49 protein-coding genes and 1 tRNA gene (2 of these 50 running past the window's edge) are annotated in these 57,671 nt (G+C 53.0%); 25 read left to right on the forward strand and 25 right to left on the reverse strand.

Features of this window, described 5'->3' with window-relative positions; all coding sequences use genetic code 11:
• Window positions 1–2,780 carry the 5' portion of a glycoside hydrolase family 3 N-terminal domain-containing protein gene (locus tag J7I43_RS11215; protein ID WP_209145764.1) on the reverse strand. 196 nt of this gene lie to the left of the window's left edge, so 2,780 of the gene's 2,976 nt are visible here — the first part of the coding sequence; its start codon is at window positions 2,778–2,780; its stop codon lies off the left edge, out of view.
• Between the two features lie 367 nt (window positions 2,781–3,147).
• Here J7I43_RS11215 and J7I43_RS11220 point away from each other — a divergent pair, with 367 nt between their 5' ends.
• From J7I43_RS11220 to J7I43_RS11230, 3 genes are all read left to right on the forward strand, one after another.
• Window positions 3,148–3,735, forward strand: coding sequence for an adenylate kinase (locus J7I43_RS11220; protein ID WP_209145765.1), 588 nt, complete (start codon window positions 3,148–3,150; stop codon window positions 3,733–3,735).
• A gap of 149 nt (window positions 3,736–3,884) precedes the next feature.
• A complete protein-coding gene (gene obgE / locus J7I43_RS11225; RefSeq protein WP_209145766.1) occupies window positions 3,885–4,910 on the forward strand; it encodes a GTPase ObgE in 1,026 nt (341 codons plus the stop codon).
• 344 nt (window positions 4,911–5,254) lie between these two features.
• Window positions 5,255–5,328 (forward strand) — tRNA-Thr (locus J7I43_RS11230).
• On the opposite strand, the gene J7I43_RS11235 is transcribed toward J7I43_RS11230, so the two are convergent.
• From J7I43_RS11235 to J7I43_RS11255, 5 genes are all read right to left on the reverse strand, one after another.
• Window positions 5,328–6,527 carry a J domain-containing protein gene (locus J7I43_RS11235; RefSeq protein ID WP_209145767.1) on the reverse strand — a complete coding sequence of 400 codons (1,200 nt, stop codon included), beginning with the start codon at window positions 6,525–6,527 and terminating at the stop codon, window positions 5,328–5,330. The two genes, J7I43_RS11230 and J7I43_RS11235, sit on opposite strands and share 1 nt — an antisense overlap.
• Before the next feature lie 329 nt (window positions 6,528–6,856).
• Window positions 6,857–7,858 (reverse strand): recombinase RecA, encoded by a 1,002-nt coding sequence (gene recA / locus J7I43_RS11240; RefSeq protein ID WP_209145768.1) that lies wholly within the window; start codon window positions 7,856–7,858, stop codon window positions 6,857–6,859.
• 237 nt (window positions 7,859–8,095) lie between these two features.
• The gene (locus tag J7I43_RS11245) at window positions 8,096–8,761 is read right to left on the reverse strand and encodes a hypothetical protein (protein WP_209145769.1); all 666 of its coding nucleotides are present in this window, start codon (window positions 8,759–8,761) and stop codon (window positions 8,096–8,098) included.
• Between the two features lie 14 nt (window positions 8,762–8,775).
• On the reverse strand, window positions 8,776–10,263 hold the full coding sequence (gene rpoN, locus J7I43_RS11250; protein WP_262898699.1) for an RNA polymerase factor sigma-54: 1,488 nt from the start codon (window positions 10,261–10,263) through the stop codon (window positions 8,776–8,778).
• 13 nt (window positions 10,264–10,276) lie between these two features.
• On the reverse strand, window positions 10,277–10,888 hold the full coding sequence (locus J7I43_RS11255; protein WP_209145771.1) for a ribonuclease HII: 612 nt from the start codon (window positions 10,886–10,888) through the stop codon (window positions 10,277–10,279).
• A gap of 108 nt (window positions 10,889–10,996) precedes the next feature.
• Here J7I43_RS11255 and J7I43_RS11260 point away from each other — a divergent pair, with 108 nt between their 5' ends.
• The 3 genes from J7I43_RS11260 to typA all read left to right on the forward strand — a co-directional run bounded on the left by J7I43_RS11260 (window position 10,997) and on the right by typA (window position 16,334).
• Window positions 10,997–12,025 (forward strand): COX15/CtaA family protein, encoded by a 1,029-nt coding sequence (locus J7I43_RS11260; RefSeq protein ID WP_209145772.1) that lies wholly within the window; start codon window positions 10,997–10,999, stop codon window positions 12,023–12,025.
• Between the two features lie 58 nt (window positions 12,026–12,083).
• The gene (locus J7I43_RS24940) at window positions 12,084–14,342 is read left to right on the forward strand and encodes a patatin-like phospholipase family protein (protein WP_209145773.1); all 2,259 of its coding nucleotides are present in this window, start codon (window positions 12,084–12,086) and stop codon (window positions 14,340–14,342) included.
• A gap of 177 nt (window positions 14,343–14,519) precedes the next feature.
• Window positions 14,520–16,334, forward strand: a complete 1,815-nt coding sequence (typA, locus tag J7I43_RS11270) for a translational GTPase TypA (RefSeq protein WP_209145774.1) — start codon at window positions 14,520–14,522, stop codon at window positions 16,332–16,334.
• A gap of 66 nt (window positions 16,335–16,400) precedes the next feature.
• Here typA and J7I43_RS11275 read toward each other — a convergent pair whose 3' ends face one another.
• Window positions 16,401–16,715: a YbaB/EbfC family nucleoid-associated protein gene (locus J7I43_RS11275; protein WP_209145775.1), complete on the reverse strand. Its 315-nt coding sequence runs from the start codon at window positions 16,713–16,715 to the stop codon at window positions 16,401–16,403.
• 64 nt (window positions 16,716–16,779) lie between these two features.
• Between J7I43_RS11275 and J7I43_RS11280 the strand changes: the two genes are divergently transcribed.
• From J7I43_RS11280 to J7I43_RS11290, 3 genes are read left to right on the forward strand one after another with little or no spacing between them, the layout of a single operon-like run.
• Window positions 16,780–18,018: an NAD(P)/FAD-dependent oxidoreductase gene (locus J7I43_RS11280; protein ID WP_209145776.1), complete on the forward strand. Its 1,239-nt coding sequence runs from the start codon at window positions 16,780–16,782 to the stop codon at window positions 18,016–18,018.
• A gap of 5 nt (window positions 18,019–18,023) precedes the next feature.
• On the forward strand, window positions 18,024–19,115 hold the full coding sequence (locus J7I43_RS11285) for a DUF2891 domain-containing protein (RefSeq protein WP_209145777.1): 1,092 nt from the start codon (window positions 18,024–18,026) through the stop codon (window positions 19,113–19,115).
• A gap of 21 nt (window positions 19,116–19,136) precedes the next feature.
• A complete protein-coding gene (locus tag J7I43_RS11290; RefSeq protein ID WP_209145778.1) occupies window positions 19,137–19,817 on the forward strand; it encodes a DUF2569 family protein in 681 nt (226 codons plus the stop codon).
• A gap of 15 nt (window positions 19,818–19,832) precedes the next feature.
• Here the strand turns inward: J7I43_RS11290 and J7I43_RS11295 are convergent, their stop codons facing one another.
• The 4 genes from J7I43_RS11295 to J7I43_RS11310 form a co-directional block, all read right to left on the reverse strand.
• On the reverse strand, window positions 19,833–20,156 hold the full coding sequence (locus J7I43_RS11295; protein WP_209145779.1) for a Dabb family protein: 324 nt from the start codon (window positions 20,154–20,156) through the stop codon (window positions 19,833–19,835).
• 70 nt (window positions 20,157–20,226) lie between these two features.
• On the reverse strand, window positions 20,227–21,417 hold the full coding sequence (locus J7I43_RS11300; protein ID WP_209145780.1) for an FtsX-like permease family protein: 1,191 nt from the start codon (window positions 21,415–21,417) through the stop codon (window positions 20,227–20,229).
• Window position 21,418: 1 nt separating this feature from the next.
• Window positions 21,419–22,069, reverse strand: coding sequence for an ATP-binding cassette domain-containing protein (locus J7I43_RS11305; protein WP_209145781.1), 651 nt, complete (start codon window positions 22,067–22,069; stop codon window positions 21,419–21,421).
• 90 nt (window positions 22,070–22,159) lie between these two features.
• Window positions 22,160–23,878 (reverse strand): DUF4836 family protein, encoded by a 1,719-nt coding sequence (locus J7I43_RS11310; protein ID WP_209145782.1) that lies wholly within the window; start codon window positions 23,876–23,878, stop codon window positions 22,160–22,162.
• Window positions 23,879–24,045: 167 nt separating this feature from the next.
• Here J7I43_RS11310 and J7I43_RS11315 point away from each other — a divergent pair, with 167 nt between their 5' ends.
• Complete coding sequence (locus tag J7I43_RS11315) at window positions 24,046–24,327, forward strand: YciI family protein (protein ID WP_209145783.1); 282 nt, start codon at window positions 24,046–24,048, stop codon at window positions 24,325–24,327.
• A gap of 390 nt (window positions 24,328–24,717) precedes the next feature.
• On the opposite strand, the gene msrB is transcribed toward J7I43_RS11315, so the two are convergent.
• Window positions 24,718–25,182 carry a peptide-methionine (R)-S-oxide reductase MsrB gene (gene msrB / locus J7I43_RS11320; protein ID WP_209145784.1) on the reverse strand — a complete coding sequence of 155 codons (465 nt, stop codon included), beginning with the start codon at window positions 25,180–25,182 and terminating at the stop codon, window positions 24,718–24,720.
• 259 nt (window positions 25,183–25,441) lie between these two features.
• Here msrB and mutL point away from each other — a divergent pair, with 259 nt between their 5' ends.
• Complete coding sequence (gene mutL, locus J7I43_RS11325; protein WP_209145785.1) at window positions 25,442–27,298, forward strand: DNA mismatch repair endonuclease MutL; 1,857 nt, start codon at window positions 25,442–25,444, stop codon at window positions 27,296–27,298.
• Window positions 27,299–27,302: 4 nt separating this feature from the next.
• Here the strand turns inward: mutL and J7I43_RS11330 are convergent, their stop codons facing one another.
• Window positions 27,303–28,784: a gluconokinase gene (locus J7I43_RS11330; RefSeq protein ID WP_209145786.1), complete on the reverse strand. Its 1,482-nt coding sequence runs from the start codon at window positions 28,782–28,784 to the stop codon at window positions 27,303–27,305.
• A 104-nt stretch (window positions 28,785–28,888) separates the two neighbouring features.
• Between J7I43_RS11330 and J7I43_RS11335 the strand changes: the two genes are divergently transcribed.
• The 7 genes from J7I43_RS11335 to J7I43_RS11365 all read left to right on the forward strand — a co-directional run bounded on the left by J7I43_RS11335 (window position 28,889) and on the right by J7I43_RS11365 (window position 35,038).
• Window positions 28,889–30,622, forward strand: a complete 1,734-nt coding sequence (locus J7I43_RS11335; protein WP_209145787.1) for a GMC family oxidoreductase — start codon at window positions 28,889–28,891, stop codon at window positions 30,620–30,622.
• Between the two features lie 5 nt (window positions 30,623–30,627).
• On the forward strand, window positions 30,628–31,314 hold the full coding sequence (locus tag J7I43_RS11340; protein ID WP_209145788.1) for a gluconate 2-dehydrogenase subunit 3 family protein: 687 nt from the start codon (window positions 30,628–30,630) through the stop codon (window positions 31,312–31,314).
• Between the two features lie 66 nt (window positions 31,315–31,380).
• Window positions 31,381–32,061: a hypothetical protein gene (locus J7I43_RS11345; RefSeq protein ID WP_209145789.1), complete on the forward strand. Its 681-nt coding sequence runs from the start codon at window positions 31,381–31,383 to the stop codon at window positions 32,059–32,061.
• A gap of 18 nt (window positions 32,062–32,079) precedes the next feature.
• Window positions 32,080–32,757, forward strand: a complete 678-nt coding sequence (locus J7I43_RS11350) for a hypothetical protein (RefSeq protein WP_209145790.1) — start codon at window positions 32,080–32,082, stop codon at window positions 32,755–32,757.
• A 27-nt stretch (window positions 32,758–32,784) separates the two neighbouring features.
• Window positions 32,785–33,438: a hypothetical protein gene (locus J7I43_RS11355; protein WP_209145791.1), complete on the forward strand. Its 654-nt coding sequence runs from the start codon at window positions 32,785–32,787 to the stop codon at window positions 33,436–33,438.
• Window positions 33,439–33,492: 54 nt separating this feature from the next.
• On the forward strand, window positions 33,493–34,353 hold the full coding sequence (locus J7I43_RS11360; protein WP_209145792.1) for an AraC family transcriptional regulator: 861 nt from the start codon (window positions 33,493–33,495) through the stop codon (window positions 34,351–34,353).
• Between the two features lie 136 nt (window positions 34,354–34,489).
• Window positions 34,490–35,038 (forward strand): carboxymuconolactone decarboxylase family protein, encoded by a 549-nt coding sequence (locus J7I43_RS11365; RefSeq protein ID WP_209145793.1) that lies wholly within the window; start codon window positions 34,490–34,492, stop codon window positions 35,036–35,038.
• A gap of 12 nt (window positions 35,039–35,050) precedes the next feature.
• On the opposite strand, the gene J7I43_RS11370 is transcribed toward J7I43_RS11365, so the two are convergent.
• Together J7I43_RS11370 and J7I43_RS11375 are read right to left on the reverse strand one after the other, a co-directional pair.
• Window positions 35,051–35,722: a hypothetical protein gene (locus tag J7I43_RS11370; RefSeq protein ID WP_209145794.1), complete on the reverse strand. Its 672-nt coding sequence runs from the start codon at window positions 35,720–35,722 to the stop codon at window positions 35,051–35,053.
• Between the two features lie 235 nt (window positions 35,723–35,957).
• Window positions 35,958–37,634 (reverse strand): peptide MFS transporter, encoded by a 1,677-nt coding sequence (locus tag J7I43_RS11375; protein ID WP_317197072.1) that lies wholly within the window; start codon window positions 37,632–37,634, stop codon window positions 35,958–35,960.
• 185 nt (window positions 37,635–37,819) lie between these two features.
• On the opposite strand from J7I43_RS11375, the gene J7I43_RS11380 reads away from it, so the two are divergent.
• Window positions 37,820–39,268, forward strand: coding sequence for a Gfo/Idh/MocA family protein (locus J7I43_RS11380; RefSeq protein ID WP_209145796.1), 1,449 nt, complete (start codon window positions 37,820–37,822; stop codon window positions 39,266–39,268).
• Between the two features lie 72 nt (window positions 39,269–39,340).
• On the opposite strand, the gene J7I43_RS11385 is transcribed toward J7I43_RS11380, so the two are convergent.
• Window positions 39,341–39,781, reverse strand: a complete 441-nt coding sequence (locus J7I43_RS11385; protein ID WP_209145797.1) for a hypothetical protein — start codon at window positions 39,779–39,781, stop codon at window positions 39,341–39,343.
• A gap of 40 nt (window positions 39,782–39,821) precedes the next feature.
• On the reverse strand, window positions 39,822–40,298 hold the full coding sequence (locus J7I43_RS11390; RefSeq protein ID WP_209145798.1) for an META domain-containing protein: 477 nt from the start codon (window positions 40,296–40,298) through the stop codon (window positions 39,822–39,824).
• Window positions 40,299–40,445: 147 nt separating this feature from the next.
• Here J7I43_RS11390 and J7I43_RS11395 point away from each other — a divergent pair, with 147 nt between their 5' ends.
• The gene (locus J7I43_RS11395) at window positions 40,446–42,587 is read left to right on the forward strand and encodes a S46 family peptidase (protein WP_209145799.1); all 2,142 of its coding nucleotides are present in this window, start codon (window positions 40,446–40,448) and stop codon (window positions 42,585–42,587) included.
• 73 nt (window positions 42,588–42,660) lie between these two features.
• Here the strand turns inward: J7I43_RS11395 and J7I43_RS11400 are convergent, their stop codons facing one another.
• On the reverse strand, window positions 42,661–43,956 hold the full coding sequence (locus J7I43_RS11400) for a D-alanyl-D-alanine carboxypeptidase/D-alanyl-D-alanine-endopeptidase (RefSeq protein ID WP_209145800.1): 1,296 nt from the start codon (window positions 43,954–43,956) through the stop codon (window positions 42,661–42,663).
• A gap of 116 nt (window positions 43,957–44,072) precedes the next feature.
• Here J7I43_RS11400 and J7I43_RS11405 point away from each other — a divergent pair, with 116 nt between their 5' ends.
• The gene (locus J7I43_RS11405; RefSeq protein ID WP_209145801.1) at window positions 44,073–45,077 is read left to right on the forward strand and encodes an alpha/beta hydrolase family protein; all 1,005 of its coding nucleotides are present in this window, start codon (window positions 44,073–44,075) and stop codon (window positions 45,075–45,077) included.
• Between the two features lie 54 nt (window positions 45,078–45,131).
• On the opposite strand, the gene J7I43_RS11410 is transcribed toward J7I43_RS11405, so the two are convergent.
• Together J7I43_RS11410 and J7I43_RS11415 are read right to left on the reverse strand one after the other, a co-directional pair.
• Window positions 45,132–46,478, reverse strand: a complete 1,347-nt coding sequence (locus tag J7I43_RS11410) for a Gfo/Idh/MocA family protein (RefSeq protein WP_209145802.1) — start codon at window positions 46,476–46,478, stop codon at window positions 45,132–45,134.
• Window positions 46,479–46,607: 129 nt separating this feature from the next.
• Window positions 46,608–47,573, reverse strand: a complete 966-nt coding sequence (locus J7I43_RS11415; RefSeq protein ID WP_236023359.1) for a formylglycine-generating enzyme family protein — start codon at window positions 47,571–47,573, stop codon at window positions 46,608–46,610.
• A gap of 214 nt (window positions 47,574–47,787) precedes the next feature.
• On the opposite strand from J7I43_RS11415, the gene J7I43_RS11420 reads away from it, so the two are divergent.
• Window positions 47,788–48,711, forward strand: a complete 924-nt coding sequence (locus tag J7I43_RS11420) for a hydroxypyruvate isomerase family protein (RefSeq protein ID WP_209145803.1) — start codon at window positions 47,788–47,790, stop codon at window positions 48,709–48,711.
• A 12-nt stretch (window positions 48,712–48,723) separates the two neighbouring features.
• Window positions 48,724–49,374 (forward strand): GDSL-type esterase/lipase family protein, encoded by a 651-nt coding sequence (locus J7I43_RS11425; RefSeq protein ID WP_209145804.1) that lies wholly within the window; start codon window positions 48,724–48,726, stop codon window positions 49,372–49,374.
• 47 nt (window positions 49,375–49,421) lie between these two features.
• On the opposite strand, the gene J7I43_RS11430 is transcribed toward J7I43_RS11425, so the two are convergent.
• The 4 genes from J7I43_RS11430 to J7I43_RS11445 all read right to left on the reverse strand — a co-directional run bounded on the left by J7I43_RS11430 (window position 49,422) and on the right by J7I43_RS11445 (window position 52,975).
• The gene (locus J7I43_RS11430; RefSeq protein WP_209145805.1) at window positions 49,422–50,312 is read right to left on the reverse strand and encodes an alpha/beta hydrolase; all 891 of its coding nucleotides are present in this window, start codon (window positions 50,310–50,312) and stop codon (window positions 49,422–49,424) included.
• Window positions 50,313–50,331: 19 nt separating this feature from the next.
• Window positions 50,332–51,225, reverse strand: a complete 894-nt coding sequence (locus tag J7I43_RS11435) for a YitT family protein (protein WP_209145806.1) — start codon at window positions 51,223–51,225, stop codon at window positions 50,332–50,334.
• 53 nt (window positions 51,226–51,278) lie between these two features.
• A complete protein-coding gene (locus J7I43_RS11440; RefSeq protein WP_209145807.1) occupies window positions 51,279–52,418 on the reverse strand; it encodes a formimidoylglutamase in 1,140 nt (379 codons plus the stop codon).
• A 308-nt stretch (window positions 52,419–52,726) separates the two neighbouring features.
• Window positions 52,727–52,975 carry a hypothetical protein gene (locus tag J7I43_RS11445; RefSeq protein WP_209145808.1) on the reverse strand — a complete coding sequence of 83 codons (249 nt, stop codon included), beginning with the start codon at window positions 52,973–52,975 and terminating at the stop codon, window positions 52,727–52,729.
• 360 nt (window positions 52,976–53,335) lie between these two features.
• Here J7I43_RS11445 and J7I43_RS11450 point away from each other — a divergent pair, with 360 nt between their 5' ends.
• Entirely contained in the window at window positions 53,336–54,436 is a 1,101-nt protein-coding gene (locus J7I43_RS11450) for a glycosyltransferase (protein WP_209145809.1), read from the forward strand.
• A 92-nt stretch (window positions 54,437–54,528) separates the two neighbouring features.
• On the opposite strand, the gene J7I43_RS11455 is transcribed toward J7I43_RS11450, so the two are convergent.
• The gene (locus J7I43_RS11455; RefSeq protein ID WP_209145810.1) at window positions 54,529–54,879 is read right to left on the reverse strand and encodes an arsenate reductase family protein; all 351 of its coding nucleotides are present in this window, start codon (window positions 54,877–54,879) and stop codon (window positions 54,529–54,531) included.
• A gap of 43 nt (window positions 54,880–54,922) precedes the next feature.
• On the opposite strand from J7I43_RS11455, the gene polA reads away from it, so the two are divergent.
• On the forward strand, window positions 54,923–57,671 hold the 5' portion of the coding sequence (polA, locus tag J7I43_RS11460; protein WP_209145811.1) for a DNA polymerase I. The gene runs 83 nt beyond the window's last position; only the first 2,749 of its 2,832 coding nucleotides appear in the window; it begins with the start codon at window positions 54,923–54,925; the stop codon falls past the right edge of the window.

Genomic DNA, 57,671 nt, shown 5'->3' on the forward strand with positions numbered 1-57,671 from the left:
GGGTACGGCTCGTCGCGGCTGGCATTGTCTTTTTCCGGTTTGTCGAAACCGAGGCCGCGGCGGCTGATATTGGAATGGTACGCGGAAAACATTTGAATGGTTTCCGGGTGGATATAAGATTTCCCGTTGTAAGTTCCCCCGTTCAGCAACATTTGCATCAGCACGCCGAGATCGGTGGCGTTGGAAAACAACCCGGCGTGACCGGCTATTCCCCCGAACATCGCGGCGCCGGGGTCGTGCACGTCGCCGCGGATCAGCTGCACGCGGAAATTGTTTTCGAATTCCGTGGGCACCAGCTGGCTCAACGGCAAATGGCTGCGTGGCTCGAATCCCATCGTACGAAGGCCAAGCGGCTCGTAGAACGTTTCGCGCACGTAATGGTCCAGGCGTTTGCCGGTGATGGATTCCACTATTTTCCCGAGGAAAATAAAATCGTTGTCGCTGTAAATGTACCTGCTGCCGGCGGGTATCAGTTTGCTATCCAGTATGATCTGGAACATCGTGTCGTTGTATTGCGGCGTCATGTACAGGTTTTCGGCAACGCGAAGGCTGTGGATGGAATCAAGATGCGCGGCGAACAGCAACGTGTCTGGCCAGCCGTTGTCGTACAACGTTCCGCGGTAAAAAGGAATATAAGCCACGAGGCCCGCCTGGTGCATCAGCACATCGCGGATCACCAGCTTTTCCTTATCCGAACCGCGCACCCAGGGAAGATACGTGCCCAGCGTGGAATCCAGCGACAATTTGCCTTCATCGTACAGCCGCATTACAGATAAGGTGGTTGCGCATATTTTGGTAACGGAAGCGAGGTCGTACACGGAACTGTCCGTTACCGGCTCTTTCTGGCTGTAGTCATAAAACCCGAAACTTTTGCGGTACACCATTTTCCCGTCTTTCATCGCCAGCACCTGGCAACCGGGCGCCGCGCCTTTCTGTATCATGTCGTAAGCCAGCGAATCGATCCTGTTCAGCACGTTGCCGTTCATTCCCACCGATTCCGGGCTGGCGGCTTCCAGCTGGCTGGGGCGCTCCACGGGTTTGACAGATGCAAGACCGGCGCCGAACTTAAAATTGGCGCAAACGGTAACGGGCAGTTTCCCTTTAGGGTCGAGCTTGCCGAAGATCACGTCTGCGGCGGCTTTGTGGGTAAGGCTATCGTCTTCATACGCTGCAATAATGGTGGGCGCATCGCAGAAATAACGGATAGCGTAAGGATTGCCGAAAGTAACGGTAGCTGCGGGCATTTCTTCCTGCAGCTGGTTCACGATCAGTCTTTCCGCGGCATTGATGCCATAATTGTTGGCCGGCCTGCGGCTGTAATTTTGCACGGCAATGATCACCGCGTCGTACTGGGCTTTCAGGCGTTTTACCATGGCGTTCACCTGCGCTTCGGACTGCCGCGGAGAGAACACGTATGCATCCACATCGGCCCTGTGGCTGCGCACGGCGTCGATGAAGGTGTTGTTTCCGCCGTCTACGCCTACGGCTACGATAGCGAGTTTTTTATTCCCGATGGTAACGGGCAGCGGCAGCAGGTGATTGTCGTTGCGGAGCACGGTGATCGCTTCTTCGGAGATCCGGCGGCGGAGCGGCAGTACGGCGGCGTTGAGGTCTTCGGTGATATTTGCGGGGTCGATGGGTTGAAGTTCCGCCAGGCCAAGGTCGTATTTGGCGCGCAGCACTTTTTTCACCCTGCGGTATACTTCCGCGCGGCTGATCGTCCCTTTTTTGATGGCCGCCGCAATAGCGGCAATGCTGCCTTTCGCGGTAGACGGCAGCTCCATCAGGTCGTTGCCGGCCAGCAGGCTTTGCAGCGATTCCTGGCCGTGGTCATAATATTTTGAAATGCCTTTCATTTCCAGCGCGTCGGTCACGATCAGCCCGTCGAAGCCCATTCTTTTCTGCAGCAGGTCGGTCACCGTTTTATACGAAATGGAAGAAGGCGTATTGGCTTTTTTGTCGATGGCGGGAAGATAAAGATGCCCGATCATGACGGAGCCAACGCCCGCGTCTATGGCCCGCTGAAAGGGATACAGCTCCAGCGAGTCCAGCTGTGACAAGGTTTTATTGATAGACGGCAGATCATAATGACTATCCACATCGGTATCGCCGTGCCCGGGGAAATGTTTGGCGCAGGCCATCACGCCCGCGTCCTGCATGCCTTTGATCATGGCGATGCCGAGGCGCGCCACCTGGTATTTGTCTTCGCCGAACGAGCGGTCGTTGATCACCGGGTTGTTCGGGTTGTTGTTCACATCCAGCACGGGCGCGAAATTGTATTGAATGCCCATGCGTTTGCATTGTTCGCCGATGGCTTTGCCTACTTCGTAAATCAGCGCACTGTCCTGCACGGCGCCGAGCATCAGGTTGCGGGGAAAGGCGATCACGCTGTCCACAAAACGCATCCCGAGGCCCCATTCGCCGTCTGTGGCGATAAGCAGCGGCGTTTTGCTCGCGGCCTGGTAACGGTTGATGAGCATTGCCTGGCGCACCGGGCCGCCCTGGAAAGTGACCATCCCGCCGATCTTGTTGACCCTTACGTCGTTCAGTACGGAATTGATATGGTCCTGCCCGAGATTCGAATGCATGCGGATCATAATGAGCTGCGCGATGCGTTCTTCGTGGCTGAGCGAGTTAAAAACACTGTCTACCCAATGATCGGCCTTGCTTTGGCGGGGTTTTTCCTGCGTGGTCCTGCTTTTCAGTTGCGTGGATGCCGTTTGTGCATTGGCTGTGAAAGTCAGCCCGGTGAGTAGTGCTACCAAAAAATGCTTCATCATCCTATAAACATACAAAATTTCCAAGCTCATACTTCCCCCGAAATGACTGGCGGTTGATGCATTCCAATAAATGAACATATGTTTTATCCCGGTTCTCACCGCCTGAGGTCGATTTTCAATTCTTCTACCTTTTTTGAAGTTTTTTTGAAATATTTTCAGAATTTTTTGCGTATTTTTTTTGAGATTTCATCAATCTGAATTTTAATTACCAACTCATTCAATTGTTTGTTATATTTGCACCTTACGAAACGTCGTCCTTAAACCTTTTGAAGAACCATTCTGTAAGAAGAGGGGATGTACTTGTCAACTGTAACACGTTTTTAAGGCGTAAGTATTTCACTTGCGAAAGAATACATTATCGAAGAACATGGTCAATCTTATTTTATTTGGCCCTCCCGGAAGCGGTAAAGGAACCCAGAGTGCCAACATTATTGAGAAGTACGGTTTGCTTCACCTGTCCACCGGCGATCTGCTGCGTTCCGAAATCGCAGGGAAAACGCCTTTGGGCCTGGAGGCTCAGAAGTTTATCGACCAGGGCCTGCTGGTACCGGACGAAGTGGTGATCGGCATGATCAGCACCAAGCTGGACGCCAACCCGGAAGCACGCGGCTTCATTTTCGATGGTTTCCCCCGCACCACCGTGCAGGCGGAAGCGCTGGATAAGCTGCTGGCATTGAAAAAGACAAGCATTTCCGTAGTGTTGAGCCTGGAAGTCCCGGAAGACGAGCTGGTTCGCCGCCTGCTGGACCGTGGGCTTACCTCCGGCCGTTCAGACGATGCAAGCGAAGACGTGGTGAAAAAACGCATCGTGGAATACCACAACAAAACCGCTCCTGTGGCGGATCACTACGCTAAATTCGGGAAACTGAAGAAAGTGAAAGGCGAAGGCACCATCGAGCACATTTTCGAGCTGCTGAGCAAAGAAATCGAAGAACTGATGGGGGTTCGCGTATAAACGCGGCTTCCCGGAACATACATATTGCAACGCAAAGATCATGTAAAGCCAAACTTTACGATCTTTGCGTTTTGCTTTTTGGGCAAAAAGAGCGGGCAGGTGCCCGTTCAGCTATAAACCGGCCCCGCGGCCGGAAGGAGATCTGACATATGGAGAATTTTGTAGACTACATACGGGTATTTTGTAAATCGGGCCATGGCGGCGCCGGCAGCAGGCATTTTATGCGCACCAAATTTAAAGCCATGGCCGGGCCCGACGGCGGAGACGGCGGAAGGGGCGGCCACCTCATCCTGCGCGGCAATTCCCAGTTGTGGACGCTGCTGCACCTTCGCTGGTACAAAAACGTACTGGCCGAAAACGGCGAAAACGGCAGCGGCGACAATTGTACCGGCGCCAATGGGAAAGACATCGTGATCGAAGTGCCGCTGGGCACCATCGTGCGCGACGAAGAAACCGGCGAAGTGGAAGCCGAAGTGTTGAAAGAAGGAGAAGAGATCATTTTTATGCCCGGCGGCCAGGGCGGCCGCGGCAACGCTTACTTTAAAAGCGCCACCAACCAGGCGCCCGAATACGCACAGCCCGGCGAGCCCGGCCGTGAAGGCTGGAAACTGCTGGAGCTCAAAGTGCTGGCGGACGTTGGGCTGGTAGGGTTTCCCAACGCGGGAAAATCCACCCTCCTGTCTTCCATCACCGCCGCCAAACCCAAGATCGCGAATTACGCGTTCACCACGCTCACGCCGCAGTTGGGCATGGTGCCTTACCGCGACGATAAATCGTTCTGCATGGCCGATCTTCCAGGCATCATCGAAGGCGCGCATGAAGGCAAAGGGCTGGGGCACCGTTTCCTCCGGCATATCGAGCGGAACGCAGTGCTGTTGTTCGTGATCCCGGCAGACAGTGCCGATCACCTGAAAGAGTTTAACATCCTCGTGAACGAACTGGAGCAATACAACCCCGAAATGCTGGATAAACAATTCCTGATCGCCATCAGCAAAAGCGACATGCTCGACGACGAGCTGAAAGCCGCCATAGCAGAGGAGTTACCGAAAGATGTGCCGCATGTTTTCATTTCGTCGGTGACGCAAACGGGGCTGCAGGAACTAAAAGACATACTCTGGGAAGCTTTGATTTCCGAAGAAAATATCCGTCGCGAGGAAGAAGAGCCGGAAGTTTAGCAGGCGTTATTCTTTTCCGTTTTGGTGTCAGTCTGTAAGTCAGGCACCATTTTGAGGCAGGGTAAGAACCGGTCGTTGTTTACCCCGATAAGCCTGTTGGCTTGAAACGGCCAGGTTTGTATTCGATATCGGTTCGTAAGCCAACTATATTTGATGTCGGCGGTGAAAGAACAGGCCTTTGTTGCCTGTAAGTCTGCCGGCCTGACATGGCCAGGGATGTGCGTTTTGATCCCGGTTGCAGTCCGCTGCTGCTGGTTGTATGCAGCAATATCTCTACGGTTGCGTGCGGATTTTTTTCGCAAGGTTATACAATGTATCGTCCCGGAGCTTATTTTTGTAAAGTTGCCACCCTAGCTCAGCTGGTCAGAGCGGTTGTTTCGTAAATAACAGGTCGTCGGTTCGATCCCGATGGGTGGCTCACAAAACCTCCATGTTGCCGAATGCAGCATTGGAGGTTATTTTTTGCACGTATGTTTTGATGATCTCTTCGGCATCTTTCCAAACGGCATCCTGGTCGCTGCCGGGATAATTGCCGCGGAAGAGAGTTTCCGCCGCAGGCAGGGCGCGGTTGTTGAAATAGTACGTCACTACCTGGCGGATATATTCTTTCCGTGTGCCGTCGTCCTGGCCGTTTGCCAGGTCAGGAACGCCCCTCGTGTTGAGGTAAGCGAGATTTTCTTCTATTTCCCGGTTCCTTCCTGCATTTGTTTCCGCGAAACGGAGCCGGCCGTTTCTTGCCCGCAGGTAAATGGCCGGCACCATCCTGGGGTTCGGCAGGCCGGTTACCTGGCAGTCGTTGCAACTGTAGTACGTTTCGATATCCGCGCCAAAATACAGGCGCATATTGTCTCCCACGATATGCAGGCCGTTTTCGTAGGTGAAAAACTCTTCGTACAACGCGTCTTTCGTATCCACATCCATCTCCCCGGGCATTTCGGCGCGACGGAAAATGTAATCACGGCTGGTAAATAACGCACGCCCGGGATAAGTCACCGAGAGATGAAGCTCGTCGGCGCCATCGCCGTCTATATCTGAATATAGTTCCACGACACTGGCGCTGGGATAGCGGCTGGCCAACCCTGAAAGGCTGATGCTGGTGCCGTCTTTTAATTTCACGCTCTGTTGACTGACGGTGGATATTGGCGGCATCTCTATGCGGACTTCTTCGTCCCGCAATTCCTGGTTGATGTCCCGTGGTTTCGGGCCGAAATTATACAACAATACAAAAAACAGGAGCAGCCCGCCGGTGACGAAACCCATGAAACGCCAGGGCATGCGGCTGAAATCCGGTTGAACGTATTCTTCGGTATACCGGCGATGCACTTTCCGGAACGGCGGTTGCTGGTAAATGGGTTGTGGTCGTGGCTGGGATTGCGGTTGTGGTGCGGGTTGCGGCGGCTGGCGTTTATAGAAAAGCTGGCGGTCGTACCAGGCTTTTTTATCCAGGTCTGACAATACCTTGTAGGCTTCCAGTACTTCCCTAAATTTTGTTTCCGCGGTTTTGTCGCCGTCGTTCCGGTCCGGGTGGTAGCGGAGGGACAATTTGCGGAAGGCGGATTTGATTTCCTTCAGGGAAGCGGTTTCAGGAATAGATAATATCTGGTAATACGTCAGCATGCCATTACATGAACGTTAAAAGTAATACTTCCATTGCAATGCGGGAAACAAAGGTGGGTGTGGCGCTGAATTTCCCGGCAACTACCTACAGCATCAGGTTCGTCCGTAAAAGAAAAACCGCTCTCTCGTCGAAACCAACGTCCTATGGCGAGCTACAAATTTCCCCGTAAAGAAGGTTTAAAATCCCACCCGGAAACAAATTCCAGCCGATGCGGCCAGAACTCACCAAAAAAAGAAAGGTCTGTTAGACAACAGACCTTCTACTAAACTAACCCAAACAAACGTTTAATGAACGTTTAAAAATTTTTATCCTGGAGAACGGGCTTTGGTTATGCCTGTTCCGCGAGTTTTGCCTTGATTTTGGCTTCCACTTCGGTAGCTACTTCCGGGTTATCCAGCAGCAGTTGTTTCACGGCATCGCGGCCCTGACCGAGTTTGTTGCCTTCGTAGCTGAACCAGCTACCGCTTTTCTGCACGATACCGTATTCCACGCCCATGTCTATCAGCTCGCCCACTTTGGAAATACCGTGGCCGAAAATGATGTCGAACTCAGCCATACGGAAAGGAGGCGCTACCTTGTTCTTCACGACCTTCACCTTCACGCGGTTGCCCACGGCTTCATCCCCGTCTTTGATCTGGCTCATACGTCGGATATCCAGCCTTACGGAAGCATAGAACTTCAGGGCGTTACCGCCGGTCGTGGTTTCGGGGTTGCCGAACATCACGCCGATCTTTTCACGCAGCTGGTTGATGAAAATGCAGCAGCAGTTGGTTTTGGAGATCGTAGCGGTCAGTTTGCGGAGGGCCTGGCTCATCAAACGCGCCTGGAGGCCCATTTTGCTTTCGCCCATTTCGCCTTCCAGCTCGCCTTTCGGCACCAGCGCGGCTACGGAATCGATCACCACTACATCTACCGCCCCGGAAAGGATCAGCCTGTCCGCGATCTCGAGCGCCTGTTCGCCGTGGTCCGGCTGGGAGATCAGCAGTGAATCCACATCCACGCCCAGCTTGCGGGCATAAGAACTGTCGAAAGCGTGCTCCGCGTCGATAATGGCGCAAATGCCGCCTTTTTTCTGCGCTTCCGCGATCGTGTGGATCGCCAGCGTGGTTTTACCCGAAGATTCCGGGCCATATATTTCGATCACCCTTCCTTTCGGCAGGCCGCCAATGCCCAAAGCGATATCCAGCCCCAGGGAACCGGTGGAAATAAATTCCATCGGCGCATCAGGCTTCTCGCCCATCATCATCACGGCGCCTTTGCCGAAATCCTTATCAATTTTGTCCATCGTAAGGCGAAGGGCCTTCAGTTTATCAGTATTGCCGTTTGACATAATCTTTGAATTAGTAAGTCAGTATATTTTGTTACAAATTTAATGGTAGTGCAAGTTATAATTATTTCCCCGAAAACTCCTAAAAATTTTAGCATTTTTTCTAAAATACTAATTTGAATAGCATCCGGTGTTTAAACTTGAAATGGGGTAACACGCAATGGACGATACAAAAGTGCATCGTCCTTACGCAGGGGATCTGCGCAGTGAAAAAATATCTATAAAAAAAGGAAATAGCGTTTAGCCCACAATGGCATATGCGACCACCTGTGAAAGCACGCCCACGAACAGGCCGATATATATTTCCCGGGTCGTATGCGCGTCCAGTATCAGCCTCGACGTGGCGGCCAGCCCCGTAAGCACGAATGCTATCGCCAGCGGCAGGCTCACGTTCATGCCCATGCCCCACATCAGCATCATCAGGAAACCCAGCACGCCGCCCCAGCCCGTTGTATGCATGCTGATCTTCACAAAACTGTTCGCCACAAAACATACTACCACGGCCAGGAAGATGCCCAGGAAAAACGCGTCGAAAAAACCCGGGGTCAGGCCTTGGCGTTTGAACGTATAAAAAACCCAGAAATAAAAGATCGTGATCGCCACATAAGGAATGATCCTGTCCATGCGGTCTTCCAGCCGCACGCTGTTCACAAACCCCAGCAATTTTGACAATACCACGGCCAGCAGCGGGAACAGAAAGCAGCCTACGCCCACCCGGATGTACAGCGTATCGAACGGGAACCTGAAACTGTTCTGTTTGAACACCACGAAATATTCCGGCAGCGCGGTTACCACCAGGAAGGTGATGAGCAGCGGGATGAACAAAGGATGCAGCAAATAAGAAAATACTGTTGCTGTTGCCCGAAGGGCGGGCGGAAAATTAACGGCCGATTTCTGCTCTTCCATGAATAATGTAATGATTATAATTCCTTGCGTAAACGCGCAACGGGTATGTTCAGCTGTTCGCGGTATTTTGCCACGGTCCGCCGTGCAATGTTATATCCTTTGTCCTGCAGCATTTTCGTGAGATTTTCGTCGCTGAGCGGCTTGCGTTTGTTTTCGCCGCCGATCATGTCGGACAGGATTTTCTTCACCTCGCGCGTGCTCACTTCCTCGCCGCTGTCTGTAGACAACGATTCGGAGAAAAAGAACTTGAGCTTGAAGGTGCCGAATTCCGTTTGCACATATTTGCTGTTGGCCACGCGGCTTACGGTGGAAATGTCCAGCTGCGTGATGTCTGCAATGTCTTTCAGGATCATCGGCTTCATGGTGGTTTCGTCGCCGGTGAGGAAAAACTCGTGCTGGTAGCTCATGATCGCTTCCATGGTGCTCAGCAGCGTGTGCTGGCGCTGTTTGATGGCGTCGATGAACCATTTGGCCGCGTCGATCTTCTGTTTGATGAACAGCACGGCCTCTTTCTGCCTTTTGTCTTTTTTATCGCCGCGGTCGTATTCTTTCAGCATTTCGCGGTAACCTTCGGAAATGCGGAGGTCCGGCGCGTTTTTACTGTTGAGGGACAATTCGAGCTTGCCGTTGTTGTTGAGGATGAAAAAATCCGGGATCACATAACTCTCCGCCTTGTTCATCAGGCTGTAATTGCCGCCCGGTTTGGGATTGAGCTTGATGATCTGGCCGATGGCCTCGCGGAGGTCTTCGTCGTTGAGGTTCAGCGACCGCTGGATCTTTTCGTAATGTTTTTTGGTGAACTCGTCGAAATAGTTCTCCAGTATCGAGATGGCAGTTTGCACGCCGGGATCGTCAGGATTCTTGCGTTTGAGCTGCAGCAGCAGACATTCTTTCAGGTCCGCGCAGCAAACGCCGGCGGGGTCGAAGGTCTGGATCAGCTTAATAAGCTGTTTGATCTCTTCCTCTTCGGCCTGTATGTTCTGTGAAAATGAAAGGTCGTCTACGATCGCGCTGGTTTCGCGGCGCAGGTACCCGTCGTCGTCGATGCTGCCGATGATCTGTTCGGCAATGCGGCGCTCGCGGTCGTCCAGCGTCTGCAGGCCCAGTTGGCTGAGCAGGTGGTCGTGAAAGGTGGTCTCCACGCGTACGGGAATGGTGCGGGATTCGTCCGGGTCGGGATAATTATCGTCCCTCAGTTTATAATCCGCGATCTCGTCGTCGCCTTCTGAAACGTATTCGGAAATATCGATGTTGTCGTATTCGTTTTCGCTGCCGTCCGGCTCGAACTCTTCTTCGGTATTGGCTTCGAACTCCTCGTTATTTTCTTTGGAAAGATCGTCTTCCTGGCCGTCTTCACTGTATTCAAGGGCGGGATTTTCTTCCAGTTCTTCTTTAATGCGCTCTTCGAGATTGGCCGTAGGCACCTGCAACAGTTTCATGAGCTGAATCTGTTGGGGTGACAACTTTTGTAATAACTTCTGTTGTTGCGTTTGCTTTAGCATGATTCGTTCCTTTTTACCACTTTTCCTCCTCGTCCAGGCTGAGCTGGTCTGGCAACAAGCGGAACGTCCTCCGGTGGTAGGGCGTGTCGCCGTGGGAGCGGATGGCATCCCGGTGATATTTTGTAGGATAACCCTTGTTCTCCTTCCATCCGTATTGCGGGTACTGCTCGTGCAGGGCCTGCATATATTCGTCCCGATAAGTTTTCGCCAGCACAGACGCTGCTGCTATGGATGCATATTTTCCGTCGCCCTGTATGATGCAGGTATGCGGGATGTCGCCATAGGGATGAAAACGGTTACCGTCAATCAGTAACATTTGGGGCTGTAGCGATAATCGTGCCAAAGCTTCGTGCATGGCCTTGAACGAGGCTTTCAGGATATTGATCTTATCAATTTCCAGGTTGCACACGCTGGCTACCGCATAGGCTACCGCCTCCCTTTCTATCACCACCCTTAAAACATTCCTTTCGTCTTCGCTCAACTGCTTCGAATCGTTCAGCAAAGGATGCCGGAAACTTTTCGGCAAAATCACCGCCGCTGCAAATACAGGTCCCGCGAGGCAGCCTCTTCCGGCTTCATCGCAGCCCGCTTCTGTCAAAACATCCTGGTAATATGGCAGCAACAAGTTAACTGATTTTGTTGGCGCTAAAATTACAAAAACCGGCGGAATGATTCCGGAATTGATAAAAATCATCCGGACCGGGCGCGATTAACCCTTATTTTTGCAAGGTTTATGGAAATGCAGCAAAAAAAAGGAAACCGGGCCATCGTTATCTGGCTGTTCACCGGCGTGGCGATGATCATTGTACAGGTGCTGCTGGGCGGCATTACGCGGCTCACGGGCTCCGGCCTCAGCATCACGGAATGGAAGCCCATCCTGGGCGCGCTCCCTCCCATGAATGAAGCGGCCTGGCAGGCGGCTTTCGAAAAATACCAGCAGATCGGCCAGGCCAAATATATCAACAGCCACTTCACCCTGTCCGACTTCAAATGGATCTACTTTTGGGAATGGCTGCACCGCAACTGGGCCCGCCTGATCGGCATCGTATTTATCCTGCCTTTCGTGTGGTTCATCATTAAAAAGAAAATAGACCGCAGCATGATCGTCCCGATGATCATGCTGCTGGTGCTGGGCGCCCTGCAGGGCCTTATCGGCTGGGTGATGGTGAAAAGCGGGCTGAATGAAGAAAACCTCTACGTTTCCCATATTCGTTTAGCCATTCACTTTATCGCCGCGCTGGGATTGTTGTGGTACGTGCTCTGGTTTGCCCTGAAACTCACTGTGCCGGCGGGTTCCATCGTACAGGCGCCTTCCCTGCGCAAACTCTCCGGCTGGGTCCTCTGCATGCTCGTGCTCCAGCTCATTTACGGCGCGTTCATGGCCGGCCTCCACGCCGCGCTGGCCGCCACCACCTGGCCCTCCATCAACGGTTTCGCGGTGCCACCCGGCATGTTTTCGCAGGGCGGGTTCCTGGAAGACGCGACCCACAACCAGATCACCATCCAGTTCATCCACCGCGGCCTCGCTTACCTGCTCACTATTCTCATCGCCATCTGGTACCTGCGCTCGGCCAGGCTGCCGCAGCTCGCCACCGTGCGCGCGCTTGCATTGCTCACCGTGCTGCTCCAGGTTTTTTTAGGCGTGCTCACCGTGCTTAACAGCGACGTGAAAATACCGCTGGGATTCGCGCTGGCACACCAGTTCACCGGCATGGCCCTGCTGATGGTGATGATCTGGGCAAGGTTCGTTACCCGCCGCTGATCTCACATTTAATTTATTTTTAATTTCACGTTCTCGATATTTGCCTTAATTTAAGGTGGTGAAAAGATTCTGGTTACGATTTTTCTATTCTTTCCCTATTCAGCTGCTGATGCTGCATTTCCGCAAGTACCAGGTTTTGCTGATCTTCTGGGCCATATTGTTCAGCACCATCAACGGCGGCTTTGCCAAAACGTTTGGCGGCGATGCGCTGTTCCTTGCACCGGAATATATGGGAAAAGTGAATTTCTACAGCACCACCGTAACCGGCGTCGCCGCGGCCATTTTCACGATGAGCTGGAACATCACCACCTTTATCCTTCACAGCGGCCGTTTTAAATTCCTCGCCACCACCTCGCAGCCTTTTTCGCGCTACTGCCTGAACAACGCCATCATTCCCGGCGCATTCCTGCTCATGCTGCTCTGGCGCGGCTGGCAATACCAGCGCTGGCAGGAGCTCAACTCCGTTCCGCAAATCCTGCTGCTGGCCGAAGGTTTTATCTGCGGTTTCCTCATCATTATATTTTTCTCCTTTTTCTACTTTTTTAACGCGGACAAAAATATCGGCCGCAGGCTGATGAAAAAATTCGGCAACCCGCGCAATTTTCTCCGCACTGTGCTCAAGCCCAACCAGGAAAGAGACGAGAACGCGCTGCCCGTGCACAGCTACTTTTCCAGCCCCTGGCGCATACGCCGGGCCAGGAATGTAGACCACTACAACAAACATTACCTCGATAATATCTTCCGTCAGCACCATTTCGCGGCGATGATCACTATTGCGCTCGCGCTGGTTTTCCTCGTCATAATGGCTTACCTGATGGATTACAACGCTTTCCGCATCCCGGCGGGCGCCAGCGTGATGATCTTTTTCGCGTTCCTGATCGGCGTGGCGGGCGCATATGCCTACCTGCTGGAAAGCTGGGCCATCCCGGTGCTGATCACCCTGATCTTCGGGCTGAACTGGATGGTGAAGAACCAGTGGATCGACAATCGCAACAAAGCATACGGCCTCAATTACCTCGATAAAAAAGACCGCCCGGAATACAGCGTGCACAGCCTGCAGGAGTTTTTCACCGCGGCCCGCGCCGAAGCCGACCGGAAAAACACGCTGGAAATATTGGAGAACTGGAAAAAGAAATTTCCCCCCGGCTCCAAACCGCCCATCATCATCATCAACACCAGCGGCGGCGGCAGCCGTTCCGCCGCATGGACGATGAACGTGCTCCAGCGCTACGACAGCCTGCTGAAAGGAAAACTGCTCGACCATACCTTTCTCATGACCGGCGCTTCCGGCGGAATGCTGGGCGCCACTTATTTCCGCGAGCTGTACCTCCGCCAGCAGGAAGGCCGAATGCCCACGCGGGCGCGGCTGTACGACAGTCTTTACTGCGAAAAGATTTCCCGCGACCTGCTCAATTCCGTGTTCAGCTCATTCGCGGTAAACGATTTTATTACGCCGTTCAGGCATTTCAATATCGGCAAAAACGCCTACGCCAAAGACCGCGGCTATGCCTTTGAAATGCAGCTGAACCTGAATACGGACAATGTTCTCAACAAAACCATCGGCGATTATAAACAGCCCGAATACGAAGCGAAGATCCCGATGATGATCTGGTGCGCCACCCTGAATGCGGACGGGCGCAGGCTGTTTATGAGCCCGCAGCCGGTGAGTTATCTCTGCGCCGCCGATTACCGGTACCCCACGCGCTCCGTGCGGGATGTGGACGGGGTGGACTTCAACCAGTTTTTCGCCAACCAGCACTCCAACGAGCTTCGCGTGACCAGCGCCATCCGCATGAGCGCCACGTTCCCCTATGTGCTGCCCAACGTGTTCCTCCCCAGCAATCCCATTGTAGACGTAATGGACGCGGGCATCCGCGACAATTTCGGGCAGGAGACCAGCATCCGTTTTTTATACACGTTCCGCGAATGGATCAATGAAAACACGGGCGGGGTGATCTTCATGCAGATCAGGGACACGCGTAAAAACGACGTAACGCCTATCAAACAAACGAAAGACCTGGGCGACCTGATCTTTGAGCCCTTGTTTTCGATGCAGGCGCACTGGATGAGCATGCAGGATTTTCACCAGGACCACCTGGTCAATTATATAGAAGCGTATTTTCCCAACAAATTCAAACGCCTCATCTTCCAGTACGTGCCGCAGCAGGTCGAAAAGGCCGCCGCGCTGAGCTGGCACCTCACCCCCAGGGAAAAGCTGGACATCGCCCGCGCGCTGGACAATCCGGGCAACCAGCAGGCGTTCGGACAGCTCAATGAAGCGTTGACCAGGGCGCTTACACAACAACAGGAACACTAACTTGTTGGTTTTGAACAGGTAATGTGTTTCCCGGCCATATCCTGATATTTCACGTTTATTTAAGGTATCCCTACAGGTAATTCCCGCGATTATTCGTACCTTTGCGCCTTCGTTTGGAGCCGCCCGGAAAAAGTTACCCCGGAACGACTTCAAAATGCGGCTAAATCACTCATTGTCATGCAAATTAGAAACATCGCCATTATCGCGCACGTAGACCACGGTAAAACTACCCTGGTGGATAAAATCCTCCACTCTACCAACGTATTCCGGGCCAACCAGGAAACCGGGGAGCTGATCATGGACAACAACGACCTTGAAAAAGAGCGTGGTATCACCATCCTCAGCAAAAACGTATCGGTTGAATACAAAGGCGTAAAGATCAACGTGATAGACACTCCGGGCCACGCCGACTTCGGTGGCGAGGTGGAGCGCGTATTAAAAATGGCCGATGGCGTGATCCTGCTGGTGGACGCTTTCGAAGGCCCCATGCCGCAGACGCGTTTCGTACTGCAGAAGGCATTGCAGCTGAACCTGAAACCCATCGTGGTGATCAACAAGGTGGACAAAGCCAACTGCCGCCCCGATGAAGTGCATGATGCCGTATTTGAACTGTTCTTTAACCTGGACGCTACGGAAGACCAGTTAAACTTCCCCACCTATTACGGTTCCGGCAAAAACGGCTGGTTCAACGATAGCCTGGAGCCCAGGGAAGACATCATCCCCTTGCTGGATGGCATCCTGACGCACGTTCCCGAGCCGAAAATAAACGAAGGCACCCTGCAGATGCAGATCACTTCCCTCGATTACTCCACCTTCCTCGGCCGTATCGCCGTAGGTAAAGTAACCCGCGGAAAGATCGCTGAAGGCCAGCCTATCAGCCTGGTGCAGGTAGACGGTTCCATTAAAAAGACCCGCGTACGTGAATTGTACATATTCGAATCGCTTGGTAAAAAACGCGTGCAGGAAGTGCTGGCCGGCGACATTTGCGCGGTGGTAGGCATTGAAGATTTCGGTATCGGCGATACGATCGCTGATTTCGAAAATCCGGAAGCATTGCCGGTTATCAGCGTAGACGAACCGACGATGAACATGCTGTTCAGCATCAACAACTCTCCTTTCTTTGGTAAAGACGGCAAGTTCGTGACCTCCCGTCACCTCCGCGACCGCCTGATGAAAGAAACCGAGAAGAACCTGGCATTGCGCGTACACGATACCGAAGCTGCGGACAGCTTCATGGTATACGGCCGCGGCATCCTTCACCTGGGCGTGCTGGTGGAAACCATGCGCCGCGAAGGATATGAGCTGACCGTTGGCCAGCCGCAGGTAATCACAAAGATCATCGACGGCAAAAAATGCGAACCGTTTGAAACCCTCGTGGTAGACGTTCCGCAGGAATTTGCTTCCAAAGTGATCGACCTCGTAACCCGCCGCAGAGGCGAAATGCTGATCATGGAAACCAAAGGTGAAATGCAGCACCTGGAATTCGAGATCCCTTCCCGCGGTTTGATCGGCCTGCGTACGCAGATGCTGACAAATACTGCCGGTGAAGCTGTAATGGCGCACCGCTTTATGGATTACAAACCCTGGAAAGGCCCCATCCCCGGCCGTAACAACGGTGTTCTTTGCGCCAAGGAAGGCGGTACCACTACCGGTTACTCCCTCGATAAACTGCAGGACAGAGGCTCATTCTTCGTGGACCCGGGAGAAGAGGTTTACAAAGGCATGATCATCGGTGAGAACAACAAACCCGGCGACCTGGTGGTAAACCCCAACGAAGGCAAAAAATTGACCAACATGCGTGCAAGCGGTACCGATGGCGCCGCTAATATCGCACCTAAAATACTGATGACGCTGGAAGAATGTATGGAGTACATCCAGCAGGACGAGTGCATCGAAGTAACGCCCAACCACATCCGTATGCGTAAAACCATCCTGGACGAAGAAGAAAGGAAGAAGTTCCAAAAGATGTTGAAGGCGGAAGAGGTTGGCTAAGTTGTTTAGATGAAAACAAAAGGATTATAAACCGTCCCGTAATCACGGGACGTTTTTTTTTTTGCCTTACATTCCCGGCAGGCCCATGCCGCCAAGCATGCCGCCCGCCACGTTCTTCATTTCGTTTTCCCATGCATGCTCCGCATTTTTCAGCGCACGGTTCAGCGCGGAGATCAGCAGGTCTTCCAGCTCTTCTTTCCTTTCCGCCGCCAGCAGCGAAGGATCGATCTCCAGGCTTTTTATTTCGCGGTTGCCCGTTGCCACCGCTTTCACGGCGCCGTTGCCGGCTTCGCCTTCAACAGTGATATGTTTGAGGCGCTCTTTGCTGTCGTTCATTTTCTGCTGCGCTTCCTGCAGCTTTCCAAACAAGTCTCCGAACATATTTTTCAGGTTTTCGGCAAAGATAAATATTCCGCTCGCACCAGATTCCGTATCTTGGCACCCTATGATCACCACTTCAGTTTGTATTATCGGGGCGGGGCCCGGAGGCGCTACCGCGGCGCTGCAATTGGACAGGCTGGGCATTCCCTGCGTGGTTGCCGACAAAGCTGTTTTTCCCCGCGATAAAGTGTGCGGAGACGGTCTCAGCGGCAAAGTGATCACCGGGCTCGAAAAGATCGATAAAGGCATCGCGGAAAGGCTGCGGGCTTTTGTGGAAAAAGAAAACAGCTGGGGCGTTACTTTCGTTTCCCCCGGCCGCCAGGGCATGGACGTGCCGTACAAACCCAATTATAACAAACAGGCAGACGAGCCGCTGGGCTTCGTTTGCAAACGCATTCACTTCGACAATTTTATGGTGGACGAGCTGAAACGCAGTGCCAACGTACAACTTTTTGAAGGCGTTACCATCGATAAATATTCGCTGGACGAAGATGGTTACACCGTGCGCAACGCGGCCGGCGATTTCGAGGTGAAAGCGAAACTCCTCATCGTGGCCAACGGCGCGCATTCTTCGTTCACCAAAGAAGTGGCGGGCATCCGCATGGAGCCGAAGTATTACGCCGCGGGCATCAGGGCGTATTACAAAGGCGTGAAAGGCACGCATGCAGACAGTTTCATCGAGCTGCACTTCCTCAAGAACCTGCTGCCGGGCTACCTCTGGATCTTCCCGCTGCCCAACGGCGAAGCCAACGTAGGCATGGACATGCTCAGCGACGCCGTGCGCGACCGGAAAGTGAACCTGAAACAATTGCTTACCGATACGCTCAAACAGGACCCCGTTTTCGCGGAACGTTTCCGCGACGCGGAAATGACCAGTAGCCTCGACGGTTATGGCCTTCCGCTGGGCTCCAAAAAACGCAGGCTTTCCGGCAACCGCTACATGCTCGTGGGAGACGCTGCTTACATCATCGACCCGTTCACGGGAGAAGGCATCGGCAACGCCATTTACAGCGGCGCCATTGCCGCGAAGCAGGCCGCGGCCTGTCTTGCCGCAGGCAACTTCGGCGAAGAGATCATGATGGCGTACGACGAAAGCGTATACCGTGTGCTGGGCCCTGAACTGAAACTGAGCTACAAACTGCAGCAGCTCGTGAAATACCCGCGCCTGTTTAACTGGCTCATGAAAATGGGCATGCGCAACAAGCAGCTCCGCGACGTGATCTCGAGCATGTTTTACGAAGTGGACCTTCGCAAGAAACTGACCAAACCTTCCTTTTACGTCAAACTTTTACTGAACCGGTAAAACTTATGAGAGGAATATCCCTGCTGCTTTGTTTATTCATTTGCGCGGAAGGTTTCGCGCAGATGCCGCTGTACGAGGAAAAGAACGGGCAGCTGCGGCTCACGACCGAAGGTGCGGCGCATCTTTCCGCTTTGCCGCTGAAATGCATGCAGCATGAATTTCCTTACAAAACCGGCATTGTGTACACCGATTCGTCGATGCTGGGCGCGCCGCGCAGTTACCATCCCGCGTTTTACGGGTGTTACGACTGGCACAGCAGCGTGCACGGCCACTGGATGCTGGTGCGGCTGCTCAAAATGTACCCGCAGCTGCCCAATGCCGCCGAGATCAGGCGGAAGCTGGCGGAGAACCTTTCGCAGGAGAATATCCGCACGGAACTGCTGCTTTTCAGCAGCAAGGAAAACAAGGGATTCGAACGAATTTACGGCTGGAGCTGGCTGCTACAGCTGCAAACGGAGCTGATCACCTGGAACGATCCGCTCGCCGCACAATTGCGCCGCAACATAGCGCCGCTGGCGTTTTATTTCAGCAACGCCTACCGCGATTTCCTCAAAAAGATCGCTTATCCCATCCGCGTGGGCGAGCATACCAACCTCGCGTTCGGCCTGCGGCTGGCCTGGGATTACGCCGTTACCGCAAGAGACACCGCCCTGCAATCTTCTATAAAATCCACGGCTATGCGGTTTTACGCGAACGACCGCGATTGCCCTGCCAGCTGGGAGCCGGGCGGGTACGACTTCCTGTCGCCGTGCCTTGAAGAGGCCGACCTGATGTCGCGTATTTTGCCGTCGGAAGCCTATCGGAAATGGGTGAAAAACTTTCTGCCCGGGCTTTTCAAACAAAACTCGGCGATCTTTAACGTGGCTACCGTCAACGACCGTTCAGACGGCAAGCTCGTTCACCTCGACGGGCTGAATCTCAGCCGCGCATGGTGCCTTTATGGCATCGCCCGCCATTGCGGGGAACAGCAGGAAGCCGTGCGCGCACTGGCCACGCTTCACCTGAAAACCGCCGTGCCACATGTTGCCAGCGGCGATTATGCGGGAGAGCACTGGCTCGCTACTTTCGCCGTATATGCGTTGACGGTAGAATATTGATCCTTCATAAAATATGGCCCTATGCCCATACTCAGCTCCATTCTTGTGCTTGCCGCGGGAATAAACCTGGCTTCCGGCCTTATCGTGCTGGTATCGCTCGGCATTTTCACCGGCGTGGCCGTTTACGTTAACCGGCTTTCCGTGCCGCCGCGTTATCCTACTTCCGTTCCCTGGAATATCAGCGGAGGACTTATTCTCATTGTGCTGGTGCTCATCTTCCGGCAGATCGCCAGCGTCTGGTCGCTGGGCAATATGGAAGTGTGGAGAGCGGATTTCTGGCAGAACATCGACGCGCAGCTGGAGGGCGGGCAGGCTTTTACGTTAAAACTGGTCATTGTACTGGAGATCGCTTTCAATTCCTTTCTTGTGGTTGCCGCCGCTTTCCTGCTGCTGCTTTTCTCCAGGACGCGCGACATTTTCCCCCGCACGTTCATGATCGTTCTTATTGCACAGGAATTGTTCATTTTCCTGGATACTGTGCTTGTGAGCTTTCAACTCAGCGGACTGGAAACGGAAGGGCTGAGGATAACAATGGTAAAGAGTATTCTCCGGTGGCTGATAGCCGGCCTGCTGATCGGTTATGTAACGGGGTCCATAAGGTCTAAACACACGTTCGTGGTGCCATACCGCAACCATGAGGAAGAAGACGATCCCGGGTTCCTGGCGGATCTTGAAGAAGAGAATAAAAAAAGGGCTTTGTAGGCCCTTTTTTCTTTATTACAGGTCGATGGTTTCTGAATCGAACACCACTACTTTATCCCAGAGCATGTTGCAGTTTTTGATAAACTCCAGGTGCACGGGATGTTCCTGGTAAACGTCGTGGCCCGCAAGGTCGTTAAAAACGGTGAGCAGGCAGTAGCTGTAACTTTTGTCTATCACGGTGCGGTCTGTATCAGCCGGCTTGCCTACATTGAACACAATCAGGCTTTCAATTTTGCCGAGAGAGCTTACGCATTCCTCGAATTTTTTCACATCTGAAGCAGACAATCCGGGCTTCAGGTAGAAATTAACAACGTGCACGAATTTTTTGGATGTGGGCATAACCGCTGGTTTTTTACGGATGCCAAATTAGCGGTTCCGTGTTGAAAAATCAAGCCGTCCTTTACGAAGCTCAGGTATGTTCCGCGATATGTTTGCGCACTGCCATCCAGTTGACGGCATACACCAGTACGAGTATCGCCGCCGTGGCCGCCAGGGCTATAATGCCCGGCCATTCGGACACGAACATGTTCCTTTCCGCCAGCAGTCCTGACGCCCACCATTGCAGGCCGGTAACCGCCGCGAAGGCGATCACGCCGGTGATAAGATACATGGGAATGAATTGCCGCAGCAGGTACCGCTGCAGCTGCCCGGGAGACGCGCCCAGCGTGATCAGCAGCCGTATTTCGTTCCGGTACGATTCTATCACCAGCTGAATGAACATGCTGAATACCAGCAATGCGAACATCAGCAGTACCAATCCGAAAAAACCGACGGCCGACACGATGATCTGCACGATGCCCCTGATCTTGCTGTATTTGGTCTTTTCTTCGTCCGTTACGTATTTGTGTTCTTCAAGGTAAGTGGTGAGTTCCGTGCTGCTGGGGTCTTTGGTTTTGATGATGATGCGCGAGGGCGCTTTGGCCGCGCCTGTGCCGTAAATACCGTTCGCCCAGTCCATAAAGGTTTGCGGCACGAGCACGGTGGAAATGCGGTCGCTGAAGCCGACAATGCGGCCGCGGAAACTTGCGGTGCGCATGCCCTGGCTGATCACGATACCGGGGCTGAGGGTTTTGATGGTTTCTTCGGAAAACTGGGGCATGTTGTTGCCCAATGCAAAACCGAAATTGAACATGTTGGTGAAATCGCGCGGCACGATGATGGGCACGAGCTGTTCGCCCTCCTGCCACTTCCAGTCGTCGCTTTTCACGTCTATGAAAGTATCCGGTACGGATTCGAAGAATGCGAGGGTGGAAAAGCCCAGCTGGTCCGCTTCGAGGCGCACGTTGTATTGCGCGGCGGTGATAATGCTGAAGTCTTCGACGAACGGCTGCGCGGCGATGTCTTTCAGTTCTTCCGGCCTGAAAACCGTCAGTTCCGGCCGGCCCATCATATCGTTGGTGATCTTTTTGTTCACCACCAGGTAATCCGCCCGCTCGTTCTGGTTCCTGCGGCCATAGAGCAGTTCGTTGAAATTGGTGTGCACCTGCAGCGCCACCAGTATCAGCAGCATCGCTATTCCCAGCCCGACGGACGCCATCCAGAAGCGGCCCCGGCCCACGCCTGTGTGTATGATCTTCTTTAAAATCTCGTTGAACTGCATGTTATAATAAATAGCTTACGGTGTAGTCAAATCGCTGGTCGTGGTCCAGGTCGGTGAGAATGAAGCCGGCCTTGCGCGCATGGCATTCGTCCGCGATCAATCGGGCGGCTTTATCGGCGTTGGCTTCGTCGAGATGGCTGAAGGGCTCGTCCATCATCAGCCATTCGAACGGCTGCATCAGCGCCCTGATGATCGCAATACGCTGGCGCTCGCCGTACGAAAGCGTGGCGCCGCTCTGCTGCAGCACATGCGTTACGCCGAGGCGCTCCGCAAATTCCAGCGCTTTTTCGCGGGGGTAAAACGGCTGCGGCTGCATCACCCTTTTTAATTCGATGTTCTCCAAAGCGGTAAGCTGGTCAAACAGCCGGAGGTCCTGGAACACCACGCTTACCTGCCCCTGGCGGATGGCGCTGAGCTGGTCGCGGTTGTACGACTGCCAGGGCTTGCCGTTCACGCTCACGGTTCCCGTATAATCATAACGGATATGATAGAGATAATGCACCAGCGTGGTTTTGCCGGTGCCCGAAGGCGCTTTTATTTTGACGAATTGTCCTGGTTGGAAAGTAACGTCGCGGTTCCAGATGTCGGACTCCCGCTGCAATATCCTTTCGCGCAGCGGCACCGGCACCACCGCAGAAAGCTGGATCTGCATATGTGGCTGTTGTAGAAACTTAAATATAGGCAAAAAAAAAGAAGCTGCCCGTGTGGGCAGCTTCCGCATTCGTCTTTTGCAGACAAAAATTTATTGTACAGGCACAGCCACTGCAGAATCCACGATAACGTTCGCGTCAACGGTAGAATCTGTAGCTTGCTGGCTTCTGCTGTCAAATTTATTCGCTTCGTAGTAACCCCACATTTTTTTGGTGAAGTTTACCATCTGCGCCAACGTGTTCTGGCTTTCATTTTTGAAGTTCAGTTCCAGTACGGATTTCTGCGTGTTGCCGCTGAAAGGCTCGGTGGAAACGGTCAGGTTTTTCAGCAGGCCTTTGATATCGTTGGAAATGCTGTCGGGCAGTTCTTTCAACGATTCTTCAGGCATGTTGTTCACAATTTTCTCGATATCGAGATATACGCTGAATACGCTGCCTTTTGCGGCGTTCACTGCTACGTCGTCGAGCTTGGCTTTGGATTTGCCGGCGTCGTAAGTGGTCAGCAGCGCTTCGTCTGACGCCACCAGGATGCGTTTATCGTTGATGGACAGCGCGATTTCGCCGAGCGGTTGCTGGGGAACGTAGTTTTCGCCCACTTTGGTAAACATCGGGGCTACCATTTTGCTGCTCATCACTTTTTCGAAAGCGGCCTTGTCGCCCACTTTCATATTGAACACGAATTTGATGTCGGGTTTCTGGGCGGCGGAAGTTGCGGAAAAGTCCGAGCCTACAATGGCGAGCTCGCCTTTGAAAGCTTTTAATATGTCGTCGAGCGTGAGCTGCGCTTCAGCGAGGCCCATGTTGGCGAAACCGTCCATGCCGAGGAGTTTCAGGATGTCGCCCAGCATGCGCAGGTCGAAGTTCATGATGGCGAAACCGAACACGTTCCCGGAAGGATAGTTCTCGATCATGTCCATGTTCACTTTCTCCATCGGGTATTTCTTCATGATGTCCTGCATTTCTTTACCCGCGTAAGATTTGCTGTTCACCTTGATCTTGCCGTTCTCGAAATGGATGGCGGCGGCGGTGTAAGCGCCTTCGGTGAGTTTTTTGATATTGCCGGTCATCAGCGCGGCCATACCGGAAGGCGTGCCGGGATTAAAGGCGTATACCTGTTCGCTGCTCATCCAGAAAAACGCGTCGCCTTTTTCTTTCTGTACTTCTTTGAAAGATTCAACGGTCGCGATGGATTCGTCTTTTTTCAGGTGGAACAGTTTGTTGAGCGTTTCGGTGTTGTTGGCGGTTTTAGCCGGTGCGGGAGCCGCGGCGGCGCTGTCGCCGAAATCGTCCATGGCATACGGGTTATGGCGCTCGAAGTCGGTGGGGTCGAACGCGAATACGCCGATGATGGTTTCGTTGCTGAAACCGACGATGGCGTTTTTATCTTCCACGTATTTAAAATCGGTGCCTGCTTTTACTTCTTTTTTTGATTTCTCCTTGATAAAAGCTTCGAACTTGGCGGCGTCTTTCAGTTTGGCATAAGCGGCCACATAACCTTTGGCGCCGGCTTCGCCGGGAACCATGGCGATGAATACGTCGCCTTTCATATCTACGCCTGAGTTTTCGGCATCTTTCATGGCTTTGGCCAGGGAGCTGGAGGTATCCTGGGATTGCACGGCGTCGAACAGTTTATCGACCGTAAGCCCGTCTTTCACCAGTTTTTCCTGGATCTGCTCGGAGTTTACGCCCAATACCATGGCCGCGTTTTTGGGAATATGTTTACCCTGTTCCGGGGTTTTGGAACAGGCGGATAACAATAACACCGCTGCTCCTGATAAAACAAGCAGTGTTCTGGAAATCATTCTTTTCATAAAGAGAAAGATGTTAAATGGATTTGAGAATTACGGGTAAAAATAACGGGTTTTTTGCTAATACGTTTAAATTTGTTCTTATCTAGGGCAAACCCCGCTACTTTCAACAATTTGTCTACCTTTGCATATATCTGAATTTTAACCATTTACTGAAGAACCGTTTCATTATGTACCTGATTCTTTTGCAGTACATCCGCCCTGTTGCGGCTATTGAGCATTATATGGCCGCGCACAACGCTTTCCTGGAAAAACAGTACCGGGAAGGAAAATTCATCATTTCAGGCCGGAGGAAGCCCCGTACGGGCGCCATCATTTTATGCCGCGCGGGCAGCCGCCGCGAAGTGGAGGCAATCCTGGCGGAAGACCCGCTGGATAAATTCCAGCTGGCCGTGTACGACATCATCGAATTCGAGCCGAACACCTTCGAAATGGCCGATATCAGTTCCTGAGCCGTTCCTTTTTATGTTTTTGTTGTTCCCGCTTCCGCCCCCGCGGCCTGCATTGCTCATGCACCGTACCCTTCACGCCTTAATGCTTCCGCGTCTTTTCCACCGGTATCCCTGAATCAGGTTTAATTCTTCAATTTCAATTCCCTATTAATAAAAATATACACCAGGGCCGCGCCGCAAACCGGCATAACGATACGAACGCTTATATGGAACGCGGTTATTAATGATACAGGTAAAAAGGAAAAAGGCCGGCTGTGTGGATCGCCGGCGCTTTCTTTTTCGTTTCCAGGAAATACTTGTGAATGATTTTACGCATTATGGTTGGCTAAAAACCCAGCTCCGGCCGCAACGGGCGTTGTGCCGTACATACATACAGTCAGGTAGGGTGTCTTATTCTTTTTCTTTGTACTTCTTTTCGACCTCTTTCGCCTTTTCAAAATCGAGGATCACCGAATTGATGCAATAACGCAAGCCTGTTGGCGGAGGCCCGTCGTCGAAAACATGTCCCAGGTGAGACTTGCAGCGGCCGCATTGTACTTCGGTACGCTGCATGCCGTGCGAATTGTCCGGCGTATAGATCACGCTGGTTTTGCTGATGGGCTGGTAAAAGCTCGGCCAGCCACAGCCGCTTTCAAATTTGGTGTCTGACACGAAGAGCGGATTGCCGCATGCTGCGCAATAGTAAGTGCCTTTATCCTTCGCATTCCAGTACTTACCCGTAAAAGCCCATTCCGTGCCCTTTTCACGGGCAATATCATACACATCTTTGGGCAAAAGGTTTTTCCATTCTGCATCTGTTAGGTTTACTTTACCAGTATCCGTGCGGGAGTACACCGGATTCTTTTTTTCTTCCATTGTATTGGTTTTTTTCCCGTTTTGAGAGTATGTGCAGTGGCTGATCAGTAACGTCAGCCCTAAAATTAGAAGATTCCACAATTTCATACCAGTAATTTGATTCCGCGTTAACTACGCTTTAACGTCATTGTTAATAAATAGGGATTCTTGCCTAAGCCTCAGCCTTCTTAAAGGTACGAAACACGCGCCCGAATGGATTGCAAACGGATTGTATTTAACAATATTTTTTATTCCTACCTTTACGCCAAAAGGCAGGCAAGTGGCGGATATCATCAATTTATTACCGGATAATTTAGCGAACCAGATTGCAGCAGGCGAAGTGATCCAACGGCCCGCCTCGGCGGTTAAAGAGCTGCTGGAGAATGCGGTAGACGCAGGAGCGACTGAAATCCAACTGTTCATAAAAGATGCCGGCAAAGAGCTGGTACAGGTGATCGACAACGGCAGCGGCATGAGCGATACCGATGCCCGCATGTGCTTCGAGCGACACGCCACTTCAAAGATCCGTTCTATCGACGATCTTTTCCATATCCGCACCATGGGCTTCCGCGGCGAAGCGCTTGCTTCCATCGCCGCCGTAAGCCAGGTGGAACTGAAAACACGCCGTGCCGGCGACGAACTGGGTAGTTTCATTGAAATAGACAACAGTGTGATCAAACGGCAGGAACCGTGCCAGGCCCCCTTCGGTACGAGCATTGCCATGAAGAACCTGTTTTTCAACGTGCCCGCACGCCGCAATTTCCTGAAAAGTAATGCGGCGGAAATGCGGCATATTGTGGATGAATTTATACGGGTGGCCCTCGCCTTCCCGCATCTCCAGTTTTCCCTCAACAGCAACGGCCAGCAAATGTTCCACCTCGAAAAAGGTTCCCTCAAACAAAGAGTGGTGAACATCCTCGGCCAGCATTACAACGCCAAACTGGTGACCGTCAGGGAAACCACCGATTATATGAACATCCACGGGTTTGTGGGTAAACCCGAAACCGCTAAAAAGACCCGCGGCGACCAGTTCTTTTTTGTGAACAATCGTTTCATCAAAAGCAGCTACCTCAACCATGCCGTGATGAACGCTTTCTCGGAAATGATCCCCGCAGACAGCTACCCGCTTTACGTACTGTTCATCGATCTCGATCCCGCACATGTGGACATCAACGTGCACCCTACCAAACAGGAGATCAAGTTCGACGACGAGCGCATCCTGTACGCCTTTGTACAGTCCGCCATCAAACACGCGCTGGCGCAGTTCAGCGTTACGCCGGCGCTCGATTTCGACCTGGACCCCGGCATCCAGCAGCTGGACGCGCTCACGCAGCCTTTTACCGAACAGAAAAAGGTACAGTCCGCCAACACTTCCATTTACAAAACCTTCACCCACGCCAACCAGGCGCATGTGATCGACAAAAGCAGCAACAGCAACCTGCAGCACTGGAAAGAACTCTACGGCGAACCTGCCCGGCCGGACAACGATCATGCGCCTGCGCCGCCGGAAACGCCGCTCAGCACCGCGTCCGTTATCGACGAGCGCTGGCAGGAAGCGGCCACCGATCATAAAGTGCCCGTGCAGGTACACCAGCAATACATTCTTTCGCAGATCAAATCGGGTTTTATCCTGATAGACCAGCGCGCGGCGCACGAGCGCATCCTGTACGAACGTTACCAGAAAGCGCTGGCGGAAAAGCCCATGGCCACGCAGCAAAGCCTGTTCCCGCAAACGCTGGAGTTGTTGCCGGCAGACGCGCTGATCGTTTCCGAAATGCTGCCCGACCTGCAGGCGCTCGGCTACGACCTGGAACCTTTCGGCCAGCATACTTTCGTGGTACGCGGCACGCCGGCCGATATCCAGACGGGGAACGAACAGGCCAGCATCGAAGGCCTGCTGGAGCAGTTCAAACATTTCAGCAGCGAGCTGAAGCTCAACCGCCGCGAACGCCTCGTGCGTTCCATCGCGCGCAACAACGCCATTCCCCCGGGCAAAGTGCTGGGTTCCCGGGAAATGCAGAACATTATCGACGAACTGTTCGCCTGCGCCACGCCGAATGTTTCGCCGGGCGGGCGTTTCACGTTCATCTCGTTCAAGCTCAACGACCTCGAAAAAATGTTTGAAAGGGGAATGTAAAATGTCAGGTTCTCAACGCTTCCATCACTTCTTTCAGCTGGTGGTACAATAACGAATACGCTTTGTAATTTTTTTGGTATACCTGCAGGTGCGTTTCATCCGGCTCGAACACTCTCGCGGCGGCCGCGGGGCTGAACTGCCAGGCGTCTATCTGTTCGAGCGCATGCCAGCCGAGCAATGCGGCGCCCAGCGCTGAAGCGTCTTCGTCCTGGTGCAGCAGCATCGGTTTCTGGAAAATGTCCGCCAGAAGCTGTATCCACAGCGGCGAGGCCGTGAAACCGCCGCTCACCGTTATTTCATGCACATCGCCCACTACGCTTTCGAGCGCTTCGCCAACGCTGTACAATCCAAAACAAATGCCTTCGATCAATGCCCGCTGAAAATGCGGGGAACCGTGCTGCTGGCGGATGCCGACGTATGCGCCGGAAGCCCGGCTGTCCCACACCGGCGCGCGTTCGCCGAGCAGGTAAGGCATGCACAACAGCCCGTCCGAGCCGGGAGGCGCGGTGAAAGCGGTTTTGAGGAAGTCGTTATAATCAGACCAGGGGAGAAAAGATTTGGAGAACCATTGCAAAGCGCCGCCACCGTTGTTCACCGCGCCGCCGCATACGTAATGTTCGGGCGTGAGCAGGTAGGAAAAAAGCCTTCCCTGTTCGTCGTTCGCGGGTTTGCCGGTCATCATGCGCATGGCGCCGCTGGTGCCGATAGTGAGCGCGGCATGACCGGGCTGTACGGCGCCGCTGCCCAGCTGGGCGAGGCATCCGTCGCTGCTGCCGGTGAGGATGAGCGTTTCTTTTGGAACGCCGAGGGCTTGCGCCATGGCGGGGTCCATCCCGATCAGGAGGCGGGTGGTTTCCACGGGAATGGGCAGGCGATCGTCCGTAACGCCGGCCAGTTCCAGCGCTGGCGCATACCAATCCAGCGTTCGTACGTCGAACAGGCCGGAGCCGGAAGCCACGGAATAATCGGTCACGAATTCGTGGAAGCAGCGGTAGAGGAACAGTTCCTTGATACCGGCGAAACAGGCGGCCTGTTCGAATATTTCAGGCTGATGCTCCCGCAGCCATTGCAGCTTGCAAAGCGGGCTCATGGGATGAATGGGGGTGCCGGTGGCCTGGTATATTTCCCGGCCTTCCGGGGAATTTTTCAGCGCGGTGGCGTATTGTTCGGCCCGGTTGTCTGCCCAGGTCATGAGCGGCGTGAGCGGCTCCCCGTCCGCATCCACGGCCATAAAGCTGTGCATGGCGCTGCTCAGCGCGATGGCGGCGGGCGGCGCGCCCATCTCTTCAACGGTCTGGCGGATGGTGGCGATTACGGCGGAAATGATCTGCTCAGGGTCCTGCTCACTGAAGCCGGGCTGCGGGTGAAGCGTCGGGTACGATTGTCTTTTCGATACCGGGATTTGCCCGGAAGGCGTAACAGCGACCGTTTTGGCGCTGCCGGTCCCGATATCAACGCCCAGGATATATGGTGTCTTCGTTGTCATAGAATAGAAGCCGAAAGTAAAAAACACCTTCCATTTTCCACATTTAATTTATAGATTTAAATACTCAGGTCGAATCTTATTAACAAAAATCCACGTTCAAAACCATGGCATTCGAGATTAAAAAACAGGCGAAGGCGTACGATGTATGCATCATCGGCTCCGGCGCAGGGGGAGGCATGGCTGCCAAAGTACTGTCTGAAGCAGGCTTGAAAGTAGCGCTGCTGGAAGCAGGCCCGAAATATGACCCGGCAGACCCGGCACAGCAGACGCAGTTGAAATGGCCCTACGAATCACCGCGCAGAGGTGCCAGTACCACCCGCCCGTTCGGCGATTTCGACGCGGCATACGGCGGATGGGAAATTGACGGTGAGCCCTATACGAAAAAGAACGGCACGCAGTTCGACTGGTTCCGCTCGCGCATGGTGGGCGGCCGCACCAACCACTGGGGGCGTATTTCGCTCCGCTTCGGCCCGAACGATTTCAAACACTATAGCATCGACGGGCATGGAGACGACTGGCCCATCGGCTACGACGACGTAAAACCCTTTTACGACCGCGTGGATAAAATGATCGGCGTATTCGGCTCCAAAGAAGGCATTTTCAACGAACCGGACGGATATTTCCTTCCGCCGCCCAAACCGCGCCTGCACGAACTGATGGTGAAAAAGGCCGGCGACAGGCTGGGCATTCCCGTCATCCCTTCAAGGCTTTCCATTCTTACCCGCACCGTGAACAAAGACCGCGGCGCATGTTTTTATTGCAGCCAATGCAGCAGGGGCTGTACCGTACATGCGGATTTCTCCTCTTCCACCGTGCTGATCAAGCCGCTGATGAAGAGCGGGAATGTGGACCTGTACACTAACGCCATGGCCCGCGAAGTGCTCACCGACGCCAGCGGAAAGGCCACCGGCGTGAGCTACGTAGACAAAACCGATCAGCAGGAATATGTCGTGAACGCCCGCGTGATCGTACTGGCGGCCAGCGCCTGCGAATCCGCGCGTTTGCTGCTCAATTCCAAATCTTCCGTTCATAAAAACGGGCTGGCCAACTCCAGCGGCGTGGTGGGCAAATACCTGCACGACAGCACCGGCGCATCGCGCGGCGCTTACATTCCCGCGCTGATGGACCGCAAGCGGTACAATGAAGACGGCGTAGGCGGCATGCACATGTACGTTCCCTGGTGGCTGGACAATAAAAAGCTCGACTTTGCGCGCGGTTATCATATCGAAATGGGCGGCGGCATGCATTTGCCTTCTTATGGATTCGGTTTCGCGATAGAAAACCTGCAAAGCAAAAATCCCAACATCGGCGACATTACGCCGGGCGGCTACGGCGCTTCGCTGAAAAACGAATACCGCCGCTATTACGGTTCCACCGTAGGTTTTGCGGGAAGAGGCGAGGCCATTGCGCGGGAAGACAACTATTGCGAAATAGATCCGAACGTGGTGGACAAATGGGGCATTCCCGTGCTGCGTTTCCATTACACCTGGAGCGAGCATGAGATCAAACAGGCGAAACACATGCACGAAACGTTCGAGCAGATCATCCACGAAATGGGCGGCATCCCGCTGGGCACGAAGCCCGGGGAAGAAAGCATGTACGGGCTTGAAAACCCCGGCCGCATCATCCACGAAGTGGGCACCACCCGCATGGGCGACGATCCGAAACGTTCCGTGCTGAACAAATTCAACCAGGCGCACGACGCGAAAAACGTGTTCGTGGTAGACGGCGGCGCGTTCGTGTCGCAGGCAGACAAAAACCCGACCTGGACGATCCTCGCGCTGTCGCTTCGCGCATCGGAATACATTGTGGACGAATTGAAAAAACAAAACCTGTAATTATCATGGACAGAAGAGAATCGCTCAAAGCCTTGGTAATAGGCTCTTTGTCTACCGGCGTAATACTCAGCGCCTGCGAAACCAAGCCCGGCGAAAAGGCCAAAGTTGGCGCCGGGGTGCTCAAAGAATACGGCCGCACGCCAGACGAGGTGCTGCGCGACGAATCACTTTTGAAAGAAACCTTTTTTACCGCCGCGGAAATGAAGACCATTACCGTGCTGGCTGATATCATTATCCCGAAGGACGAAACGTCCGGCAGCGCTTCCGATGCGAAAGTGCCGGAGTTCATCGAGTTTATCGTGAAAGACCAGGAGAGGAACAAACTGCCCATGCGCGGCGGCCTCCGGTGGCTGGATATGCATTCGCTGAAGCTGCACAACAAAATCTTCACCGATCTTTCCAAAGAGCAACAGCTGGCCATCGTGGACCAGATCGCGTATCCCGGGAAAGCCGCGCCGGAGCTCAGTCATGGCGTAAACTTTTTCAGCCTCATGCGCAATCTCACGGCCACCGGCTTCTTCACCAGTGAAATGGGCCTGAAAGACCTCGGCTACCAGGGTAACAAACCCAATGTATGGGACGGGGTGCCGGAAGATGTGCTCAAACAATACAATCTCGCTTACGATGAAAAAATGCTTGCCATCGCCATCAAGCCCGACGACCGCGGCAAAGTGATGACCTGGGAAGATTAACACGGAGGCGTGTAACCTTATGCATAGCGGCACGTTATAGGAATAATCACCCTATAATTTGCCGCTATGAAATTTCTGACAACCTGCCTGTTACTCCTTGCCTGTACTGTCGCCCATGCGCAGCAGACGGTCAACGACCGGATATTCGACAAACACCACCAGCTGAAACTCTCCGTGATGGCTCAGCTCGACCCTGTTAACCCCGGGTGGGACCTCAGCTATGAATTTCAATATGCCAAAAGATGGGCCTCACAGGTCAATTATACCTGGCTGACCGACCACATATTGGCATATGCGACTAACCGGGGAGAACCTCCGTATATCAGTTTGGAAGGCCGGCGGATCGGTATTGAACAGAAGTTTTTTTACCCGGAAAAACGCTCTGTACGCGTGCGGGAATATTTTGGCCTCAACCTCAATTATCTCGAAACACGTACCGTAAGCAAGCCCGATCTGAAAAGCAAGCTTGAACCGGGCGTTTTTATCCCCCCGGCCGGAACAAGAAGCACGGACCGCTATGTGTTTTCCACCAATTTCAAATTCGGTTTCGAAATACCGCTATGGCGCGGTTTTTTGCTCGACATGAGCGGAGGCCCGGGCATCAAGTACCGCGAAGTGACCAATACCTACAGCAATCCGGATATCACAGAAGCGCTCGTTGAATGGGATATCCTGAACCGGTATAACCCAACGAAAGAATGGACGGGTACTTTCACGTTCGATATCAAGATCGGGTACATGTTTTAAACGGTTAACGCCATGCTTATGAAGCTTTTTACATTCTTAATCCTGCTTTTTTCCGCCTGCAATGCCGCGCATGCGCAAAAAGCGCCCAATAACCTCATATTCCCTTATCACCACCAGCTGAAATTTTCTTTGTTTCCTACGCACGACCCTGTTAACCCGGGTTTTGAGCTCAGTTATGAATTTCAATACGCAAGAAGGTGGGCTTCACAAATCGGGTATACGGTTCTTTCCAACGGTATTCACGAATTGTTCGACGATAACGATGAATTTTACGACTTCAGCGGCAGGCGCATCAGCTTCGAGCAGAAATATTTCTACCCGGCCAAACATAATTATCCGTTCCGCAAATATTTTGCGCTGGACCTGAACCACCTCAAAGCCCACACTACCAGCGTGATCTTGTACGAAATCACCATGCACCCCAATGATCCGGTTGTGCTACCGGACAGGATGAATATCGAACGCAGTACGTTTTCCATCAACCTGAAATTCGGCTTCGAGATCCCGATCCCGAAACACTGGATGATGGATATTTCCTTTGGGCCGGGCTTCAAATACCGCAAGGTATCCAACGACTTTGCCCCGCGTTATAGTTCCTATATCCACGGTGGCAATTGGTTTACGGACCGCTATACGCCGATGGAGGACTGGGTGCCGAATATTGCGTTTAATGTCAAGATCGGGTATATGTTTTGAAACAAATGACCGCAACAATCCGTCACCATGAAATATATCGTCCCTGTATTGTTACTCTTTGCCTGTACCGTCGCACACGCTCAAAACGTCAGTAAAAACACCATTTTCCCACATCGCAACCAGTTGAAATTTTCTTTGTTTCCCCTGCACGACCCGATCAATTCCGGCCTGGAATTCAGCTACGAGCGCCAGTATAGCGAGCGATGGGCCACACAGCTTGCTTTCACCGTATTGTCTAACGGCCTGCATGAATTATTCGATACGGAAAAGGAATACCATGGCTTTAAAGGCCACCGCATCAGCATCGAGCAGAAATGGTTCTATCCCGGGCGCCGCGAACGGCAGATCAGGAGATATTTTTCCCTGGATGTCAATCGCCTCGAAGCCCACACTATCCGTACCACGTACAGCGACACTGCGCCGGTGAATCCCGTGGACCGTATGAACATCGATCGCACGACGGTTTCGGTGAATTTTAAATATGGCCTTGAAATCCCCGTGAAGAAGCGGTTCCTGCTCGACCTGAGCGCCGGGCCGGGCGTGAAGTTCCGCAAGGTGTTCAACGACAAAAACTATGTCGGCGGCTGGCGGTCTGATTGGGATGTGGACAAGATCTTTGCACCGGGGAAGGAATCGACGGGCAATTTTGTAGTGAGCGTGAAGATCGGGTATATGTTCTGACGGCGGGAAATTCGAATAAATGCCACATATTGCAGCTGCAGTAATTTACCCGGCATGAACTTCAGTTACAAAAACAATAAAAAAGGATCGGAACTAAGGCTGGTTCTCGAAGAAGCGCATTTTGACAGGATCTTTTACGGGAAAGACCTGAAGGATAAACTGCTGACCATCGCCTGGAACCGCGGCCCCGCACAGCAGGTCACCATCGACGGCGTGGCGTATACCTTCGGGGAACATACCATACTGCCGCTTATGGTGAACCAGAGCTTCGAGTTCGCTTCCCCGGCGGACATTACCGCCTGGCAATTTAACCGCGAGTTTTATTGCATCGTCGATCACGACAAGGAAGTGAGCTGCGCCGGCTTTCTTTTTTACGGCTCCGCCGAACAGCTTTTTATTGCGCTGGATCAAAAGGACGAAGAGAAGCTGGCTTTGCTGCTGCGGGTATTCCTGGATGAGTTCGAAACGGACGATAATATCCAGGGAGACATGCTGCAGATGCTGCTCAAGCGGCTGATCATCATCCTTACCCGCCTTGCGCGCGGGCAATTCGTTACCGGTCAGCCGCTTACGGAAGACAAGATGGACATTGTGCGCAAATACAACATGCTGGTGGAAAATCATTATAAAAAGGAGCACCGCGTGAGTTTTTACGCGGAAAAGCTGCACCGTTCGCCCAAAACGCTTGCTAACCTGTTCGCTATTTACAATCGTAAATCCCCGCTGATGGTGATCCGGGAAAGAGTGCTGCTGGAAAGCAAGCGCCTGCTGATGTATACGGACAAATCCGCCAAGGAAATCGCCTACGAGCTTGGGTTTGAGGACGCAGCTTATTTCAGCAAGTTCTTCAAACAAAACGCCGGCCAGTCCCCTTCCGATTTCAGAAATTCAAAAGACCCGTTAACCCGCAACTAAATCCCGAAAATTCCCGGCCGGGAAAAAACAGCAAGTTTTCAGGAAGTCCTTCCATTTTCCACCCTCCGGGAATGGATGACCTTTGTTACGTCAACAAACACAAAAAACGAATTCAAAAATCGTAAAACATAACAACATGAAAACTTTCAACGTCCCCGCCAGAGAACAGGTATCCCTCAATAACCAGGCTATTTTCGACAACCTCAAAAAAGTGGTAGGTTTTGTACCGAACCTCTATGCTACTTTCGCGCATTCTGAAAATGCGCTGGCCAATTACATGGCATTGCAGAGCGGCAAAACGTCGCTGAAAGCGAAAGAAAAAGAAGTGGTGAACCTGGTAGTGAGCGAAGTGAACCAATGTGTTTATTGCCTGAGCGCTCACACTGCCATCGCTAAACTGAACGGTTTTACGGAAGACCAGATCCTGGAGATCCGCGCGGGTGAGATCACTTTCGACCCGAAGCTGGACGCGCTGGCTAAACTGGCGAAAGGCATCGTGGAAAACCGCGGTCATGCCAGCGATGAAACGATCGGCAATTTTTATGCGGCAGGTTACAACGAAGGCAGCCTGGTGGACGTGGTAGTGCTGGTGGGAGATAAGATCATCACCAATTACCTGCACGCGCTTACCAATATCCCTGTAGACTGGCCGCTGGCGGCAAAACTGGAAACCGCAGTTCAATAAGTTTCGTAAGCATCAGGAACCAACATAAGAGCCGGCCTGGTTTTCCTCCCGGAAAGCCGGGCCTGGTTTTGTCGATTCGTAGATCGTACCTTCAACGATCATGCAAAAATCGTTAAACGTCATATTGCCTTCTTCCAGCCCAAGCTTTTTTAACGCCCTTGGCAAACTCCTTTCGAACTCACGGTATTCCCGTTTTAACGTCCCGGTACCGGGAATCGCCGCTCTTCGCGATGCTGTTTTTAACCAGTCACGCACTTTTTCAATGATCTTGTCGTGATCGTTGTCATGCGCTTTTGTATCGATGCCGCTAAGATCTGAAATGTATTGCTGGTAGAGATACTTCGTCCGTTCGAATACAAGTCCGGATTTTGTTTTCTGTTCCCTGTTCCCAAAATGTTTTGCCGCAAGGAACAATCCTGCTTCAAACGGCATATTGAACCTGGGCAGGCCCCTGCTGTTCACTTCGATCCGAGAAATATCATGAATCCCGTACCGGCAATCCGCAATGCACCGCAAAATTTTATGCAACCGGTTATCTGTTCCGTCATCCTCGTTTAATGCCGTGATAGGACTAAAACCGCACCTGTAAATAACGAATACCATGGCGTACAGCAATGGCCTGTATCCGTCGTCGAAGGGGCAGTTTATAAAGACTTTGTCGTCGTACGCATGGGTTAACTGCATAAATTTCCTGTAAAATGGCTGGTTAAATCCGGCGGTTATTCCGGCTTAATATGCTTGTCTCCGTCGGCCTTCTTCGCCGCTTCGACACGCATCTCCCAAAAAACCGCTTTTACCGCCGCCTTTATCTTTGCAGCGGGTATCGAGGTCTTTCTTTTTACTCATTTTAATTTTATTTGTTTCATATTCCGAAGTTACCAAAATCTCTTTTTCAACTTCGAAAATTGCGCGCGTTTTTTTAATGCACATTTTCCCTGAACACCCTGTTCAGCCAGCGCAGCATTACGAAAATGAGCCCCGCTGCAAATCCCAGTAGCACAAAGTTCACCAGGAAATAATTTATCTTGTTGTCGTAAGTATCCCACATCGCGGCAAGCACGCCGGATAATTTATTACCGATCGAAGTGGCCAGGAACCAGCCGCCCATCATCAGCGAAGTGAAACGCGGCGGGCTGAGCTTCGATACAAGAGAAAGCCCCATCGGGCTAAGCAGCAGCTCTCCCGCGGTGATCACGCCGTAACAGCCGAACAACCACCACATCGACGCTTTTTCCGCGCCGTTGTTACAAAAATATACCGCGGCCACCATCATAAAAGTGGACAACGACGATATCAGCAGGCCCCACGCAATTTTCGTGGGCGTGCTCGGCTCCCGGTTGCGCCTGCGCAGGAACGCAAAAAAGGCCACCACCAGCGGCGTAAGAATGATCACGAAAAACGGGTTCACCGACTGGAACAGTTCCGTATTCACCACGCTGATGCTGCTGCCTTCTGCAGGCATATGCTCCGGCGCCACATTCTTCAGATATACCGGCACGCCGATTTCTTTTACAGGCTGGCCGCTTGCATCTTTTATCACCCTGAACTCATGATCGTACGCCACTACCGAATCGGTTTTATTGGTCACCGTTTCGGCGAGGAACAGCGACTGCGCGGGCCTTTCAATCGCCGGCGACAACTCGCGGTCTGTATAGAACTGCGCCCAGGTGGTTAGCGCGGTGCCGTTTTGTTTGAACACGGCCCAGAACATGACGGACACTGCAAAGATCGCCAGCAGCGCTTTTACGGGCTGTTTATCGCCGGCGCTGGCTTTACGCAGCAGGTTGGCAAAGAAATAAATGATGGGAAGACAGGCGAATATAAATGCGTCCGTAGAATCGGAACCGAAAATGCTGCCGGGTATCACCCAGCCGATGTACCCCGCCACCAGCACGGGCAGGAACACCTGCGCGAAAATGCTTCCCAGCGGCATATCATCCGGCTGCGCGGGTTTCGGCACATCCGCGTGTTTATAATGTTTCAGTCCCGCGATAAAAATGATCACGCCGAGGAACATGCCGATGCCGGCGGCAATAAAGGCCGCGCCCCAGTTGATGCTGTTGCGCAGGTAGGCGGCAAAAAAGGTGCAGATGAACGCCCCGATGTTAATGCCCATGTAAAAGATATTGTACCCCGTGTCTTTCTGCGGTTTGTACTGCGGGTCGTTGTACACGTTGCCCAGCAGGGTGGAAATGTTGGGCTTGAAAAAGCCGTTCCCCACGCAAATGAGCGCGAGCGAAAGGTAAAATACCGTCAGATTTTGAACGGACAGCCCGATGTAGCCGATGCCCATAAGCACGCCGCCGATGATGATCGATTTAGAATAACCCAGTTTGCGGTCGGCCAGCAGGCCGCCCACGAAAGGGGTGAGATAGACGAAGGCGATGAAGGTGCCGAAAATGTCCACGGCCTTTTTCCGGTCCATGGCCCAACCGCCGCTTTCCGCATCCGTCAGGTATAACTGGAGAATGGCCAGCAGCAGGTAAAAGCCGAACCTTTCCCACATTTCGGAAAAGAATAAAAAGGGTAACGCAACGGGATGCTTGCGGTTAGACGACATTGTTGTAACTGTTTTGGTTGCGGCTAAAAATAACATTAAAACGGCAATCCGGCCAAAATTAATGGGAACATAACGGCGGGGTTTATTAACTTGTAATTCTTACCAGCAGGGCATCTCCCCTGTTCCCTTTATAAAATCGATTTAGCACGGTACGCCACTCATAGAGTAATTTGGAAATTCTAAGATTTTTTCTATTATATTGAACGAAAATTTATCAAATCATGGTTCAGGAAAAAAATAACGAAGGAAACCAGATTTCACGTAGATCATTTCTAACTACCGGCGCTACCGCCGCGGCAGGGTTCATGATCGTTCCACGTCACGTATTAGGAGGAAAGACGAAAGGTTTTACAGCGCCCAGCGACAGGCTGCGCGTTGCGGGCATCGGCGTTGGCGGTAAAGGCGAAAGCGATATCGCCGAATTTGCCAAAGGCCCCGCAGATATCGTGGTGTTGTGCGATGTGGACGACAACCGCGCGGCCAATTCGGTGAAACGTTTCCCGAAAGCCAAGTATTACAAGGATTTCCGCGAAATGCTGGACAAAGAGCACAAAAACATCGATGCCGTGTCTGTATCCACGCCGGACCACACCCACGCCGTAGCCGCCATGGCAGCCATGCAGCTCGGCAAACACGTATACGTGCAAAAACCGCTTACGCACGACATTTACGAAGCGCGTATGCTCACCGAAGCAGCCAAAAAATACAAAGTAGTTACCCAGATGGGCAACCAGGGCGCTTCCGGCGACGGCGTGCGCCAGCTCATGGAATGGTATAACGCCGGCCTCATCGGCGACGTGCATACCGTTTACTGCTGGACCAACCGCCCAGTTTGGCCGCAGGGCCTTCCCTGGCCCACGGCTTCCGCCGAAATTCCCAAAGGCCTCGACTGGGACCTCTGGCTGGGCACCGCTCCCAAAAAAGATTTCGTTAATAAACTCGTGCCGTTCAACTGGCGCGGCTGGTGGGATTACGGTACCGGCGCCCTCGGCGACATGGGCTGCCACATCGTGGAACCTCCCTTCCGCGTGCTCGGCCTCGGCTACCCTACTTCCGCTGAAGCCAGCGTTGGCAGCGTGTATGTAGACGAGTTCAAACAAGGATATTTCCCGGACAGCTGTCCTCCCTCTTCCCACGTGATCATGAACTTCAAAGGCAAAGCCGGCGATATCAAACTTCACTGGATGGACGGCGGCATTCAGCCCGCACGCCCCGAAGAACTGGGCCCGAACGAAAGAATGGGCGACGGCGGCAACGGCGCGCTGTTCATCGGCACCAAAGGCAAAATGATGTGCGGTACCTACGGCATGTACCCTTCCCTGCTGCCTACCAGCCGCAACGCACAGGCTAACGTGCCTAAAACCATCGCGCGCGTGCCGGAAGGCCACTATCAGCAATGGGTGAACGCATGTATCGCAGGTTATGGCAAAAAAGAGCTCAGCGCTCCTTTCGAAATCGCCGGCCCCCTCACGGAAACCATCCTGATGGGCAACCTCGCCATCCGCAGCTACGATGTTCGCAAACCGAAAGCAGACGGCAAAGGCTTCGATTACCCCGGCCGTTATATCAAACTGCTGTGGGACGGCCCGAACATGAAGATCACCAATTTCGACGACGCCAACCAGTTCGTAAAACGCACTTACCGCGACGGCTGGGCGCTCGGAAAATAAGCAGCTTCCATACCAATGGACATAAAAAAGCCGGGGCCTGTGCCCCGGCTTTTTGTATTTTCCACAAAGAGGTTAGCGGAACAATTCCTTAAAATCCCTTTTAAACTCTTGCCATTCCGCATCGGCCTTTTTCATGGACTTATCCAGGTTTGCTTTGGTTTTGTCCCAGGCTTCGGCGGTGCTGTTGCGCACATCCTCCAGGCGAAGGGCGAGGTCGTCCCGCACTTCCTGCAGGTCTTTACGGGCTTTTTCGCTTTTTTTGCTGCCGTCTTTTTTCAGTTCCTCAATGCGTGCGTCGAGGCTGTCCATTTTTTCTTTGATGGCCGCGGCGGCTTTGTCTTTCTGTTCTTTCAGGTACGCGCCGGCAGTGTCGGCCTTCATTTCCATGCCTTCTTCCATTTCTTCGGCGCCCTGCTCCATTTTATTGGCCGCGGAATCGCTGCCGGAACCGGTTTGGCTGTTCTGGCACGCCATCATGGCGGCCGCTGCCAGTACAAGGATATATTTTTGCATACGATCTGTTTTAAAAGAATACGCAAACGGTATTCCAAATTTATTCCTGGATGGCCGTGAAGGTCGCCAGTACGGAATCTCCTTTCTGCAGGCGCAGCAGGTCTTTTTCGATGGTATACCTGCTGGTGGCCTGGAGGGCTTTGGAGAAGGCGTTTTCCACATCCAGCGCCGGGCAGGCCATCTGGGTGGATATCACGTCGGATACGGAAAGGTCGCCCCCGGGCGTGGCCACGTATTTGGCCCCGAAGCCGTTACAGCCCAGGAAACCCTGCACCTGCGAAGAGGTGTCGATCAGTTGCATAAAAATGGGTTTTCCACTGTCCGGGATTGCCTGCGGGCCGCCGGGCAGTTCTTTCAGTTTCCAGCGGGTGCCTTCCAGTTTCCAGGCGGTTTCCGCGCCGGCGGGCTGGATGGCGGCGGATGCTGCCGTGTCCTGCGTTCCTTGTTTGGACGTGCCCTGGCAGGCGCAGGCGAAAATAGCGCCGACCGCAAGGGCGCATAGAATGATCTGTTTCATACGTCGGGTTTTATGGTAAAATCACATATTATCAATCTTCAAGCCATTTTAACACATACAAAGCGGAATTGTTCCGGATTTCACGGCCGGTAATCGCGGATATTGAAAAATTCGCTAGGTTTGGGCCTCTTTTACAAAATCTGAACTATGAAGAAAAATCTATTCCTGCTGCTGCTTTTGCTTTCGGTAAAACTGGTAAGGGCAGACGAAGGCATGTGGCTGCCGTATCTCCTCGGCCAGCAGACCTATGCAGACATGGTGAAAAAAGGGCTGAAGCTTTCCAAAGAGCAACTCTACAGCATCAATAAGGCTTCCATGAAAGACGCCATCGTTATCTTCGGCGGCGGCTGCACCGGCGAGATCGTGAGCAACCAGGGCCTCATCTTCACCAACCACCACTGCGGCTACGGCGCCATTGCCGGCGCCAGCAGCGTAGAGCACAACTATCTCCGCGATGGTTTTTACGCTAAAAGCCAGAAAGAAGAAATCCCCTCCAAAACCCTCTCCGTTCAATTCCTCGTGCGCGTCGAAGACGTGAGCGCGAAGGTGGAAGAAGCCATCAAAGGCGCCTCCCTCAACGAACGCGGGGCAAAACTGCAGGGCGTTTACGGCGAGATCATCACCGCCGCCACTTCCGGCAACGGCTACGAAGCCAAAGTGATCCCCATGTTCAAAGGCAACCAGTACATCCTTTTTGTGTACGAACGTTATAAAGATATCCGCCTCGTAGGCACTCCCCCCGAAAACGTAGGCAAGTTCGGCGGCGATACCGACAACTGGGAATGGCCCCGCCATACCGGCGACTTCTCCGTGTTCCGCGTGTACGCCGGTAAAGACGGCAAACCCGCGGAATATTCAGCGGACAATGTGCCGCTCAAGCCCAAGTATTTCCTGCCCGTTTCCATCAAAGGCGTGAAGGAAAACGATTACGCCATGATCTTCGGTTATCCCGGCGGCACCAACCGTTACGAAACTTCCCTCGGCGTAAAACTGAAAACCGAAGTGGAAAACCCTTCCATCGTGAACCTGCGCGACATCCGCCTGAAGTACATGTTCGAGGAAATGAAAAAAGACCCGGCCGTGAAACTGCAACTCGCATCTTCTTACGCCGGCATTGCCAACTACTGGAAATTTTTCGACGGCGAAAGCAAACAGCTGCTGAAATATCACGTGTACGAGGAAAAACAAAAACAGGAAGCCGCTTTCCAGCAATGGGCAAAAGGCAAACCTGAGTTTGAGAACGTATTCCCGCAGTACGAAAAGGCCTACACAGCCTGGGCGCCTTACACCAAGGAACGCATTTACCTGATGGAAGGCATTCTTGGCTCTCCCCTCGCGGCTTACGCCAGCACGCTCGGCCAGGTTGAAAACGCCATTCTCCAGAAAGGCAACGTGAAAGCCGCCGTGGCCGCCGCAGACGCCGCACGCGCCAACTTTCTGAAAGACGAGAACAAACCCAGCGACCAGAAGATCCTGGCGATCACCGCGCAGATGTATTACAATGACATCCCGAAAGACCAGCACCCGATCGGGTTTTACGAAAGCCTCAAATCCTTCGGCGATCTGAACGACGAAAAAACCTATCGTACCTGGGCCGCGAACGTGTTCGCCAACACCATGATATTCGACGACGCGAAATGGAAAAAATTCACGGAAAACCCCGACGCTACCGTGCTGCAAGACGATCCGGCCTATGCTTACGCATCCGCTTTCGTGAAAAATTACGTGGGCAAATACCTGCCGCTGTACAACCAGTTTGTTGCTGAAAATAATGAGCTGGGCCGTTTGTACCTGAAAGGCGAAATGCAGCGCCAGCCCAAGGCCAACCGTTACCCCGACGCGAATTTCACCATGCGCCTTTCCTACGGCCAGGTGAAACCTTACAAACCCCGCGATGCCGTGGCTTACGATTATGTAACCACCATCGACGGCGTCATGGAAAAATACAAGCCGGGCGATTACGAGTTCGACCTGCATCAGCATTTCATCGATCTCGTGAAGAAAAAAGACTTCGGCCAATACATCGACGCAAAACGTAAAACGCTCGTAGTCGGGTTCATCACCACAAACGATATTACCGGCGGCAACTCCGGCTCTCCCGTGATCAACGGCAACGGCGAGCTGATCGGCCTTGCGTTCGACGGCAACTACGAAGCGTTGAGCCACAAGATCCAGTTCGACAAAAACCTGAACCGTACCATCAACGTGGATATCCGTTATGTACTCTGGTGCATCGACAAACTGGGCGGCGCGAAAAATATCATCAACGAGCTGAAGATCGTGAAATAATTACGCTTCAGCCCGAAATGAAAAAGCTGCTTCCGAACGGAGGCAGCTTTTTTTTATGTTTGATCTCTTTTGTTTACCCCGCATTCGCCACGCGCAAAAGGAATTTTTCCACCGCCCTTCTCACCACGGTGGACGTGGAATTGTGATTGTTCACCAGTACGCTGAAGATGAGCGTTTTCCCCGTTTTTGTTACCATATAACCGCTGAGCGCCACACAGCCGCTGAGCGTGCCTGTTTTGGCATATAATCTTCCCGGCAATGCCTGGTAATAGTTGCGCAGCGTGCCTTTGCCGCCGGAAGGAAACAAAGGCCAGAGGCGTTCTTTCGGGTATTTTTTTAATAGTTTGTCCAGCACGGTTACGAAGTCGCGCGGCGTGAAAAGGTTGTAGCGCGAAAGCCCGGAGCCATCTACCCAGTTGGGCGGGTGCGGCAGGTCGTGCAGCGTGCTGTCGAGCATGAACCGGATGATCTTCCGGCTGTCGATGGTATCGAATTTTTCCGCGGAGCACATCATAAGGATCTGTTCCGCAAAGAAGTTATCGCTGCGGTGCATCATCGGCTGAAACAACGTGTCTGCGGGAATGCTTTTCAGCAGCATATTTTCCGTTACCAGCGGCGATGCCAAAACGCCTACGGGCTTGCGCAGCGTGTCTTGCAGGCGGCGGGCCAGCTGCTGGCGGTTGCCGGTAATAAAAGGCACTTCGAATGCATGCGTGGTTCTTTCGTCGGCGCGAAGATGAAGGATAAAAAGGTTTTCGCGTTCTTCCCTGTCTGCCAGCGCTTCGGCGGGCGCCCGTTCGTACACCAGTTCTGTGGGGAATTCGGGCGTCATGGTATAACCGGCGCCGGTGAGCTTTACCCAGGCCACGTTGCCGTACATCGGCCATTCGTTCAGTTCAGGCTGGTAATAATCGGCGTAATCGCTCCAGCCCCAGCCCGGCCCGAAACGTTTGTTTTTGATGGTGGCGGGCTGCAGCCAGATATTTTTATCCGTATGCGCAAGCAGGTCCATCACCGGCTGGTATTGAAAATCCGGGTGCAGGAACGAAGGATCGGCCGTGCCGCGGATGAACAATGCGGTATCGTTTTCCGCATACCGCATGCCGGGCAATGAATCGCCGAGCAATTGCAGGCCGGTGAAAAGCGTGAATATTTTTGTGTTGGACGCGGGGGTGAAAAATTTATCGTCCTGGTGCCGGTACCAGTATTTACCGGTAGCTGGGTCGTAAATGCTGATGCCGATGTGCGCTTCGCGGAGGTCTTTTGCCTGGAGCACGTCCTGCTGCGCCCACTGGCGGAGGTTTTTAGGCTGGGAATACGCCGTGGCGCTCATAAGCAGGGCAGCAAAGGCGAGGTAGATGGATCTCATGTTTATCAAGATAAAAAATTTCCGGCTCAGTTGCCAATCCTTTGTTAAAACGTTTCAATGCCGGTAGTACGGCCCGCAGGGATCGATATATTTGTCCGTACCTACAATCCTCCACCATGCTAAAAATATCCGCTATCCCCCTGGTATTGGGCCTTTTGCTCTTTTCCGCGTCCTGCAGAAAAAAGGATGCGCTGGCCGGCATCGATAAAAACGCCCTTTTCGCCGCGCCTTCGCAAAACGAACTGGATGCCGTGCAGGCAGCCTGGGCGCAGCGGGACCTCATTCCGCAGGAAGTCAGCATAGAAGAAACGCATGTTATCAACGACAAACTTAATTATCACCTTATTTCTTTCCGTTTGAACGGCCTTAAACAATATGCCGGCGCACTGGTGCCCGTTACTTCCAGTCCCTTGCCCGTTCATTTATTTGTTTACGGTTTTGCTTTGAATGATCCGGTAAGCATACAAAACATCGGAACTTCCAATTCAGGCACGCTGCCGTTCGTCTATGTTATCCCGGCTTTAAGCGGGCAATCGCTGGCAGTGAAGATCAACGGCACGGAATATAAAAGCCCGCAGTCTGAAGGAACCCGCAACAACGCTTTTGACGGGGCAACCGACGATGCGATCGCTTGTCTGAACGCCGTGGCCGCTACTTTCAGCGAGGCGGACGGGTCGAAGGCGATCATACGCGGGGGAAGCCGGGGAGGCACCGTGGCTTTGCTCGCCGCCATCCGCGACACCCGCATAAAACTCGCCGCGGGCGTGGCTTTCCCGTCAGACCTCATTGAACTGACCGCTTCGCATCAGAACGATGACACCTACAAATTCCAGTTCCTCGATGCGTTGATCAATAAAACCGCCACGCTGGAAGAAACGCGTTTGAAAATGATCGCCAGTTCGCCGTTGTATTTCTGCAAAAACCTTCCCAAAACACAGATCCACTTTGGCGCGAAAGACGTTATCACGCCCGCGCGGCAGGGGGAAAAACTGCTGAATGCCATGAAGGCATTGGGTTTAGAAGACCACCTCGAACTTTTCATCTATCCAAACTACTCGCATGAAATGGGCAATAATCCTGAAATGGAAGCCCGCATTAAAACTTTCTTCAGCCAGCTTTGACATAAAAAAGCCGGCCATTAACGGCCGGCTTTGCGTGTCAGTTATGTCATTGAATCAAGAGAAATATTTGGTGATGCCGGGTTTGGCATACGCATAGTTGCCGTTTGCATCGGGCAGTACCGGCGGCGGCGCATCGAACGCGTATTTCGCGGGCTGCAGGTTGATGCCGGATGCCAGCGCTTTGTCCCAGGCTATGGACTGGCCGGAATATGTAGCCATACGGCCGATGATGGCAGACAGCGTAGCTTCGGCACCGCGTTGCGCATCCTGGAACTTAAATTCGCCTTTAGCGATGGCTTCGAACAGTTCGTCGTGCTCGGCCTGGTAAGGGCGGTTTTCTTTTTTGCGATCGAACTGGTAAAGCACTTTGCCTTTATGGTCGAGAATGGTGCCTTTGTCGCAGATGATGCGGCCTTTGGTGCCCACGATCTCTTCGTCCACACGGCTCACGGAATCTTTCCAGTGGCGGCATTGTGCGTTCATCACCACGCCGTTGTCGTAACGGTATTCCACGTAGTGGTGGTCGAAGATCTCACCGAACTCAGGACCTGTGCGGATCGCACGGCCACCCATGCCAACGGCGGTTACGGGAGTTTTGCCCATGAACCAGTTGCCCACGTCGATATTGTGAATATGTTGTTCTACGATATGATCGCCGCAGAGCCAGTTGAAGTAATACCAGTTACGCATCTGGTATTCCATTTCAGTGTACTCCTGTTTGCGGGGCCGCACCCACAGCGCGCCCTGGTTCCACCAAACCTGCATGGAGGTGATGTCTCCGATGATGCCGTCCTGCAGGCGTTTGTGAAGCTCGCGGTAAGAGGTCTGGTAATGGCGTTGAAGGCCTACCACCACGTTGAGTTTCTGGGCTTTCGCTTTTTCGGCGGCGGCCAGCACTTTGGCGATGCCCGCGGGATCGGTGGCCACGGGTTTTTCCATGAACACGTGTTTTTTCTGGTTGATCGCCTCTTCGAAATGGATCGGGCGGAAACCCGGAGGGGTGGCGAGGATCACCACGTCCGCTTTGGCCATGGCCTGTTTGTAGGCGTCGAAGCCGGTGAATTTATCTGCATCCGTTACTTTAACGCGCTCGGGCGTTTTTTTCATGGATTCGAGAATGTTGTTGTAGCTGTCTTCCAGCCTGTCTTTGAAAGCATCCGCCATCGCGACCAGCTGTATGTTCTGTTTGGTGCTGAGCGCCTGAACGGCGGCCCCGGTACCGCGCCCGCCGCAGCCTATCAGGGCTACTTTGATCACGTCGGCTGCACCCGAAAAGAAATTGGTTTGACTTGCATGAGATAAAATAGGGGCGGCCATCAAACCTCCCGCGAGTAACGAGGATTGTTTTACAAAGTCTCTGCGGCTTTGACCGTGGAATGATTGTGCTTTTTCGTTTTCCATGATGGGTATTTTACCGGGACTATTTTTCGGTAGTACCGTTGGTGATTATAATAGAACATTAGCTCTCGGAGAAATTACTAAACCTTTTCCGTAAATCCATGCTGTGACAGCTTTTTGACGGACCCGGGCTTAACGGGCGCCTACGAACTGGTCGATCGCGTCGGCGAAGAATTTCTCCGCTTCGGCTTTGGTAGGCTGTTTCAGCGGCCTCACGATCCTGAAACCTACAAACGGCGCATCGGCGTTCCACCATTTGCTTTTCGGGATCTGCGGATCGCGGTCGTTCCAGGCGATGTCAGACATCAGGCGGGAAGCGCACCTGGCGGCCGCGGCCTCGTCCAGGTAATTGCCGCCGCGCACGGTGCGTGGTGTTTTGTCCGTCGGTTTGTTCCAGGGATTGACCGCTTCGGCTTTTTTATAGGCTTCTTCGTCGTATTGGTCCATGGTCCATTCCGCAACGTTGCCCAGCATGTCGTAAAGCCCCCAGGCATTGGGTTTCAGCTCGCCGACCTTGTGGTAAACCTCGGTGCTGTTATCTTTCGTCCAGCCGTACTCTTTCAGCTGCGCGGCGTCGTTACCGAAGGGATATGCTGTAATGCTGCCCGCGCGGCAGGCGTATTCCCATTCCGCTTCGGTGGGGAGGCGGAAAAACACGCCCGTTTTGTTGTACAGCCAGCGGCAATACATCAATGCCCCGTACTGGCTCATGCTGTTGGCCGGGAAACCGCCGCTTTTGCCCATACCGAGTGTAAGGTCGATGTAGGGCGGGCTGGGGCGCGTCATGCCGTCGGGCAAGGGCGTCTGGTCTTTATCTCTATCTGCGTACAGGTCGTATTGATCGAACGTGATCTCGTAAGCGCCCATCCAAAAGGCGTCTACCGTCACTTTTTTCTGCGGGCCTTCGTCTGCATCACGCCCTGCCTCTTTCTCCGGGCTCCCGAGCAGGAACTCTCCCGCTTTAACGGGTACCATTTTGATAGTAACGTCGCTACCTGCGATCTTTTGTTCGTATGGCGCAAACGGGGTTTCTGTCTGGGCGTAAGCCGTGCCGGCTATCATTCCTCCCAGCAACATGATCACTGTTTTCTTTGTCATCGGCGAAAAGTGCTAAAATAGTTGAGCCCGTGAATTTATTAAATCCCGGCGTTGAAAGCAATATTAATTTTATAAACGTTAAATAAGGTCTACGAATGTTGCAAATTCTATCAATTTCCTCCTAAATCCCCCTTTTTTGTCAAATCATTCGGATTTCCATTGAAAAGCTATTAATTTCCGTCCTCGCACAGCTCATTTTAAACAAAATCACGCTATGGAAAGAAGAACCTTCCTCCAACAAGGCGCCCTGGCCGGCATTTCGGCCCTCGCCCTCGGCGGCTCCAGCGCAGCCAAAGCCGCTGAATCAGCCCCCGGAAAGGCTGAAAAAACCTTCAACCTCGACTATGCCCCTCATGCAGGGATGTTCAAAAACAGCGCGGGAGACGATTTCCTGGACCAGATCCGCTTCATGCACGACCAGGGCTTCCGCTCCATTGAAGACAATGGCATGTTGGGAAGGGACACCGCCATGCAGAACAAGATCGGCGACCTTCTGGCTAAAAACAATATGCGCATGGGCGTATTTGTGATAGACGGCGGCGAGAACTGGAAGATCTCTCTCACTACCGGCAAAAAAGAACACCTCGACCTGTTCCTCAAAACCTGCGAGCGCTCTGTTGAGCTGGCCAAACGCGTGAACGCCAAATGGGCCACCGTGGTTCCGGGCTTCTTCGAGCGTAAACTGCCTATCGGCGTACAGACCGGTAACGTGATCGACGCGCTGCGCCGCGGCTCCGAAATACTCGAAAAAGGCGGCCTCACCATGGTACTGGAGCCGCTCAGCGATACGCCCGAGCTGTTCCTCCGCACATCAGACCAGACGTATATGATCTGCCGCGCGGTGAACAGCCCTTCCTGCAAAATCCTCTACGACATTTACCACATGCAGAAAAACGAAGGCATGCTGATCCCCAACATCGACCTGTGCTGGAGCGAGATCGCCTACATCCAGATCGGCGACAATCCCGGCCGTAAAGAGCCCGGCACCGGCGAGATCAACTATAAAAACATTTTCAAACACCTGCACGAAAAAGGCTACAAGGGCGTGATGGGCATGGAGCACGGCAACGCCAAACCCGGCAAGGAAGGCGAAGCCGCCCTCATCAAAGCGTACCGCGATGCAGATAATTTCCTTTAATCGGTTCCAAACATGAAGAAAGTATTTTTACTGGCCTCGCTGGTCCTGTTTTGCACGGCCATTTACGCTCAGAAAATAAAAGTAGCCTGCGTGGGCAACAGCATTACGTTTGGACGCGGGCTGGGAGACAGCACTTATCCCAAACACCTGCAACGCCTCATCGGCGACGGCTACGAAGTGCGCAACCTGGGCATCAGCGGCAGAACGCTGCTGAAGAAAGGCGACAAACCATACTGGATAGAACCGCTGTTCGCCGAAGGCAAAGCCTGGGCGCCGGATATCGTGATCATCAAACTCGGCACGAACGATTCCAAGCCGCAGAACTGGGACGCGAACAAAAACGATTTTATCGCGGATTACAAGGCTTTTGTTGAAGAATGGAAAAATCTCCCTTCGAAACCGAAGGTTTACATCTGTTATCCCGTGCCGGTTTACCCGGAATATCAGAAAGGAACGAACAACAAATTCCGCATCCGCGGAGAGGTAGTGAAAGAGGAGATCCTTCCGGCGATTAAAAAGATCGCGAAGGCGGAGAAAGTAAAGATCATCAACCTGTACAAAGCATTGTCCGGCCATGGAGAGTTTTTCGCGGACGGCGTGCATCCCAACAAGCTGGGCGCGGTGCTGATAGCGGAAACGATTGCGAAGGCGATCAAAAAATAACGAACGCGCATAAAAAGGAAAGGGACACTGTTGCAGTGTCCCTTTTTCTATTTCTTCAACTGCTCCTGCAGCCATGCAATGCACAGGCCGGGCCAGCTGTTCAGCACCGGGTCTTTCGGCGCCATGCCGTAGCCGTGGCCGCCGTGGTCGTACACATGCAGCGTGGCGGATATTTTATTTTTTACGAGCGCCTGGTAAAACAGCAGGCTGTTTTCCACCGGCACCACTTTATCATCCGTAGAATGTATCAGCATCACGGGCGGGGTTTGCGGGGTGATGCGGAGGTTGGTGCTGAGCGAATCTTTCATGGCCGCAGTGGCGTTGGGGCCGAGAAGATTGTTCATGCTGCCTTTATGGGTGAACTCGCTGTTCATCAAGATCACGGGATACACAAGCACGGAGAACGCCGGCCGGGTGCTCCATTTCTCCAGTTCGTCCGTGGCCTGCGGATTGCCGGGGATGATCATCGTGGTGAGCGTGGACGCAAGATGGCCTCCGGCTGAAAAGCCCATCACGCCTATCTTTTCGGGGTTCAGTCCCCAGGATTTCGCTTTGCTTTTCACAAGGCGCATGGCCTTGGTCACGTCGTTGTACTGCGCGGGAAAACGCGAGCCGCTTTGCTGCGCGTCGTTCAAACGGTAATGCAGCACGATGGCGTCGTAACCCTGCGCGGTGAAAAACGCGGCAATGTCTTTCCCCTCGTGTTCTATGGCGAGGTGGGTATATCCGCCGCCGGGGCAGATCAGCACGGCCGCGCCGTTCTTTTTATCGCCTGCGGCGGTGTAATGGTCGATATGCGGCACATCGTCTACCTTGCGGCCGCCGGCAATACGGAGCTCCGGCTGACCGGGATACAAATCGATCCGTTCGACTTTTTCCTGTGCTGAAACGGTAATAGTTGTTAGCATAAGCAATGCAGCGGCAAGGCTGTTTTTCATACGGTCTGAATTATGTGGATTAATGAGGCGCAGCGCGGCGCTTGATCATGCCTCCGCGCGTATCGTTGATATTCGTTTGCACAATAAACGCTTTTTCATCGATTTTTTCAATCTCATCTATAATCTTGTGCACCTCGAGGCGCGTAACAACCGTATAAACGATATCAATATCATCATCCACTTCTCCCCGTTTCCCAAAACCACTTTTGCCTTTGAATACGGTGACACCTTTTTTCAGTTTCAGCGTCAGCGTTTTCCGGATCAGCTCGCTTTTCGGGGAAATGACCGTCAGTGCAATATATTCTTCAAAACCCTGTATCACGAAATCCACCGTTTTGGAGGCGGAAAGATATGTAAGCATGGCGTACAGCGCGGTTTCCACGTTGATGAGCACGGCGGCCACGCCAAATATCAGCACGTTGAAATACATGATGACCTCGCCGATGGACAGCACCGTTTTGCGGTTGATGTACAGGGCCAGCACCTCCGTACCGTCCAGCACGGCGCCGCCGCGGATAGACATGCCGATGCCCGCGCCGAGGAAAAAACCGCCGAATATCGCGATCAGCAGTTTGTCCTGCGTGATCACCGGCACTTTGATGAGGGCGAGCGCGGCTGCGAGGCCCACGATGGCAACGATGGTTTTGACAGTGAAAGTTTTCGACAGCTGCCGGTACGCCAGCAAAATGAACGGCGTGTTGATCACGACGATCAGCACGGAAATAGACCAGCCGGACAGGCGGTTGGCGAGCAGCGAAATACCGGTCACTCCGCCGTCGAGGAAACCGTTGGGGAGCAAAAACGCTTTGAGGCCCAACGCGGCCAATAGTACACCGATGCCGATCAGGACGGCGTCCTGGGCATTCTGGATAATGTTCAGCCGCGCTAACCGGGCTCTGCGGGATCGACTCAAAGGAAAGAAATGATTTTCAGTTCCAAATTACGAAAAGCAAACGTTAAAAAACCCTACAACCGTTCCTGGTTGCGGAGCCAGCGCTCGGGGATCTCGTTGTTGCTGGCCAGCAGGTAATCGGTATACGCGCAGGGCACGAAATTTTTATCGGGCAGCTGCATCCACCAGCGGCCGGTTTTTTTGCTTTTGAGGAAGATGGTGTCGATATCAGTGAAGGCTATATGAAATTCGAGGAAAGATTCTCTTTCGGCGAGCTGCGCTTCCTTGTTCTTTACCGAACGGCCGTCCATAAAATACCAGAGCATCTGGGAAATTTGTTTGGCGGTAAGCTGGTCGCGGTCTTTTTCGGGAAGGTAGCCGTAAATGCCGTAGGTGCTCAGCTGCGAGCTCATGCCGGCGTAACGGGAAAGGGCGCAGGCTTCTTCGCCGCTGAAACCGTTGGGGGAAAGGGAATTGGCCGGCGCGTCCGTATGTTTGATCATACTGATATCTACGCTGAACAGGTCCGTATTGCGCAGCACCGGTTCGATCTCTTCGAGGTTTTCGCGCACTTTGCCGAGGCGGTAACAGTCGAAGCGGAGCTTGTCCAGCGTTTCGAGCATGCGCGGCTGCACGAAGTAGCTCTGGAAGCCGATGTGGTTGTAATGGCGGAGATAGTTAGGCTGTTCCATGAACATTTCCAGCAGGAAACGTTTGCTGCGCAGCGGCGACGTTTCGTGGAGGTCCATCAGCGCATCGGCAACCGTGGCTTCGATGATATATTTTTTGCTGGCGTAGGCCTGGTATTGCGCGTAGGTGAGGTCGTGCGATCCGCCGAGGATGATCACGGTTTTGCCGGCGTCGATCAGTTCGGTCACGACGGTTTTCAAAGCGGCATAAGTATCGGCGAGGGTGCGGCCGGTGAGGACGTTGCCGGCGTCTGCGAGGCGAACGTCTTTATGCCAGTGATAAAGCTGGTAAAACTCGCGGCGGATAACATCCGGGGCGGAGTGGCCATTGTTGGGCGTGCCGTTGCCGCGTTCTTCGCCGGCGCCGAGGAGGATAATATCCGCGCTGTCGAGGTCGGGCGTATGGTCTTCGTCGTACAGGTCGATCAGGCTACCGATCTGCAGATCGTCATACGGTTCATCATCATTCAATCGGGCTTTGGACACCGGAGCAAGGTAATCCTGCAAGTGTGGAAAGTCTATCATCACAACGGATATTATTTGCCCGCAAACCTACAACAAGAATTTTGAAATTCATGCGAGGGCCTTGTTGTTCATTATAAAATGAACAGCGGTGGTATCAGGGAGGATGGTTTGGGTGAAGATGGCCCGTTGGCTTTGGCGTCCGGGCTTTCCGCTGTGCGTGGCGCATCAGCTCAATAACGTGTGGATAGTTACCAGAAACAGTTTGCGGCGATTTGCGGCGATGGTCTGTTCTTTTGATCAACCTGAAAAAATGCGCAGTAAGATCGTGGCAGGTCTGATGCTACCGGATACGTACGCTGGTTGCTGGTTTAATTTTTGTGGACGATGAACTCAAATGCTTTCGGTTCCTTACGGAAGAAGGCGCGCTCCAGGATACGGCGTTTACTGCTCACACGATGTTTGTTGCAATCCGCAACTTCCGTGGCAGCGGCCAGGTAATCCATGGTTTCAACAACGCTCAGCATATCGCTGATCTGTTTAACCTCGTGCTGGATCTCCTGCTCGTTGTAGCGGTCTTCATGTAACAAAATGAGTAAATCCCTCTCTACAGGCTTCATGCTGATTACGTTTGATTGTTTTTCTCTTATTGTTGACATCAAATTTTTCAATAACGCGGTCCATTTCCTGCAATACAGGTAATCAAGGAATGGAGAGGTATAGCGATTAAATTATCCGATTAGTGTTTCATCCGCCCCGTTGGATTGGGAGGGCATCCGCAATCGTTTTTCTTCAGCACACTGCAACCTGACCACGCTAAACTTCCCATTACTAAGAAAACTAAAATCCATGTATACTTTTTCATACTTCTGTATATAGTTCGCCCCTTTTATTTGCTAGTCAGTCTCCGTGGGTGTTTACCTTTTCTTAACAATGATCATTTCTAAATTAAGCTATTTTCGCAAAAAAATTTTATTTATTTGTCCACAAGCTTCCCGGCCAGAAAAAAAGTGCTGATCGTTCCGCTCGATTGGGGCCTTGGCCACGCCACGCGCGACATTCCGCTGATTCACGAACTACTAAACGCTGGTTGTGAGGTAGTTATTGCCGCGGAGGGCAAACATGCCGCCCTGCTCTCCCGGGAATTCCCGGAGCTTACCATTCTTCCTCTTCCCGGATACCACATCACCTACTCGCAAAAAGGCCTCTTTTTCGGGCTGAAGATCCTCCAGCAGGTACCCAAAATATGGAAAGCCGTGCAGTATGAACAGGCCTGGCTCCGCAAAACCGCGGCTGAGCACAATATCAGCGCTGTGATTTCAGACAACCGTTTCGGTCTCTACCATTCATCCATCCCCACCGTGTTCATTTCCCACCAGCTGCTCATCAAAACGCCCTTCGGCGGCCTTACCGAGCGCCTGCTGCAAAAAATGAACTACCGCTTCATCAACCGTTATTCCGCCTGCTGGATACCTGATTTCGCCGGCGAGCCCAACCTCAGCGGCGAGCTCGCTCATCCTTCCAGCCTGCCTGACAATACCTCGTATCTCGGCTGCCTCAGCCGCTTTGAGCCGAAAGACGGCGTGGAAAAAAAATATGACCTCCTCGCCCTCATTTCCGGCCCCGAACCACAACGCACCAATCTCGAAGAACTGCTGCTGGCGCAGATCAAACAAATGCCCGGCCTCAAAGTGCTGATCGTGAGCGGCCGGCCCGACGAGGCCTCCGAAAAAGAGATCATCCCCGGCGTTACGCAGGTGAGCCACCTCGACGCCAAAGCGCTGAACGAAGCCATGCTGGCGGCAGATATGGTGCTCAGCCGCTCCGGTTACACCACCCTCATGGACCTTGCCAAACTAGATAAGAAAGCCATTCTCATTCCCACGCCCGGCCAGTCTGAACAGGAATACCTCGGCAAATACCTGATGCAAAAAGGTTATTTCTACAGCGTGCCGCAGTTGCGGTTCAACCTGCGGGAAGCGCTGAACGCCACCCGCACGTTCCCGTTCACGCCGTTCCGGCAAGGGCAGAACATGGATGCCTATAAAAAAGTAGTGCGGGATTTTGTAAAAACGCTTTAATTTTTTTCTTTCCGCCATAAAAAACCCGTTCCAGGTCGCCCTGGAACGGGTTACGTTTTTTTATCATTTACGAACCATTAACGAAAACCCGCTCAGAGCGCGTTTTTCAGCGCTTCCACCGTCTTTTTGTCGTTGCCAATGAAGATCTGTTTGCCGATGATGGCCACCGGCCGTTTCAGGAACGTGTATTCTTCGAGGATAAGATCGCGGTAATCTTTTTCGGTCAACTCTTTGCCGGCCAGGCCGCGTGCTTTGTACTGCAGCGAACGGCGGCTGAACAGCGCTTCGTAGCTGCCCGCCATTTTTTTCATTTCGTCCAGCTGCGCGGGCGTTATTTTTTCCGTTTTGATGTCTTGCAGCGTTGCGCCTTTTTCCACGGCCTCCACTTCTTTGAGTATCTTCCTGCAGGTGTCGCAGGTAGCCAGGTGATAAATCTTATTCATCCGGTAAAATTATGAATTATGGGTAATTCATTACTTTTACCGCATGCACAAGAAACTCTTTTTATTAGATGCCCTGGCGCTCATTTATCGCGCTTATTATGCATTGATTCGCAACCCGAGGCTCACCAGCAAAGGCAAAAATACCAACGCGCAGTTCGGTTTTACCTCCACCCTGCTGGACCTTCTCAATAAAGAAAAGCCCACGCACATCGCCGTGGCATTTGATACGCACGCCCCTACCGAAAGGCATACGGACTTCGCCGATTACAAAGCCAACCGCGAAGACGCGCCCGAAGATCTGCTGGCCGCCCTGCCGGACATCAAACGCATCATCGAAGGATTTAATATTCCCGTGCTGGAAGTGGACGGTTACGAGGCGGACGATATAATCGGCACCGTAGCCTGGCAGGCCGCCGCGCAGGGTTATTCCGTATACATGGTTACGCCAGACAAAGATTACGGCCAGCTGGTGAAAGAAAACGTGTTCATCTGGAAACCGCCGGCCCTTGGCAATAAAGAAGAGATCATGGGGCCGAAGGAAGTGTGCGAGCGCTGGCAGATCAAAAATGTAGACCAGGTGGTCGACATCCTGGGCCTAATGGGCGACGCGGTAGACAACATTCCCGGCATTCCCGGCGTTGGCGAAAAAACGGCTATGAAACTGCTGGCCGAATGGGGCACGCTCGAAAACGTGATCGCCAATGCGGACAAGATCAGCGGTAAAATGGGCGAAAAGATCCGCGCTGGCGCTGAAAGCGCGCTGCTTTCGAAAAAACTCGCCACCATCATCACCAACGTTCCCGTTGAATTTCATGAAGAAGATTTCTGCTGCACCGAAGTGAACAAAGAAAAACTCAGCGAAATTTTCACCGAACTGGAATTTAAAACCCTCGGCAAACGCATACTGGGAGACACTTTCAACGCCATCGGCGGCGAAACCTCCGGGAAGCCCGTGCAGCAAGACCTCTTCGGTCAGCCCGTGGAAACGCCCGCAGCGGCCGACAATCTCGTGCAGCAGGCGGAAGCCATCGAAACCGTAGGGCTGGTGGCGGACAAAAACATCGACAATACGCCGCATACCTATCACCTCGCCGATACGCCGGAAAAACACGCCGAGCTGATAGCCACATTAATGAAAGAGCCCGCCATCAGCTTCGATACCGAAACCACCGGCACAGACGCCAACGCGGTGGAGATCGTGGGCATGAGCTTTTCCATCAAACCCGGCGAAGGCTGGTACATTCCCCTGCCGGCAGACCAGGCGGCCGCAAAAGCCATCCTGGAAACATTCCGCCCGCTGTTTGAACGGGAAGACGCGCTGTTTATCGGTCAGAACGCCAAATACGATATGATCGTGCTGAAATGGTACGGCATCGAAGTGAAAGGCAAACTGTTCGACACCATGCTCGCGCATTACCTCATCGAGCCGGAAGGTCGCCGCAGCATGGACCTGCTGAGCGCCCAATACCTGCAATACGCGCCGGTTTCCATCGAAACGCTGATCGGCAAAAAAGGCAAAGGCCAGGGCACCATGCGCGATGTGGAAATCGAAAAGATCAAGGAATATGCTGCGGAAGATGCGGACATCACGCTGCAGCTGAAATCCAAATTCGAGCCTTTGCTGAAAGAACGGACGGTGGAAAATGTGTTTTACGATATTGAGAGTCCGCTCGTGAAAGTGCTCACCGATATGGAATACGAAGGCATCGCCGTAGACCGGCAGGCGCTTTCGGACTATTCCCGCGAACTGGAATCGGAGATCAAAAAAGCGGAGGAAAGCGTGTATCAGCAGGCCGGCGTGCGGTTCAACCTCGCTTCGCCCAAACAGCTCGGCGAAGTGCTGTTCGAAAAACTCCAGCTGGACCCGAAAGCTAAAAAAACCCGCACCGGGCAATATGCAACGGGTGAAGACGTGCTCGCCAAACTCGCCAGCAAACATCCCATCGTGGAAAACATCCTCGTGTTCCGCGAAATGAGCAAACTCAAATCCACCTACGTGGATGCGTTGCCGCTGATGATCAACACGCGCACCAACCGCGTGCACACCTCGTACAACCAGGCCGTGGCCGTTACCGGCCGTCTCAGCTCCAACAATCCGAACCTTCAGAATATTCCCATCCGTACGGAAAGGGGCCGCGAAGTGCGCAAAGCCTTCGTGCCGCGCAGCGAAGAATTTACGCTGCTTTCCGCGGACTATTCCCAGATCGAGCTGCGCATCATCGCCGCTATTTCCGAAGATGCCAACATGCTGGAAGCGTTCCGCAGCAACCAGGACATTCACACTGCCACCGCGGCAAAGGTCTACGGAGTTGACCTTTCTGAGGTGACCTCGGATATGCGCCGCAACGCGAAAAGCGTAAACTTCGGCATTATCTACGGCCAGAGCGCGTTTGGCCTCAGCGAAAACCTGGGCATCCCGCGCAGCGAGGCAAAAAGCCTGATCGATAATTATTTTGCGCAGTACCCTTCCATCAAAAGTTACATGGAAAACCAGGTGAGCTTCGCCAAACAGTCCGGCTACGTGCAAACCCTGATGGGGCGTAAACGCTGGCTGAAAGACATCAATTCTTCCAACGCCGTGGTGCGTGGTTTTGCGGAGCGGAACGCCATCAACATGCCCATCCAGGGAACGGCGGCGGACCTGATCAAACTCGCCATGATAGCGCTTCACAAGACTTTCAAACAACATAATTTCCGCTCGCGCATGATTCTCCAGGTGCATGACGAGTTGGTGTTCGACGCGCACCTGGACGAGGTGGAAACCATCAAACCCCTGATCATCGAAGGCATGC

The sequence above is a fragment of the Chitinophaga chungangae genome, from assembly GCF_017742215.1.
Lineage (GTDB): Bacteria > Bacteroidota > Bacteroidia > Chitinophagales > Chitinophagaceae > Chitinophaga > Chitinophaga chungangae.

Coding starts and splice junctions, on each gene's coding strand:
- J7I43_RS11220 (WP_209145765.1), top strand. CDS start 3,148: ATGGTCAATCTTATTTTATTTGGCCCTCCCGGAAGCGGTAAAGGAACC.
- obgE (WP_209145766.1), top strand. CDS start 3,885: ATGGAGAATTTTGTAGACTACATACGGGTATTTTGTAAATCGGGCCAT.
- J7I43_RS11235 (WP_209145767.1), bottom strand. CDS start 6,527: ATGCTGACGTATTACCAGATATTATCTATTCCTGAAACCGCTTCCCTG.
- recA (WP_209145768.1), bottom strand. CDS start 7,858: ATGTCAAACGGCAATACTGATAAACTGAAGGCCCTTCGCCTTACGATG.
- J7I43_RS11245 (WP_209145769.1), bottom strand. CDS start 8,761: ATGGAAGAGCAGAAATCGGCCGTTAATTTTCCGCCCGCCCTTCGGGCA.
- rpoN (WP_262898699.1), bottom strand. CDS start 10,263: ATGCTAAAGCAAACGCAACAACAGAAGTTATTACAAAAGTTGTCACCC.
- J7I43_RS11260 (WP_209145772.1), top strand. CDS start 10,997: ATGGAAATGCAGCAAAAAAAAGGAAACCGGGCCATCGTTATCTGGCTG.
- typA (WP_209145774.1), top strand. CDS start 14,520: ATGCAAATTAGAAACATCGCCATTATCGCGCACGTAGACCACGGTAAA.
- J7I43_RS11275 (WP_209145775.1), bottom strand. CDS start 16,715: ATGTTCGGAGACTTGTTTGGAAAGCTGCAGGAAGCGCAGCAGAAAATG.
- J7I43_RS11280 (WP_209145776.1), top strand. CDS start 16,780: ATGATCACCACTTCAGTTTGTATTATCGGGGCGGGGCCCGGAGGCGCT.
- J7I43_RS11285 (WP_209145777.1), top strand. CDS start 18,024: ATGAGAGGAATATCCCTGCTGCTTTGTTTATTCATTTGCGCGGAAGGT.
- J7I43_RS11290 (WP_209145778.1), top strand. CDS start 19,137: ATGCCCATACTCAGCTCCATTCTTGTGCTTGCCGCGGGAATAAACCTG.
- J7I43_RS11295 (WP_209145779.1), bottom strand. CDS start 20,156: ATGCCCACATCCAAAAAATTCGTGCACGTTGTTAATTTCTACCTGAAG.
- J7I43_RS11300 (WP_209145780.1), bottom strand. CDS start 21,417: ATGCAGTTCAACGAGATTTTAAAGAAGATCATACACACAGGCGTGGGC.
- J7I43_RS11305 (WP_209145781.1), bottom strand. CDS start 22,069: ATGCAGATCCAGCTTTCTGCGGTGGTGCCGGTGCCGCTGCGCGAAAGG.
- J7I43_RS11310 (WP_209145782.1), bottom strand. CDS start 23,878: ATGAAAAGAATGATTTCCAGAACACTGCTTGTTTTATCAGGAGCAGCG.
- J7I43_RS11315 (WP_209145783.1), top strand. CDS start 24,046: ATGTACCTGATTCTTTTGCAGTACATCCGCCCTGTTGCGGCTATTGAG.
- msrB (WP_209145784.1), bottom strand. CDS start 25,182: ATGGAAGAAAAAAAGAATCCGGTGTACTCCCGCACGGATACTGGTAAA.
- J7I43_RS11330 (WP_209145786.1), bottom strand. CDS start 28,784: ATGACAACGAAGACACCATATATCCTGGGCGTTGATATCGGGACCGGC.
- J7I43_RS11335 (WP_209145787.1), top strand. CDS start 28,889: ATGGCATTCGAGATTAAAAAACAGGCGAAGGCGTACGATGTATGCATC.
- J7I43_RS11340 (WP_209145788.1), top strand. CDS start 30,628: ATGGACAGAAGAGAATCGCTCAAAGCCTTGGTAATAGGCTCTTTGTCT.
- J7I43_RS11345 (WP_209145789.1), top strand. CDS start 31,381: ATGAAATTTCTGACAACCTGCCTGTTACTCCTTGCCTGTACTGTCGCC.
- J7I43_RS11350 (WP_209145790.1), top strand. CDS start 32,080: ATGAAGCTTTTTACATTCTTAATCCTGCTTTTTTCCGCCTGCAATGCC.
- J7I43_RS11355 (WP_209145791.1), top strand. CDS start 32,785: ATGAAATATATCGTCCCTGTATTGTTACTCTTTGCCTGTACCGTCGCA.
- J7I43_RS11360 (WP_209145792.1), top strand. CDS start 33,493: ATGAACTTCAGTTACAAAAACAATAAAAAAGGATCGGAACTAAGGCTG.
- J7I43_RS11365 (WP_209145793.1), top strand. CDS start 34,490: ATGAAAACTTTCAACGTCCCCGCCAGAGAACAGGTATCCCTCAATAAC.
- J7I43_RS11370 (WP_209145794.1), bottom strand. CDS start 35,722: ATGCAGTTAACCCATGCGTACGACGACAAAGTCTTTATAAACTGCCCC.
- J7I43_RS11375 (WP_317197072.1), bottom strand. CDS start 37,634: ATGTTATTTTTAGCCGCAACCAAAACAGTTACAACAATGTCGTCTAAC.
- J7I43_RS11380 (WP_209145796.1), top strand. CDS start 37,820: ATGGTTCAGGAAAAAAATAACGAAGGAAACCAGATTTCACGTAGATCA.
- J7I43_RS11385 (WP_209145797.1), bottom strand. CDS start 39,781: ATGCAAAAATATATCCTTGTACTGGCAGCGGCCGCCATGATGGCGTGC.
- J7I43_RS11390 (WP_209145798.1), bottom strand. CDS start 40,298: ATGAAACAGATCATTCTATGCGCCCTTGCGGTCGGCGCTATTTTCGCC.
- J7I43_RS11395 (WP_209145799.1), top strand. CDS start 40,446: ATGAAGAAAAATCTATTCCTGCTGCTGCTTTTGCTTTCGGTAAAACTG.
- J7I43_RS11400 (WP_209145800.1), bottom strand. CDS start 43,956: ATGAGATCCATCTACCTCGCCTTTGCTGCCCTGCTTATGAGCGCCACG.
- J7I43_RS11405 (WP_209145801.1), top strand. CDS start 44,073: ATGCTAAAAATATCCGCTATCCCCCTGGTATTGGGCCTTTTGCTCTTT.
- J7I43_RS11410 (WP_209145802.1), bottom strand. CDS start 46,478: ATGGAAAACGAAAAAGCACAATCATTCCACGGTCAAAGCCGCAGAGAC.
- J7I43_RS11415 (WP_236023359.1), bottom strand. CDS start 47,573: ATGACAAAGAAAACAGTGATCATGTTGCTGGGAGGAATGATAGCCGGC.
- J7I43_RS11420 (WP_209145803.1), top strand. CDS start 47,788: ATGGAAAGAAGAACCTTCCTCCAACAAGGCGCCCTGGCCGGCATTTCG.
- J7I43_RS11425 (WP_209145804.1), top strand. CDS start 48,724: ATGAAGAAAGTATTTTTACTGGCCTCGCTGGTCCTGTTTTGCACGGCC.
- J7I43_RS11430 (WP_209145805.1), bottom strand. CDS start 50,312: ATGAAAAACAGCCTTGCCGCTGCATTGCTTATGCTAACAACTATTACC.
- J7I43_RS11440 (WP_209145807.1), bottom strand. CDS start 52,418: ATGATAGACTTTCCACACTTGCAGGATTACCTTGCTCCGGTGTCCAAA.
- J7I43_RS11445 (WP_209145808.1), bottom strand. CDS start 52,975: ATGAAGCCTGTAGAGAGGGATTTACTCATTTTGTTACATGAAGACCGC.
- J7I43_RS11455 (WP_209145810.1), bottom strand. CDS start 54,879: ATGAATAAGATTTATCACCTGGCTACCTGCGACACCTGCAGGAAGATA.